The following is a 56,677-nucleotide window of genomic DNA, read 5'->3' as shown; positions in this document are numbered from 1 at the left end:
GCTCGGCCTGCTGTCGCTGACCACCAAGGCCTATCTCGCGACGATCCGGCTCGGAGCGACCACCACCACCGACGACGCGGACGGCGAGCCGGTGACCGCCGTCGACCCGGCCGGTGTCGACGACGCCGCGATCGCCGCCGGGGTGGCCGCCCTGACCGGCGACATCCTGCAGGTGCCCTCGGCGGTCAGCGCGATCAAGGTCGACGGCCGCCGCGCGCATGCCCTCGCCCGCGAGGGCGTCGAGGTGGAACTCGAGCCGCGGCCGGTACACATCGCGACCTTCGAGATCCGCGAGACCCGGCGTGGTGACGGCTTCATCGACCTCGACGTGCTCGTCGACTGCTCGACCGGCACCTACGTGCGCGCCCTGGCCCGCGATCTCGGCGCCGGACTCGGCGTCGGCGGACACCTGACCGCGCTGCGCCGCACCCGGGTGGGGCCCTTCGAGGTCGACCGCGCCCGCACCCTCGACGACCTCGCCGAGCGGCCGGAGGTGACCATCGGCATCGACGAGGCCGCGCATATCGCCTTCCCGCACCGGCCGATCAGCCACGACGAGGCCGAATCGCTCAGCCAGGGACGCTGGCTCGACCCGATCGGCATCAAGCAGGTCTACGCCGCGGTCGACCCGGACGGGCGCACGATCGCGCTGGTCAAGGAGTCCGGCAAGCGCGCCGCCTCGGTGATGGTGGTGCGCCCGGCGACGCTGCGCTGACCGAACGGCGGCCCACCGCGGCCGCCGCGGCCTATTCGGCGACCACCCAGATCGCCCGGGCGGCGGGGATGCCGAGGTCGACGCAGATCCCCGTCGGCAGCTGCACCTCGACGGTGCCCGCGAACTCGCGCTGCTCGGTGACGGTGACGTCGATGTCCAGGGCGATGCCGACGCTGTCGAAGTAGCGCAGCATCGCCGGGTCCGAGTCGGAGATGCGGGCCACCCGGCCGCCGAAGCCCGGTGCGCAGTCCGACAGGGGCGTGGCGGCGGGGGCGGGGATGTCGCCGTCCGGCGAGGGGATCGGGTCGCCGTGCGGGTCGCGCAGTGGGTGGCCGAGCTTGGTGGCGATGCGGGAGACCATCAGATCGGAGACCGCGTGCTCGAGCACCTCGGCCTCGTCGTGGACCTCGTCCCAGCCGTAGCCGAGCTCGTTGACCAGGAAGGTCTCGATCAACCGGTGCCGGCGCACGATCGCGATCGCCCGCGCCTTGCCCAGCTCGGTCAGCGCGATCGTGCCGTACCGCGCATGATCGACCAACCCCTGATCGGTCAATTTCCGGATCGCCTCGGACACCGTCGAGGTGGACACGCCCATCTTCTCGGCGAGCATCTTGGTGCTGACCGTCTCGGCATGCCACTCGCCGGCGGTCCAGATGATCTTGAGATAGTCCTGAGCGACAGCGGACAGCCCGTCGATTCCCACCCGGCCAGCTTAGGCATGCCGCAGTCTCCGGAGCATCCGCACAGGTCGCACCGGTGGTATGCCGCCGGGTTCCCTACCGGACAAAGGGGGTCAGTAGGCTGCCCCTCGTGCAGAGATGGCGCGGCCTCGAGGACGTTCCGGCCGACTGGGGCCGATGCGTATTGACCATCGGTGTCTTCGACGGTCTCCACCGCGGGCACCGCCGGTTGATCTCCCGCGCGGTCGAGGAGGCGCGCGCGCGGGATCTGCCCTGCGTGCTGATGACCTTCGACCCGCATCCGATCGAGGTCGTCCGCCCGGGCGCCCACCCCGCACAGTTGACCAGCCTCGAGCGCCGCGCCGAGCTGGTCGAGGATCTCGGGGTCGACGTCTTCCTGGTGATGCCGTTCACCGCGGAGTTCATGAAGCTCACCCCGGAGCGGTACGTCCACGACATCCTGGTGCAGACGCTGCACGTCGCGTTGGTCGTGGTGGGGGAGAACTTCTCCTACGGCAAGAAGGCGCTCGGCACCGTCCCGATGCTCGAGCGGGCCGGTCGCCGCTTCGGCTTCGCCGTCGACGGGGTCAAGCTGCTCAGCGACGACGAGGTGACCTTCTCGTCGACCTATATCCGTTCCTGTGTCGACGCGGGGGACGTCGCCGCCGCCGAGGACGCGCTCGGCCGTCCGCACCGCCTCGAGGGCGTCGTGGTGCACGGCGAGAAGCGCGGCCGCGAGCTGGGCTTCCCGACGGCCAATATCGAGCCGAGCCGGTACGCGGCGGTCCCGGCCGACGGGGTCTACGCCGCGCTGTTCACCGTCCTCGGGTCGGCGAAACTCGACGGCACCTTCGAGCCGGGTACCCCCTACGCGGCGGCGGTCTCGGTCGGCACCAATCCGACCTTCTCCGGTCGCACCCGCACCGTCGAGGCCTTTGTCATCGACGGGCACGCCGACCTGTACGGGCGTCGGGTCGGGGTCGACTTCCTGGAGCGGCTGCGTGGGATGCTGGCCTTCGACTCGGTCGACGACCTGATCGAGCGCATGCACGCCGACGTCGATCAGACCCGCGAGATCGTGCGCGCACACCGGTTGGCTCCACCGGCCTCCTGAGCGTCGCCCGGCGTCCTCCGATCTACCGGGGGGTTGCGAATCGGTGTCCAAACGGCGCCCCGGGTTGCGCGAATACGTCGTGGACGCGGCGGAACGATAAAGAATCCCGCGCGGATCGGTGCGATATGCGCGCGAGTCGACAACTAGTGGTGCAATCTGTGCCGGGGCTCGCCGGACGGACCGGCACGCCCCGGGAGGTAGGCCATGAGGAAGCAAGGAATCGCCGCGGTGGCGATCGCAGCGGCGACGACCTTCGTTGTCGCGGCCTGCGCCGCACCGCAGTCGTCGTCGAATGATTCGACGACCGAGTCGGGGGTCAATGCCTCCGAGGCGACGTCCGCGGCGGATTTCGGCGGTCTCGACGGGCTGATCGAGGCCGCGCAGGCCGAGGGCCAGCTCAACGTGATCGCGCTGCCGCCGGACTGGGCGAACTACGGTGAATTGATCTCCACCTTCGAGGACAAGTACGGCATCACCGTCAATTCCGCCGAACCGACCGCCTCCTCCCAGGACGAGATCAACGCCGCCGACCGGCTCGCCGGTCGCGATACGGCCCCCGACGTCTTCGATCTCGGTCAGGCGGTCGCCCTGGCCAATACCGACAGGTTCGCCCCGTACAAGGTCGAGACCTTCGATCAGATTCCGGACCAGTTCAAGGATCCGGACGGCCTCTGGGTCAACGATTACGGCGGCTACATGTCGGTCGGCTACGACTCGAACGTCGTGCCGGAGATCACCTCCTTCGACGACCTGCTCAAGCCGGAGTTCCGCGGACGCGTCGCCCTCAACGGTGACCCGACGCAGGCCGGTGCGGCCTTCAGCGGCGTGATGATGGCGGCCCTGGCCAACGGCGGCTCCGCCGACGACATCGCCCCCGGCGTCGACTTCTTCGGCCGGCTCAACGACGAGGGCAACTTCATCGCCGTCGACCCGGATACCGCCACGATCGAGTCCGGTCAGACCCCGGTGGTCATCGACTGGGACTACCTCGGTGCCGCCGCCGGCAAGAACGTCCCGACCTGGACGGTCTTCGTCCCGCAGAACGCGTTGCTCGCCGGCTACTACTTCCAGGCGATCAACAAGGACGGCCCGAACCCGGCTGCCGCGCGCCTGTGGCAGGAGTTCCTCTACAGCGACGAGGGCCAGAACCTGTGGCTCAAGGGTGGCGCCCGCCCGGTGCGCGGTGACGAGATGGCGCAGGCCGGCACGATCGACCAGGCCCTCTGGGATGCGCTGCCGGCGGTGACCGGCGACCCGGTGATCCCCACGCCGGAGCAGACCGAAGCCGCGGGTACCTACCTCGCGGACAACTGGTCGCGCGTCATCAGCTGACGATGACCACCACCGAATCGACGGGCACGGCCCGTCCCGGTTCGGGGGTGAAGCGTTCGGGAAGCGGTGCGAGTTCGATCGGTCCCATGATCGGGCTCGCACCGTTCCTGATCTTCCTCACCATCTTCCTGCTGATCCCCACGATCACCGTGATCACCGGGGCATTTCAGGGCAACGACGGTGGCTTCACCCTCGGCAATGTGCAGGCGTTGACGTCCGAGGCAGCGATCCGGGCCCTGACCAACAGCCTGATTCTGTCGGCGAGCACCGCGCTGATCGGCGCGGTCGCCGGCGCGATCCTGACCTATCTGATCGTCAGCGCCGGCCCCAACAGCCTGCTGCGGCGGGTGGTGCTGTCGATCAGCGGTGTGCTCGCCCAGTTCGGCGGCGTTACGCTGGCCTTCGCCTTCATCGCCACCATCGGCTTCTCCGGCGTGCTGACCCAGGCGCTGCGCGACTGGCCGGGGATCGACATCTTCGGCAGCGGCTGGTTGTACGGGCTGCCCGGTCTGATCGTCGTCTACTGCTACTTCCAGATCCCGCTGATGGTGATCGTCTTCGCGCCCGCCCTCGACGGGCTGCGGCCGCAGTGGAAGGAAGCGGCGGTCAGCCTCGGGGCATCCGGATGGCAGTACTGGCGGTACGTCGGCGGTCCGCTGCTGCTGCCGGCTTTCCTGGGCTCGGCCCTGCTGCTGTTCGCCAATGCGTTTGCCGCCTACGCCACCGCCGCGGTCCTGGTCAGCCAGGGCAATCCGATCACCCCGCTGTTCATCCGTTCCGCGCTGACCAGCGAGGTGCTGCTGGGGCAGGCGAACCTCGGCTACGCGCTCGCCCTGCAGATGATCATCGTCGTGGCCCTGGTGATGTACGCCTACAACCTGCTGCTCAAGCGCACCTCGAGGTGGATGGCATGAGCGGCGTCATCCGGCGGGTGGTGCGCTACCTGATCCTCGCGCTGTTCGCGATCTACTTCTTCCTGCCCCTGCTCGCGATGCTGGACTTCTCCACGCGGGCCAAGGGCGGCCGGACCGGGCGCACCGGCGAGGCCTGGGCGAACCTGCTGACCGACGACGCGCTGCGCACCTCGATCATCACCTCGCTGATCCTGGCGGTGGTGACCGTGGTGCTGATGCTGCTGCTGTTGGTGCCCACGATGATCTGGGTGCGCTTGCGGGTGCCGAAGATGTCGCGGCCGATCGAGTTCCTGTGCCTGCTGCCGCTGACGATTCCCGCCCTGGTGATCGTCGTCGGCATCACCAACGTCTATTCGTGGGTGGACTACATCCTCGGGCCGTCGACGTACACCCTGGCGTTCGCCTACGTGGTGCTGGTGCTGCCGTACGCCTACCGGTCGATCGACGCCGCGCTGGCGGCGATCGACGTGACCACCCTGGCCGAGGCGGCACGATCGCTCGGCGCCGGCTGGATCACCGTGATCACGAAGATCGTGGTGCCCAATATCGTCGGCGGCATGCTGGGCGCGGCGTTCATCTCGATCGCCCTGGTACTCGGCGAATACACCTTCGCCTCGCTGCTGCGGTACGACACCCTGCCGGTACAGATCGCCCTCATCGGCAAGGTGGACGCGTCGACCTCGGTCGCCGCATCGCTCGCCTCGATCATCTTCGCGTCGGTCCTGTTGTTGGGACTGTCGTTTCTGCAGCGCAACCGCCACACCACCGGGAAGGCATAGGGATGTCCGCGAGTTCCACCACCGAAACACCGGGGACCGGCAGCGGTGCCGCCGGCGAGCGGTCCGGTCTGGACGTCGAGTTCGTCGGGCTCACCCGGCTCTACGGTCCGGTGCGGGCCCTCGACGGCCTGGATCTGCATCTGCGCGGCGGCGAGTTGGTGGCCCTGCTCGGGCCGTCCGGCTGCGGCAAGACCACCGCGCTGCGCATCCTCGCCGGCCTCGACCAGGCCACCAGCGGTACCGTCCGCGTCGGCGGCAAGGATCTGACCAAGGTGGCGGCCAATAAGCGCGATATGGGCATGGTCTTCCAGGCGTACAGCCTCTTTCCGCATATGACCGTCGTCGACAACGTCGCCTTCGGCCAGAAGCTGCGCGGGGTCGCGAAGGCCAAGCGCGTCGAACGGGCCCGCGAGATGCTCGAGCTCGTCGGCCTCGGGACCCAGGCCGAGCGGTTCGCCCATCAGCTCTCCGGCGGTCAGCAACAGCGTGTCGCGCTCGCCCGCGCGCTGGCGATCCAGCCGTCGGTGCTACTGCTCGACGAGCCGCTCTCCGCTCTGGACGCCAAGGTGCGCACCCAGCTGCGGGACGAGATTCGCCGCGTCCAGCTCGAGGTCGGGACCACCACCCTGTTCGTCACGCACGACCAGGAGGAGGCCCTGGCGATCGCGGACCGCGTCGGGGTGATGAACGCCGGACGGCTCGAGCAGCTGGCGGCGCCGGCGGATCTGTACGCCTCGCCCGCGAGCCCCTTCGTCGCGGAGTTCGTCGGTCTGAATAACCCGATCCCCGCGACGGTCTCCGACGGCGTCGCCGAGGTGCACGGGCATCGCATCCCGGTGGTCGAGGGGTCGATCGCCTCGGGTGAGGGTGTCGCGATGGTCCGCCCGGAGGCGATCTCGGTCGAAGCGGTCGCCGCCGGCTCCGAGGCGCCCACCGATGCCACCGTGGTGTCGGTCGGCTTCCTCGGCCCGATCTCGCGGGTGCACGTCGAGCTTCCGGACGGGCTGCGGCTGATGGCCCAGCAGCCGAGTTCGCGGGTCGGCGCGCTGGCGCCGGGCGAGCGGGTCCGCGTGATCGTCGATCCGTCGCCGGTCGTGGTACGTCCCGCCTGACACCGAACGCCGAAGGGTCCCGCGGTCACCGTCGACCACGGGACCCTTCGGACCTTCGCGACGACGGCTCGGGCGTCGGCGGGGTCGGCCGGGGGCGACGCCGCTGCCCGGCCTCGGGCTCGGCCGCGCGCCTCAGGCGCCCTCGGCCACCGTGGTCGCCGCCGCGGCAGCCGCCAGCTCGGCGCGGGCCCGCCGCCGCTGCGCCTGCTGTTCGGGATCCGGAACCGGCACCGCGGCCAGCAACTCCTTGGTGTAGAGCTCCCGGGGATCGGTGAGAACCTGCGCCGTCGTGCCGGATTCGACGATCTTCCCGGACCGCATGACCACCACCCGGTCGGCCATCTGCTCGACGACCGCGAGGTCGTGGCTGATGAACAGACAGGCGAAGCCCTGGTCGGCCTGCAACTCGCGCAGCAGATCCAGGACGGCGACCTGGACGGAGACGTCGAGCGCGGAGGTCGGCTCGTCCGCGATCAGCAGGGCCGGATCGAGCGCGAGCGCTCGCGCCACACCGATGCGCTGCCGCTGCCCACCGGACAGCTGGTGCGGATAGCGGTTGCGCATCGACGCCGGGATGCGCACCCGATCGAGCAGTTCGGAGACCCGCTTCTCCCGCTCCGCCCGACCCAGTCGGGTATGCAACTCCAACGGCTCGGCGATCGACTGGCCCACCGGCCAGCGGGGGTCCAGCGACGAGCCCGGATCCTGAAAGATGAAGCCCACCTTGCTGCGCAGGGGCCGCAGGTGGCGATTCTTGATCCGGGTGATGTCGACGCCGCCGAGCGTCGCGGTGCCCTCGGCCAGTGTGACCAGGCCGACCGCCACCTTGCCGACGGTCGACTTACCGGACCCCGACTCGCCGACCAGGCCCACCACTTCGCCCGGGTGGACGGCCAGGCTGATGTCGTCGACCGCGCGGAAGAGGGAACGGCGGCCGGAGAATTCGACCACCGCCCCGTCGAGCGAGAACGCCGGAGTGACCTGCCGGGGCTCGGCCGTGGCGGCCTCCACCGTCCCGGTCACCGAGGAGCCGAGATGGGGGACCGCCTCGAGCAGCGACCGGGTATAGGGATCGTCGGCGTGGTGAAAGATCTTGTCGGCGGTACCCGACTCGACCACCCGGCCGTCCTTCATCACCATGATCCGGTCGGCCATATCGGCGACCACGCCCATGTCGTGGGTGATCAGCAGGATCGCCGCGTCCACCCGGCTGCGCAGATCGCGCATCAGATCGAGGATTTCGGCCTGCACCGTCACGTCGAGCGCCGTGGTCGGCTCGTCCGCGATCAGCAACTCCGGATCGCAGGCGAGGGCCTGGGCGATCATCGCGCGCTGCCGCTGACCGCCGGACAATTGGTGCGGGTAGTACCCGATCCGCTTCTCCGGTTCGGGCATGTCGACCAGTTTCAGCAGCGTGATCGCCTGCGCCTTGGCCTCGTCCTTGGACACCCTGCGATGCATCCGGATCGCCTCGGCGATCTGCCAGCCGATGGTGTAGACCGGGTTCAGGGCGGTCATCGGCTCCTGGAAGACCACCGCGACCTTTTCACCCCGTATCGCGGTGAGGGTCTTCTCCGACGCCCCGACCAATTCCTGCCCGTCGAGCGTGATGCTGCCGGCGACGGTCGCCGAGTCGCCGAGCAGGCCCGGAATCGCCATGGCGGTGGTCGATTTTCCCGAGCCCGACTCGCCCACCAGAGCCAGCACCTCGCCGCGCGCGAGATCGAGATCGACCGACGAGACCGCGCGCGCCGTCCCACCGGGAACGGTGAAATCGACGGTCAGGTCCCGGATCCGCAGCATCGGGCTCGCCGCATCGGCCGCGGAGTCGGACGTGGTTATCCGAATGTCGTTCACGGCTACCTCCGCTTCGGGTCGAGCGCGTCCTGCAGAGCGTCGCCGACCATCATGAATCCGAGCACGGTCACCGACAGGAAGACGGCGGGGAAGAAGACCAGATACGGCGACGTCGACAGCAGGTTCTGCCCGCTGTTGATCTGCAGTCCCCAGGAGATCTCCGGCGCCTGCAGACCGATGCCCAAATAGGTCAGCGTCGCCTCGGCGGCGATGAAGGTGCCCACCGAGATCGTCGCCCAGACCAGCACCGGCCCCAGCGCGTTCGGCAGGATATGTCGGGTCAGCACCCGGGTGGTCGAGGCGCCCAGGGCCTGCGCCGCCAGGACGTAGTCGTTGCCCTTGATCGAGATCACCGACGAGCGCACCAACCGCATCGCGGTCATCCAGCCGAAGACGGTCAGCGCCAGCGAGACCGTCCAGACGCTGCGACTCGACGCCACGGTCAACAGCACCAGGGCGCCCAGCAGCAGTGGAATCCCGAAGAAGATGTCGGTGAACCGGGCCAGGATCGTGTCGATCCACGTGCCGAAGTACCCGGCCAGGCCGCCGATCAGCACCCCGACGATCAGGACGCCGATCACCGTGATCAGACCGATCGCCAACGACGTGCGGGCCCCGAAGACGACGTTGGCGTAGTAGTCGCAGCCCTGGATGTCGGTCCCGAACCAGTGCGCCGCGCTCGGCTGCAGCCGCGAACGGCTCAGATCGCAGTCCCGCGGATCGATCCCGCGGGCAAAGAGCTGCGGCACGATCGCCATCGCCGTCATCACCACCATGATGAGCGCGCCGATGATGAACAGCGGACTGCGCCGCAGATAGCGCCAGGCGTTGCGCCACAGGCTGTCCTGGCCGGCCGGTATCGGCTCCTCGATGGTGACCACCGCGGCGACCACGGCGTCGTGGGGGTCCTCGAGCGGCTTGTGGGGATCGGTCATGACGACGCCTTACTCGTATCGGATGCGGGGATCGATCACCGCGTACAGCACGTCTACCACCAGGTTGAAGAAGATGTAGAAGAAGACCATCAGCGTGACGATGCCGACGATCACCGCACCCTCCTGCGCGCGCACGCTGTCGTAGATCGCTCGGCCCAGACCCGGCAGGTTGAACACCGACTCGGTGACGATCGCCCCGCCGAGCAGGGTGCCGATATCCGCGCCGATGAAGGTGACCACCGGAATAAGACTGTTGCGCAACGCATGGCGGAAGACGATGCGACGTTCGCCCACCCCCTTGGCCCGGGCGGTGCGAATGTAGTCCGCGCGCATCGCCTCGACCATCGCCGTGCGCGTCAGCCGGGCCACGTAGGCCATCGACAATGCCGCCAACACCAGGCCGGGCAGCAGATAGCTGTACCACCCCTGGTTGATGCCGGCGATCGGGAACCAGCCCAGCTTGAACCCGAAGGTGTACTGGGCGATGAAGCCGAGCACGAAGACCGGCACCGCGACCAGGACGGTGGTCGACACCAGGACCAGGTTGTCCAGGAACCTACCCCGGTTCAGCGCGGCCAGGACGCCCGCGATGATGCCGAACATCGTCTCGAAGACCACCGCCACGATCGTCAGCCGAATGGTCACCGGCAGCCGCTGCTCGATGATGTCGAGCACCGGCCGACCGCTGAAGTCGGTGCCGAGGTTCCCCTGCAGCAGGGCTCCGATGTATTTGGCGTACTGCACGAACAGGTTGTCGTCGAGGTTGTACTGGGCGCGCAATTGCGCCTGCACCGCGGGGGTGAGCGGACGATCACCGGCCAGCGCCCGGATCGGATCGCCCGGCAGCGCATAGACCATCGCGAAGATCAGGAACGAGGCCCCGATCAACACCGGGATGGCCAACAGCAGACGGCGGATCACATAGCGTGTCATCGCGTCACCCCCTCCGACTCGTCCGATTCACCCACCGCGGCGGCTGCTAGTCGACCGTCACGGCGGCGAGATCGATATCGCCGTTGACCAGGTACTCGATATTCGAAATGCGCGGGCTCCACACCATCTGGTCGAGTTCGTAGAACAGTGGAGTCGCCGGCATGTCCGTGATCAGAATGTCTTCCGCCCGTTGATATTCGGCGGTCGCGGCATCCACATCGGGGGCATTGTTGCCGTCGGAGATCGCCTGGTCGAACGCCGGGCTGCTGTAGAAGGTGACATTCGAACCCGCGGGAGCCAAGGCGGCCGTGCCGTACAGCGGCTGCAGGAAGCTGTACATCGACGGGTAGTCCATGATCCAGCCCGCGCGGAACGGGCCGGTCATTCCCCGTTCGTCCTGCAGCGGAAGGTACTGCGCGAACTGCAGATCCCCTCGGAGGTTGAACTCCACGCCGAGGTTGGTGCGCAACTGGTTGCCCAGGGCGAGCATCCACTCCTCGTGCCCGCCACCTGCGTTGAACCACAGGTCGATCGGTTGGCTGCGGTCGAACCCGGCCTCGTCCAGCAACTGGTTCGCCTGCTCGACATTGAGGTCACAGGTGGTGGCGCAGGCGTCCTCGCGATAGCCCTCCACCACCGGGGAGACGAACGATCGCGCGGCTGTGCGGCTGCCCAGGAAGATGGACTCGGCGATGGCGCCCCGGTCGATCCCCATCGAAATCGCCTGGCGAACACGCGGATCGGCATATCTCTGGTCATAGGTCGGGAAGGCCAGCGAGGTGATACTCGGCCGCGGTTCCTGCAGGTAGCGGTCACCGAAGGTCTGCTCGGCGGTCCCCAGGGCGTCCGGCGGCAGCGTCTTCATCAAGTCGAGGTTCCCGGCCTGCACATCGTTGTAGGCCGTGGTCGGTTCGGTGTACACCCGGAACTCGACGCCGTCGGCCTGTGCGGGCTCGGAACCGGAGTAGTTGTCGTACCGCACGACGGTGAAGCCCTGATTCGGGACCCAGTCCTCCTGCGCCATGAACGGGCCGTTGCCGATCGGGCGGCGACCGAAGCCGGTCGGATCGTTGAAGAAGGCGTCGGGAAGCGGATCGAAAGCGGTGTATCCCAGGGTCACCGGGTAGATCGAGAAGGGCTCCTTCAGGGTGACGGTGATCGTCGAATCGTCGGTGGCCCGCAGTCCGGACATTTCGGTCGCGGCCGGCTGCCCGTCCTCGGGCGCCTGCAGGTCGTCGTAGCCCTGGATGTTCTCGAAGAAATAGGAGGCGCCCTGCGCGTTGGTGCTCAGCGCGCCGTAATTCCACGCGCGCACATAGCTTTCCGCGGTCACCGGGGTGCCGTCGTGAAAGGTCCAGTCCGGTTTGAGGGTGACCGTCCAGGTGGTGTTGTCGTCGGAGGTCACCGACTCGGCGACGCCGTCGTAGGTGAGATTCCCGTCCTGGTCGAAGGTGACCAGCTGGGTCCACAGGGCCGTCAGCACCTTGTGCCCCTCGGATTCGGTGGTATTCGCAGGCAGGAATGGGTTTTCCGGTTCGCCGAGCTGGTAGCTGTAGGTACCGCCGGACTCCCCGCCGCCACCGGTGCCGCCACCGCCGCAGGCGGCGGCCAGGCCGATCACCAACGCCAGTGAACCGATACTCGCGGCGACGCGTGAAGCGCGTCTGCGGCCGAAAATTCCATTGGTGCGCAATGCGATCGCCTCCCATGACCGGATGGCGCGCCGAGAAAAGTGTCGACACCAGCTCACGTCGGCACACGGCCCCATCCGTGTATCCAGATCGTCAGGAGGTCCAGATTGGACCTCGGCGCTGCCCCGCTCGGGCTGTGCTGGTCAAAAGGTAAACCTGTGGCGTCCGGGCCGCATCCGGAAACGGAAAATCTGGTCGAACGAGATCGGGGTACTCCGTGCCGGGGGCTGGTGTGGCGTGCGTGCATCGGGCGGGCCACCTGCGGCGACGGTGCGATATCCGACGCTTCGCCCGAAGATAACGAATCGGATAAGGCTGTCGGAGCCGCCCGGCGCAGGGGTGGGGGAGTCGTCGCGCGGGAGATGATCGGCGCCCGCGCTGCACGGGCCCCGGTCATTCGCGCAGGAGGGTCGCGGCCGGGCGACTGCTACACTGTTCGGCGGTGTGTGCTGCGGTTCGCGGCGGCCGCACCCCGGCCCACCGGCCGAATCAGCGCGCGGACGTCAGTACCAGGAGTGAAGACTGTGGCGTTGTCCACTGCCGACAAGAAGCAGATTCTGGCCGAGTACGGCCTGCACGAGACCGACACCGGGTCCCCGGAGGCGCAGATCGCGCTGCTCACCCGTCGGATCACCGATCTGACCGAGCACCTCAAGACCCACCGTCACGACCACCACTCGCGGCGCGGACTGCTGCTGCTGGTCGGTCGTCGGCGTCGGCTGCTGAAGTACGTCCAGCAGATCGATGTGGCGCGGTACCGCACCCTGATCGAGCGGTTGGGGCTGCGTCGCTGATCACCAATCGATCGGACGATTGAGATTCGTTTCCTTCACCACGGCGCCCGAGCCGTGGGTCGCACACGGATGGCCGGCGGGAGTGCCTACACTGGACCCGTCGGCCATTTGTGCTGCGTCGGTGCGGTCGAGGACCGCGCCGACTCGCCACCCGCCGGATGCGCTCGACCGCGATGTTCGGTCGAACCCGCAGCCGAGGCGTGGCGGCACCGGCATGACATGCCGAACCCCGAGGGTGTTGTCGCGGAGTCGGTCTTCGGTAGTGGTTCCTCGGCGGGCGTCGCGCTCGCCGGTGAACTTCGATCGACGGCCGCCCCTGCGCACGGACTCCGGCCGGAGAAGGGCCGGCCCTCGGGTCGACAGCGGTGCGCTCACTCGGGTGTGAGCGACCGCGAAGACGAGAGGACAGAAAAGCAAAGATGACTCAGACCCAATCCGGTACCACCGCCGTCGAGACCGACGAAGGTGTGTACGAATCGACCGCCACCATCGACAACGGAGCGTTCGGCACGCGCACGATCCGTTTCGAGAGCGGTCGGCTGGCCCGCCAGGCGGCGGGCTCCGTGGTGGCCTACCTCGACGAGGAGACCATGCTCCTGTCGGCGACCACCGCCTCCAAGGCGCCGAAGGACCACTTCGACTTCTTCCCCCTGACCGTCGACGTCGAGGAGCGGATGTACGCCGCGGGTCGGATCCCCGGATCCTTCTTCCGCCGCGAGGGCCGCCCCTCCACCGACGCGATCCTGACCTGTCGACTGATCGACCGGCCGCTGCGCCCGTCGTTCGTCGACGGACTGCGCAACGAGATCCAGGTCGTGGTGACCGTCCTGAGCCTCGATCCCAAGGATCTGTACGACGTGGTGGCGATCAACGCCGCCTCGGCGTCCACCCAGATCGCCGGCCTGCCGTTCTCCGGCCCGGTCGGTGGCGTGCGCGTCGCGCTGATCTCCAACCCGGACGCCCCGCAGGGGCAGTGGGTGGCCTTCCCGACCGTCGAGCAGCTCGAGGACGCCGTCTTCGACATGGTCGTCGCCGGTCGTGTGGTCTCCGGCTCCGGTGACACCGCCGACGTCGCGATCATGATGGTCGAGGCCGAGGCCACCGAGAAGGTCATCGAGCGGGTCGCGGGCGGTGCTCCGGCGCCGACCGAGGCGGTTGTCGCCGAGGGCCTCGAGGCCGCCAAGCCGTTCATCGCGGCGCTCTGCGAGGCCCAGCAGGCGCTCGCCGACGCCGTCGCGAAGCCGACCGGTGAGTTCGCGCTCTTCCCGCCGTACGAGCAGGACGCCTACGCCGCGGTCGCGTCGGCCGCCGAGGTCGCCCTCTCCGAGGCGCTGACCATCCCCGGCAAGACCGAACGCGAGGATCGTCTCGACGTCGTCAAGGCCGAGGTGCTCGAGAGCCTGGGCGCCAAGTTCGAGGGCCGCGAGAAGGAGCTCGGCGCCGCCTTCCGGTCGCTGACCAAGAAGCTGGTGCGCGGTCGGATCCTGCGGGACAAGTTCCGCATCGACGGTCGCGGCATCACCGATATCCGTGAGCTGTCCGCCGAGGTCGCGGTGATCCCGCGCGCCCACGGCAGCGCCCTGTTCGAGCGCGGCGAGACCCAGATCATGGGCGTCACCACCCTCGACATGGTCAAGATGGCCCAGCAGATCGACTCGCTCGGACCCGAGACGTCCAAGCGGTACATGCACCACTACAACTTCCCGCCCTACTCGACCGGTGAGACCGGTCGCGTCGGCTCGCCGAAGCGTCGCGAGATCGGCCACGGCGCTCTCGCCGAGCGCGCCCTCGTGCCGGTCCTGCCGAGCGTCGAGGAGTTCCCGTACGCGATCCGTCAGGTCTCCGAGGCTCTCGGGTCCAACGGTTCGACGTCGATGGGCTCGGTCTGCGCCTCGACGATGTCGCTGCTCAACGCCGGTGTGCCGCTGAAGGCCCCGGTCGCGGGTATCGCGATGGGCCTGGTGTCCGACGAGGTCGACGGTGAGACGCGCTACGTCGCGCTGACCGACATCCTCGGCGCCGAGGACGCCTTCGGCGATATGGACTTCAAGGTCGCCGGCACCAAGGACTTCGTCACCGCGCTGCAGCTCGACACCAAGCTCGACGGCATCCCGTCGACGGTGCTGGCCGCCGCGCTCGCGCAGGCCAAGGACGCCCGGACCACGATCCTCGACGTCATGGCCGAGGCGATCGACGAGCCGGACGAGATGAGCCCGTTCGCGCCGCGGATCACCACGATCAAGGTGCCGGTCGACAAGATCGGCGAGGTGATCGGGCCCAAGGGCAAGATGATCAACTCGATCACCGAGGAGACCGGCGCCAGCATCTCGATCGAGGATGACGGCACCATCTACGTCGGTGCGGCGGACGGCCCGTCGGCGCAGGCGGCGATCGACAAGATCAACGCCATCGCCAACCCGCAGCTGCCGAAGGTGGGCGAGCGGTTCCTGGGCACGGTGGTCAAGACCACCGCGTTCGGTGCCTTCGTCTCGCTGCTGCCCGGTCGCGACGGCCTGGTGCACATCTCCAAGCTCGGTGGCGGCAAGCGGATCAACAAGGTCGAGGACGTGGTCAACGTCGGCAGCAAGCTGCGCGTCGAGATCGCGGACATCGACAACCGCGGCAAGATCAGCCTGATCCCGGTCGAGGACGAGGCCGCCGAGGCCCCGGCCGAGGCCGGACAGCCTGTCGACGCCTGATGACGCGAGCCGCTTCTTGACGTCCACAGCCGGACGGCGGACCAGGACCCGGGCACCAATGGTGCCCGGGTCCGGTTCATCGGACCAACCCTCCGTCGAACCGCCCGTGCGGCGCAGTCAACTGCCCGGCGGTCTGCGGGTGGTCACCCAGCAGGTCCCCGGGGTGCGATCCGCGGCGGTCGGCCTGTGGGTCGGCGTCGGATCGCGCGACGAGAGCCCGGCGCTCGCCGGCGCCGCGCACTTTCTCGAACATCTGCTGTTCAAGGCGACCACGACGCGCACCGCGCTCGACATCGCCGAGGTGATGGACGCGATCGGTGGTGAGCTCAACGCCTTCACCGCCAAGGAGCACACCTGCTTCTACGCGCACGTCCTCGACGAGGACGTGACCCTCGCGATCGATCTGGTGTCCGATGTCGTCCTGCGCGGACGCTGCCGACCGGTCGACGTCGAGGTCGAACGCCAGGTGGTGCTCGAGGAGATCGCCATGCGCGACGACGATCCGGAGGATCTCGTCGGCGACCTGATGCACGAGGCGGCCTTCGGTGCGCATCCGCTCGGCCGGTCGATCATCGGCTCGACCGAGTCGATCACCGCGATGACGGCCGCTCAGCTGCGGTCGTTCCACCGCCGGCGCTATACGCCCGACCGGATGGTGCTGGCCGTCGCCGGAAATATCGATCACGCCAAGGTGGTGCGAGCCGCGCGCCGCTTCTTCGCCGATCGTCTGGAAGCGGCCCCGAGCACCGCCCCGCGTCGGCGACCCCCGCCGCCGACGATGGCGCCGACCAGCGCGGCGATCTCCCGGCCCGGCGAACAGACCCATCTGGTCGTCGCGACGCCCACCGCCGGTCGCGTCGACCCGGACCGCCGGGCGCTGTCGGTGCTCAGCACGATCATCGGCGGCGGCCTGAGCTCGCGGGCCTTCCAGGAGGTTCGCGAACGGCGCGGCTTGGCCTACTCGGTGTACTCCTCGGTGGAGACCTTCACCGACGCCGGCCTGTTCAGCGTCTACGCCGGATGCCGGCCGGACAATGTGCGCGAGGTGGTCACCGTGCTCGACCACCTGCTCGCGGACATCGTCACCAACGGGGTCCACCCGGACGAGGTCCAGCGGGCCAAGGGGTCGTTGCGCGGCGGCCTGGTCCTCGGTCTCGAGGATCCCTACTCGCGGATGGCCCGCATCGGCCGGCGCGAACTCGACGGTGCGCGGCATACCAGCCTCGCCGAGGGGCTCGCGGACATCGCGTCGGTGACCGTCGACGAGGTCGACCGGGTCGCCCGGCGCATCCTCACCCAACCGCGCTCGCTCGCCGTGATCGGGCCGCGCCGACGCGGGTACCTGCCGGTCGCGCTGCGCAACGCGATCGTCGTTCCCCGACACCACGACGGCACGGGCGTTTCGTCCTGATCGTGGGCCGTTGAGGCCTCTGCACGGCTCGCACGGCGAAGGAGCGGCCCGAATCCGACGGCGTCCCCGGGCGCTGAACTGCGGTTGAGCGAGTCTTCCGGACGGTAGGTGTCGGATTCGCGTGCAAAACCGACCATTGGAACGGTATGATCATCGGTAACGGACTGTCGAATGTCGAACCCAACAGGTTTCGGTTCGACGGTACCGGGCCGGTCGGGGCGTGTGAACGCACCGGTCGTCCGGGGGATATCGATGGCAGGGGGAATACGGATGGTGCTGCCCGAGCCGTCCGACCTCGGCGTGGATCCGTACGTGGTCGCGCGGAGGCCGGACTCGGTGCGCTCCGTGTACCAGCCGATCGTCGCGTTGGGGCCTCGACGGGAGCTGGTGGGATTCGAGGCGTTGGCCAGATGGCCTGCGGCTCCGATGGTCGATCCGGTGGCGGTCTTCGCCGCGGCTCGGGCCGAGGGTTTGCTGGCCGAGGTCGACTGGGCCTGTCGGGTCAGTGCGGTCGCCGGCGCCATGGAACGAAACCTGGGGCGCAGCCACACGCTGTTCGTCAACGTCGAACCGGACGCGCTGCGCCATACGCGGCTGCCGAATACCGACTTCGCCGAGGTGGTCGATCGTGCCCGCGGTGAGCTGCGCATCATCCTCGAGCTGACCGAGCGGGCGATCACCGACGATCCGAGTTCGCTGCTGCGTGCCGTCGACACCGCCCGCAGCAACGGCTGGGGGATCGCTCTGGACGACGTCGGGTCCAATCCGCAGTCCCTGGCGCTGTTGCCGCTCATCCAGCCGGACGTCATCAAGCTCGACCGCTCCCTGCTGGAACCCGAGGACTGCGCGGTCGCCGAGGAGATCGCCGCGCTGGTGCGCGAGCACGCCCGGTCCAGCGGCGCGTCGGTGCTCGCCGAGGGGATCGAGACCACCGCCCATCTGCGGCGGGCGATCGAACTGGGGGCGCGCTACGGCCAGGGTCGGATGCTCGGTGCGCCGGGCGCGCTGCCCGCGCTGATCCCGGCGCCGTCGGAGCCGATCCCGTTGATCACCGAGGGCAATAGTCATGTGCCGACCTCGCCGGGCGCGCTGTTGGACGTCATCCCGTCGAGCCGCTTCGATTCCGACCGGTCCATCGGCACGATCGACCGCGTCCTCGACGGCATGGAGAACACCCGCGATCCGCTGACCGTGCTCTGCGCGGTCGATACCCGCTCGCCCGAGGCGAGTCGGGTCGCGCGGCGCGTCGCCCGCCTGGCCGAGCGGCATCCCTTCGTCGCGGTGATCGGCGCGGAGGAAGACCGCAGCGTCGCCGGCCGGTTCGGATCGGCCGCCCGCTGGTCCGGCGCGCGCGACGGCGACCCGATCAACAACGAATGGGCGCTGGTCGCGATCGGCAGCCGTACCGAGGTGGCCCTGCTGGCCCGCTCGGCGGCCGATCAGCCGGCCGGAGATGTCGACCTCACGGTCAGCTACGACCGGCCCGTCGTCCGGGCCGCGGGCCGCTCCCTGTCGCGGCGCGTCACCGCGATCGCCGGCATCTGACCGAAGCGCTCCGCGCACAGGTCGTGCCCTCGCGCGGGCCCGCCGACGTCGGTCGATAGGCTCGACACCGGCCCGTGACCAGCGGGCAGGCGAGAGCGAGAGGAACCGGTGCGGCGCGTGATCAGGGTGGGAGTGCTCGGTTCGGACGGCAAGGTCGGCCGCACGATGGTCGAGGCGGTCGAGGCCGCCGATGACCTCGAGCTGGTCGCGGCGATCGATCGCGACGACCCGATCGACCGACTGGTGGACGCCAAGGCGCAGGTCGTCATCGACTTCACCCACCCCGACGTCGTGATGGGCAATCTCGAATACGTCATCGCCAACGGCATCCACGCCGTCGTCGGCACCACCGGCTTCGACGACGCGCGCATCGACACCGTCCGCTCCTGGCTCGAGGCGTCGCCGGATACCGGCGTGCTGATCGCCCCGAACTTCGCGATCGGCGCGGTGCTGTCGATGCGGTTCGCCGAGCAGGCGGCGCGGTTCTTCGAATCGGTCGAGATCGTCGAGTTGCACCACCCGAACAAGGCGGACGCCCCGTCGGGTACCGCCGCGCGCACCGCCCGACTGATCGGCGAGGCCCGCAAGGCCGCCGGTCTCGGTGCCGGCCCCGATGCGACCAGCACCGGGATCGAGGGTGCCCGCGGCGCGATCGTCGACGACGTGCACGTTCACTCGGTGCGCCTGCGCGGACTGGTGGCCCACCAGGAGGTCCTGCTCGGCACGATGGGCGAGACGCTGTCGATCCGGCACGACTCGATCGACCGCACCTCGTTCGTCCCCGGTGTGCTGCTCGCGGTGCGCGCGATCGACGGCCTGGCCGGGTTGACCGTCGGCCTCGAACCCCTCCTCGACCTGTGAGCGAGACCGGGTCGTCCGAGCCCGCCGACTCCCCGGACTCCGGCGGGGCGGGGGAGTCCGCGGCTACCGCCGGTCGACGCAGCACCATCGGGGTGGTCCTGCTGATCGCCGTGCTGTCGATCGGGCTGATCTTCTACTTCCTGCTGCTCGGCCGCCGCGGCATCGAGCTGATCCAGGTGGGCAACCCGGCGTCGATCGGCCTCGGTATCGGCGTGCTGCTGCTGCCGATCGTGGGTGCCTGGATCCTGTGGTCGACCATCGCCGCCGGCCTGTCCCATCAGCGGCTGGCCCGGCTGATCGACGAGCAGGACCTCGAGCTCGACGTCACCGAGCTGCCGCGCCGGGCCTCCGGCCGCTTCGAGCGCGACGCGGCAGATGAACTGTTTGCCACCGTGCGCGCCGAGGTCGAAGCCAACCCGGACGACTGGCGGGGCTACTACCGGCTCGCCCGCGCCTACGACTATGCCGGCGACCGCTCGCGCGCCCGATCGACCATGCGCCGCGCCGTCGACCTCGAGCGCGCCGAACGCGCGGGCTGATGGCTCGGCTGCTGCTGGTCCACCACACCCCGTCGCCGCACTGCCGGGCGATGTTCGAGGCTGTGGTGTCCGGGGCGACCGATCCGGAGATCGAGGGGGTCGAACTGGTCCGCCGCGCGGCGCTCGAGGTCACCGCGAGCGACTTCCTCGCCGCCGACGGCTATCTGCTGGGCACCCCGGTCAACCTCGGCTACATCTCCGGGGCTCTCAAACACGCCTTCGACGTCGCCTACTACCCGATCCTCGACTCCACCCGGGGCCGACCCTTCGGGGTGTACCTGCACGGCAACGAGGGCGTCGAGGGTGCTGTGCGGGCGGTCGACATCATCACCACGGGCCTCGGCTGGACCAAGGCCGCCGACCACGTCGTCGTATCGAACAAGCCGGACAAAGACGACCTCGAGGCCTGCTGGAACCTGGGCGCCACGGTCGCCGCGGGGTTGATGGGATAGGTCGGCCGGGGGTAGGTCATCCTGCACGGATGACGTTCTCGCTGGATGGCTTCACCGGCTTCGTTCCCTTTGCCGACCTGCCGGCCGGGGATGTGCCCACCGGATCGGGCGTCTACGTCGTCACCCGACCCGCGTCGTCGCCACCGGTGTTTCTGCCGCAGAGCCCGGCCGGGCGGTTCAAGGGCAAAGAGCCCACGGTGTCCGTCTCCGAACTGCAGGAGTCCTGGGTGCCGGGGGAGCCGGTGCTCTACATCGGCAAGGCCGACATCGGCAGGTCCGGAAAGCGGGGGCTGCGCACCCGCCTGAGCGAGTACCGGCGGCATGGGTCGGGTCGAGCGGTTGGCCATTGGGGTGGACGGATGATCTGGCAACTCGCCGACAGCGCCGACCTGTTGGTGGCGTGGCGGCCGGCCGATGACGGCCGCGCGCTCGAGAAGTCGATGATCGCCGATTTCGTGACGATGTACGGCAGGCGCCCCTTCGCCAATCGCACCGGGTAGCGGCTCAGCGGATCGATCCTCTGCGTGGCCGGAGGGCGTCCGAATATCCGCAGGAGCGGACCGCGGAGGAGATTATTGTCGCGGTACCGCTCTCCTGCGAATCTTCGGACGTCGCACCCTCGCCGCTACTGCTGCTCGGTGCCCTCGTCGGGTGCATCGGGTCGGGTGTCGGGCCCGGTCGAGCTCTCGGGGGCGGATTCCGGTGCCGACGCGTCCTCGGACGACGGCGCGGCGTCGGACGGCTTGCCCGGCTCCTCCGACTGCGGGCGCTTCTTCCAGTTGCCACTGCGGAAGTCGTCCGGGTGCAGGTCCTGGAAGTAGTCGCGGCCCGACTTCCACTTGTCCCCGTAGTCGCGGTAGCGCTCCCGGTACTTCGACTGATCGCGCAGCGCGCCCTGGACGGCCTGGGCGACCCACGAGTTGAGCGAGACGCCGTTCTGCGCGGCGGCCTCCTCGGCGCGCGCCTTGATCTGCTCGACCAGGCGCAGGGTGACCCGGGAGATATCGCCGGTCATGTCCTCGAAGGTCGGCGGCGCCTCCTCGCGCGGCTCCTCACGGTCGGAGCGGTCGCGCGGATCGACATCGACCCGGTCGCCGTCGATGCGGATGCCGACCCCGGTGCCGGTGGTCTCCTCGACCTCGCGGGCGAACTCGGACAGGGCGCCGATCAGCATGATGCGGGCGGCGGATTCGGTGGGGCGGCCGAGCGCGGCGACCACTCGCTTGGTCTCGTCGTCACCCAACGATGCGGCGGCGGCGACATCGGCCAGAAGGCGTTCGATATGCGGTGTGAGGTCCATGACGCCAGTGTGGCGTCATATCTGACGCCGCGCAACGTCCTTCGGGTGTCAATTCGGCGAAGGGTGACGTCGGGTTGGCATCTTCGGTGGCGGCGGCATGACGACAACGCGGGCCCGGGCGGCAGCTGCCACCCGGACCCGCGTCGGTTCGTTCCTATCGGGTCGTCAGCGTCGCATCAGCGCGAAGACTCCCCAGCCGAGGTATTCACGCTGGTAGCGCGCATACCTGGCGGGTTCGACGGTCAGCTCGATTCGGATCTCGCCGGCCATCTCGTCGTCGGGATTCGCGTCCAGCCAGCGGCGCATGGTGAGCCACTGGGCCGCCTGGTAGCGATCCCAACTGTCCTGATCGGCCAGCACCATCTCGACGACATCGCAGCCGAGGTCGCCGAACTGTTCGATCAGCTCCGGCAGGAGCAGGAAGTCGGCCGAGCCGCTCGCCAGGCAGGCCCGTGCGGTCTCCTCGTCGGGCACCGCGCGCCGCCAATAGGGCTCGCCGACCAGCATCATCCCGCCGGGACGCAGGCTGCGGGTCAGCAGCTCGACGGTGCCGGGCACGCCGCCACCGATCCAGGTGGCGCCGACGCAGGCGGCCAGATCGACCGGCTGGTCCGACACGTAACCGGCGGCGTCGTCGTGGACGAAGGCCACCCGGTCGGCGACTCCGAGTTCGACCGCGCGAGCGCGCGCCTGCTCGGTGAACAGGGTGCTGATGTCGACGCCCGTGCCGGTGAAGCCGTGCTCGCGGGCCCAGGTGCAGAGCATCTCGCCCGAGCCGGAGGCCAGGTCGAGAACGGTGGAGCCGGCCGGCAGTCGTAGTGCCGCCCCCAGGGTGGCGAACTTCTCCGGGGTGAAGGGGTTGTGGATGCGGTGGTTACGTTCGCGGATGGTGAAGATGCGTGGAAGCTCCACGAGAGGTACTCCTCGGTAGTGATGGGGTCGTGGTGTGCGTGGTGGCAGGTCGACCGGAGTCGGCAGCCGTCGCTCGGACCGTCATCAATTCACCTCATCGCGCGCGTGGAAGGTACGGGTCGGACACTACCGCGCCGCCGCTGCCCGACATCGGCTGCGGACCTCGCGCGGCGCCCGAAAAGCGGTCGAATAGCCGACTACCGGCCGCGACGCGGCAGGTCGAGCATTCGACGTCACCCGCACCCGGTAGCCTGATCCACCATGAAGACCGGTAGGAGCCCCGCAGCGTTCGGAACCGTCGCCGTGGCGATGGTGACCCCGTTCGACGCCAACGGGAAGCTCGATCTGGACGGCGCCGCCCGTCTGGCCGACCGGCTGATCACCGGCGGATGCGACGGATTGGTCGTGTCCGGCACCACCGGTGAGTCGCCGACGACGTCGGACAACGAGAAGGGCGAATTGCTGCGCGTGGTCCGCGAGGCGGCCGACGGGCGCGCCAAGGTGATCGCCGGTGTCGGTACCAACGACACCGCCCACACCCTGGAGTTGGCGCGCGAGGCCGAGCGGGCCGGCGCCGATGCGCTGCTCGTGGTGACGCCCTACTACTCCAAGCCGTCCCAGGCCGGTCTGGTCGCACACTTCTCGACCGTCGCCGACGCGACCGAACTGCCGGTGATGCTCTACGACATCCCCGGTCGCTCCGCGATCCCGATCGCCACCGAGACGCTGCTTCGCCTGGCCGACCACGACCGCATCCTCGCGGTCAAGGACGCCAAGGGGGACCTCTACGCCGCCGCCGAAGTGATGGCCGCGACCGATCTGGACTTCTACTCCGGTGACGATCCGCTCAATCTGCCCTGGCTCGCGATGGGCGCGGTGGGCTTCGTCAGCGTTCTGGGCCATTGGGCGCCCGATCGGCTCGCCGAGATGCTCGCCGCCTGGAACCGGGGCGATACCGCCCGCGCCCGTGAGGTCAACGACTCGCTGCTGCCGTTGATGCGCGCCCTGCATCGTTTCGGTGGGGTCTGCGCGGTCAAGGCCGGCCTGCGCCTGCTCGGCGCCGACGTCGGCGATCCGCGATTGCCGCAGGCGCCGCTGGAGGCGGCGGACATCGAGATACTGGCCGCCGACCTCGCCGCCGCGGGGGTGACCGCATGAGCCGCCCCGGTCGTGGACGCAGCAAGGCCACCCGCAGCGCCGGTCCGCCGGAGCCCCCCGTGGTGCGGTCGTCCGCCCGCGCGGCACGCGTCGACGCGCGCCCGCAGCCCGACCCCAACGACCGCCTCGGCACGCCGCCCAAGGCGTCGCCGAAGGCGCTGCGGATCACCGCGCTCGGCGGGATCAGCGAGATCGGCCGCAACATGACGGTCTTCGAGCACGCGGGCAAGCTGCTGATCGTCGATGCCGGGGTGCTCTTCCCGGAGGACGCCCAGCCGGGTGTCGACCTGATCCTGCCCGATTTCCGTCCGATCGAGGATCGCCTCGACGACATCGAGGCCGTCGTGCTCACCCACGGCCACGAGGACCACATCGGCGCGGTGCCGTTCCTGCTGCGGCTGCGCCCGGATATCCCGGTCGTCGGCTCCGGCTTCACGCTGGCCCTCGTCGCCGCGAAGTGCCGCGAGCACCGGCTCAACCCGAACCTCGTGCAGGTCAGCGAGGGGCAACGCACCCAGCACGGCCCCTTCGACTGCGAGTTCTTCGCGGTCAACCACTCGATCCCGGACGCGATCGCCGTCGCGATCCACACCTCGGCGGGTACCGCCCTGCACACCGGCGACATCAAGCTCGACCAGCTGCCGCTCGACGGCCGGTTGACCGACCTCGCCGGCTTCTCGCGCCTCGGTGACGAGGGGGTCGACCTGTTCCTGGTCGACTCCACCAACGCCGAGGTCCCCGGATTCGTCACGCCGGAACGCGAGATCGGCACCGTGCTGGACAACGTGATCGGCAAGGCGAAGCAGCGCGTCATCGTCGCGTCGTTCGCCAGCCACGTGCACCGCATCCAGCAGGTGGTCGACGTCGCCGAGCGGTACGGCCGCAAGGTCGCCTTCGTCGGCCGATCGATGGTCCGCAATATGCAGATCGCTCAGGATCTCGGGTTCCTGCGCGTCCCGGCCGGCCTCGAGGTCGACATCGACACCGCGATGACCCTGCCGGACAACAAGCTGGTCCTGGTGTCGACCGGGTCGCAGGGCGAGCCGCTCTCGGCGCTGTCCCGGATGGCCCGCGGCGAGCACCGCCAGATCAACATCCGCGCCGATGACCTGGTCGTCCTGGCGTCGTCGTTGATCCCCGGCAACGAGAACTCGGTCTTCGCCGTGGTCAACGGCCTGGCCAAGCGCGGCGCGACCGTCGTCACCCAGCAGAACGCCAAAGTGCACGTCTCCGGCCACGCCTCCGCCGGCGAGCTGCTCTTCCTCTACAACGCGGTGCGCCCGCGCAACGTCATGCCGGTGCACGGCGAGTGGCGGCATCTGCGCGCCAACGCCGCGCTGGCCAAGGCGACCGGCGTCCCCGAGGAGCGGGTCGTCCTGGCCGAGAACGGCGTGGTGGTCGACATGATCGACGGCCGCGCCCGGATCGTCGGACGCGTCCCGGTCGGTCACGTCTACGTCGACGGCCTCTCGGTCGGCGACGTCGGCGAGTCGACGCTGTCGGATCGTCTGGTGCTCGGCGAGGGCGGCTTCATCGCGATCTCGGTCGCCGTCGACGGCTCCGGCCGCGCGGTGACCACCCCGGAGGTCTCCGGTCGCGGCTTCTCCGACGACCCGACCGCGCTCAAGGAAGCGGGCCGGCTCGTCGAGGCGGAGATGCTGCGCCTGGCGGGGGAGGGCGTCACCGATACCCATCGCATCGCCCAGGCGGTGCGCCGGGTGGTCGGTCGGTGGGTCGCCGAGACCTACCGCCGTCGTCCGATGATCGTGCCGACCGTCATCCAGGTCGGCGAACCGGGCTAGACCCGGCCGCTACTCGGAGCCGATCGGCGCGCCGCCTTCGACGAGGGCGGCGAGCCGGTCGAGCGAAGGGCTCAGTCGATCCGCCGTCGTCGCGCGAGCGCGTTCGACCCTGTTCGGGTCGGTCAGCGATGTCCAGTCGTAGGTGTGCACCACCCGGCTGGAGGTCGCGTCGACCGGCTCGACCTCCCAGCGCCACAGGTGGCCGGGCGGCGTCGAACCCGGCTCGGACGGCAACCAGGCGATCCGCCGCCCCTCCTCGAACTCGACGACGTGGTTCTCCCGCGTCGCACCATTGGTCAGGTCGGCGGTGAACACCTCGCCGACCGCACGGATCCGTGGGCCGGTGGTCGGCCCCGCGAGATTGTTGTTGCCGTCGATCGCGGGATGCCGGCTCGGATCGGCGAGAACGTCGAAGATCACCGCGGCCGGCGCGGCGATCACTCGGTGGGCGGAGGCGATGCGGGGCACCACGGGCGTCCCGGTCGAAGGATCGGCCATGCGGTCAGTCTGCTCCGACTCGAGCGAATCGGAATCGGGTTCGCGTCCCGAAAGCCCGACAATACGGACCGAAATTGCGACCGAGGCCGCCAACTGTGACGGCGGCAACACAACCACCGCTCGAGCGACGGTTCACACGGCGGTAACGTCGAGGAGGTTCGTTTCCCCGCGGCGCCGGCCGTACGACCGGCGTCGATGCCGACAGCCCAGGAGCGCCCCGCCATGACCGCCGTCCCGATGCCCACCGTTGACCTCGCCCCCGGGCTGACCGTCAGCGCCCAGGGCTACGGCGCGATGTCCCTGACCCCCGTCTACGGACCGATCTCCGACGAGGCCGCGCTCCACACGCTCGCGCGCGCGATCGACATCGGCATCACCTTCATCGACACCGCCAACGTGTACGGCGAGGGCCACAGCGAGGAGTTGGTCGGCCGCGTGCTGCGCGACCGCCGCGACGAGGTGCAGTTGGCCACCAAGTTCGGGCTCTCCCGCGGCACCCCGGGGGCCGGGCGGAGCATCGACGGACATCCGGATTCGGTGCGGCCCTACCTCGAGGCCTCGTTGGGCCGGCTCGGCGTCGACCACGTCGACCTCTACTACCTGCATCGGGTGGACCTGTCGGTGCCGATCGAGGACACCGTCGGGGCGATGGCGCAACTGGTCGCCGAGGGCAAGGTGCGCTACCTCGGCCTGTCCGAGGTGACCGCGGACGAACTGCGGCGCGCCCACGCCGTCCACCCGATCGCGGCGGTCCAGTCCGAATGGAGCATCTTCTCCCGCGATGTCGAACGCGCCGTGGTCCCGGCGGCCGCCGAACTCGGCGTCGGATTCGTGCCCTACTCGCCGGTGAGCCGCGGGCTGCTCAGCGACGCCTTCGACCCGGATCAGATCGTCGGCGGAGATATGCGGGCACACTTCCCGCGCTTCGGCGCCGACGCGATCGCCCACAACCTGACCCTGCGCAAGGAGGTGCGGGCAGTCGCGGCGGAAGCGAACGCCACCACCCCGCAGGTCGCCCTCGCGTGGCTCGCCGCCGTCGCCCGTCGTCTCGGTGTCGTGTCGGTGCCGATCCCGGGCACCCGGCACCCGCAGCGGGTCGAGGAGAACGCCGCCGCCGTCGCGGTCGAGCTGACCGACGAACAGGTCGACCGCCTCGACGGACTGGCGGAGCAGGTCATCGGCAATCGATCGGCGGACCCGACCTGGGTTTCCGCCGGTCGGGAGTGACCGGCACCGGTCGGTATCGACACCCTCGCCCCCGGGTAGCCGGCGGGCGGATCGCCGTGCGAGTCGATAGCGACGTGACCGATGACTGAGCAGCCGACCGCGAAGGTTTCCACCGGTCGCCGTGTCAGCGCATCCGGCACGGCCAAGGGCGCCTGGCTGGTGTGGAGTATCGGCGTCTTCGCCTACATCGTCGCCGTCCTCAACCGCAGCTCCTTCGGAGTGGCCGGCATCGAGGCGGGGGAGCGGTTCGCCGTCGACCCCGCCGTCCTGTCCGGCTTCGTCGTCCTGCAGGTCGCCCTCTACGCGGGTATGCAGATCCCGTCGGGCCTGCTGCTCGACCGGGTCGGACCGCGGGTGATGATCGCGATCGGCGCGGTGGTCATGGCGATCGGGCAGGCGATCCTGGCCGGTACCGACCAACTCGCTCCCGCCTACCTTGCCCGCGTGCTGGTCGGCGCGGGTGACGCGATGACGTTCATCTCGGTCCTGCGCCTGGTACCCGCCTGGTTCGGCGATCGACGTGCCCCGGTGATCTCCCAGGTCAGCGGCCTGATCGGGCAGAGCGGCCAGATCCTGTCCGCGGTGCCGCTGATGGCCCTGCTCGCCGGCCCCGGCTGGTCGGTCGCCTTCGGCAGCGCCGCGGCGCTGACCGTCCTGGCGGCGGTGCTCGTGATCGTGATCGTGCGCGACGGGCCGCGTGAGATCCCCCGCAACTCCGACCCGCGGGTGCCGCTGCGCGGGGTGCCCCGGCAGGTGGCCACCGTCTGGCGACGGCCCGGCACCAAGCTGGCCTTCTTCACCCATATGGGCACCCAGTTCTCGATCACCACCTTCGCCCTGATGTGGGGTGTGCCCTATCTGGTGGAGGGGCAGGGCCTGTCCTCCGACGCGGCGGGCGGCCTGCTGACCCTGTCGGTGGTGGTCGGCGTGGTGGTCGGTCCCATCCTCGGCGTGCTCAGCGGACGCTTCGTCATGCACCGGTCGTGGCTGGTTCTGGTGGTGGTCGTCTCCAATGCGGCGATCTGGACGGTGGTGCTGTCGCTGTCGGAGCCCGCGCCGCTGTGGCTGTTGGCACTGCTGGTCACCGTCATCACCGCCGGCGGTCCCGGGTCGATGATCGGTTTCGACTACGCCCGCTACTTCAACCCGGCCACGGTGATCGGCACCGCCCAGGGCGTGGTCAACGTCGGCGGATTCCTGGCGACACTGTTGGTGATCCTGGCGATGGGCATCACCTTGAATCTCTTCGGCGGGTACTCCTTCGAGGCGTTCCGGGTCGCCTGGTTGGCCCAGTATCCGATCTGGGTGATCGCCGCGATCGGCATCGTGGTCAACCGCGCCCGCGCGCGCAAGGAACTCGGTGTCCAGCCCCGCACGCTGATCGAGGTGCTCACCCGCGCGCCGCGGCGGACCTGAACATCGGAGAGAAACCGGTTGGTCGGATAGTGACGTGCCGGTCGCGATCCACCCGGCTGGGGGAGTGTTGCGAATGAGACCAATGTGGCGCAATTGCTAGTCTGGATCGGTGGCACCCAGTACCGGATCGCGAACGGATCGCGCGACGACCAATAAGGCCGCGGCGTCCCGTTCGGGTTCGGGACGCGGCGCAGGCGCCAAGCGCAGCACAAATCGCACCACCGGCTCGCGCGCCGGAACGGGCGCGAAGTCGACCGCCGCCCGCAAGCGCAGCACGTCGACCGCGCCGAACAAGCGCGCTCGCAACGCCCGCGGGGTGACCGGCCCGCCACGGAACTCGCAACCCCGCAAGCAGTCCGAACGTTCCGCCTTCGCGGCGCTCGGTCGGGGCGCCGCCCGCATGTGGAACCTCTCCGCCCGCGCCGTCGGCGCGAGCGCGCGCGGCCTGTCGCGGGCCGGCGATATCGAGCCCGGGCATCGTCGGGACGGTGTCGCCCTGGGGCTGCTGGCGATCGCCGCGGTGATCGCCGGTGGGCTGTGGTTCTCCGCCGGTGGCCCGGTGGGATCGTGGCTCGAGTCCGGCCTGCGGTCGTTGCTCGGCGGCGGTGCCTACGTCCTGCCGATCCTCGCGCTGACCATCGCGGTGGTCCTGATGTGCTCGGAGCCGGAGCGCGGAACCGGCGCGCGTATCGTGCCCGGCGGCCTGCTCGCCGCCGGCGCCGTCCTCGGGCTGTGGCATCTGTCGGCCGGTTCACCCGGCGACGGTGTCGCCCGCTCCTCGGCGGGCGGCTGGATCGGATCGGCGCTGGGCGGCTCGCTGTCCGGTGCGATCGGCATCGCGCTCGCCGCGGTGGTCCTGGTCCTGATGCTGGTCTTCGGGGCGCTGCTGATCACCGGCACCACCATTCGAGACCTCGTCGACCTGGTCCGCCCCCGCTACGAGGACGACGAGTACTTCGACGAGGACGACGACGAGTTCGTCGACCTGCTCGCCGACGAGCGCGACCCGAGCCCCTACGACCGGACCGCGCCCGAGGGCTTCGTCGACGTCCCCGATACCAAGGGGGCCGTCGACCCGGCCAAGGCCCGCAAGACCCGCACCCCCGGCAAGAAGGCCGCCGACCCCGACGCCGCGGAGGCCGCGGCGGCCGACACCCCGAAGCCGACGCCGAGCAAGCCCGCGACACCGGTGACTCCGGTCGCCAAACCGGCCGTCGTGCCGGCGCAGGTACCGGCCACCCCGCCGAAGGTCGCCGCCCCCGCGGACGACGACGAACCGATGGTCGTCTCGCGCGCGATCGAGGGCGACTACACGCTGCCGCCGTCGAGCCTGCTGATCCTCGGTGACCCGCCCAAGACCCGCAGCAAGGCCAACGACGCGATGATCGAGGCGATCACCGAGGTCCTCGAGCAGTTCAAGATCGACGCGGCGGTCACCGGCTTCACCCGCGGTCCGACGGTCACCCGCTACGAGGTCGAACTGGGCCCCGGCGTCAAGGTCGAGAAGATCACCGCCCTGGCCCGCAATATCGCCTACGCCGTCGCCACCGACAACGTGCGGCTGCTCGCGCCGATCCCCGGCAAGTCCGCCGTCGGCATCGAGGTGCCCAATACCGACCGCGAGATGGTGCGCCTGGCCGACGTGCTGACCGCGACGTCGACCCGCAAGGACACCCATCCGCTGGTCATCGGCCTCGGCAAGGACATCGAGGGCGACTTCGTCTCCGCGAACCTCGCCAAGATGCCGCATCTGCTGGTCGCCGGTTCCACCGGCTCCGGCAAGTCGAGCTTCGTCAACTCGATGCTCGTCTCGCTGCTCGCCCGCGCCACCCCGGAGGAGGTGCGGATGATCCTGATCGACCCCAAGATGGTCGAGCTGACCCCCTACGAGGGCATCCCGCACCTGATCACCCCGATCATCACCCAGCCGAAGAAGGCCGCCTCGGCGTTGGCGTGGTTGGTCGAGGAGATGGAACAGCGCTACCAGGACATGCAGGCCAACAAGGTCCGGCATATCGACGACTTCAACGCCAAGGTGCGCTCCGGGGCGATCACCGCCCCGCTCGGCAGCGAGCGGGTCTACCGCCCGTACCCGTACATCCTGGCGATCGTCGACGAGCTCGCCGACCTGATGATGACCGCCCCGCGCGACGTCGAGGAAGCGATCGTGCGGATCACCCAGAAGGCCCGCGCCGCCGGCATCCACCTGGTGCTCGCGACGCAGCGGCCGTCGGTCGACGTCGTCACCGGCCTGATCAAGACCAACGTGCCGTCTCGGTTGGCGTTTGCGACCAGCTCGCTGACCGACTCGCGGGTCATCCTCGACCAGCCCGGCGCCGAGAAGCTGATCGGCATGGGCGACGGCCTGTTCCTGCCGATGGGCGCCGGCAAGCCGACCCGCCTGCAGGGCGCCTTCGTCGGCGACGACGAGATCTCCGCGGTGGTCGAGTTCGTCAAGAACCAGGCCGAGCCGACCTATACCGAGGGCGTCACCGCGGCGAAGGCGGCCGAGAAAAAGGACGTCGACGCGGATATCGGCGACGACCTCGACCTGCTGCTGCAGGCGGTCGAACTCGTGGTCAGCAGCCAATTCGGCTCGACGTCGATGCTGCAGCGCAAGCTGCGGGTCGGCTTCGCCAAGGCCGGCCGGCTAATGGACCTCATGGAGACGCGCGGCGTGGTCGGGCCCAGCGAGGGCTCGAAGGCCCGCGACGTGCTGGTCAAGGCCGACGACCTCGACGGGGTGCTCGCCTCGATCACCGGCGGCGGCTCGGCGGCCGATATCGACGACGAGGACACCGCCGACGAGGCGATCCCGGACGAACTGCTCTGACCCATCGCTTCGAAGACACCTCGGGCCGGCAGCTGTGCGCTGCCGGCCCGAGGTGATTGTGCGGGTGCTTGCGGCGATCAGACGGTGAGGCTGCCCAGCACGGGCGTCCACGCGACGATCCGGACGTCGTCGATCAGCTTCTCGATCGAGAACGGGTCCTCGGCCAGCAGCGCGCGCAGGGCGGCCTCGTCCTCGACCAGGAAGATCAGCAGCGCGCCCGAGCCGTCGTCGTACGGCCCCGAGACCACCAGACGTCCGTCGGCGACCAGGGTGCGCAGCCAGTCGCGGTGGGTGCCGCGGTGTTCGTCGCGGCCCGGAATGGTGGCATCGCTGTAGATGTACTCGACGACGAAGTGCGACACGGTTGATTCTCCTCGGGGATATGTGGCGGCCCGCCCGGGACCGATCGGCTCGGAGTCGGTGGACTCAGAGCGTCAACAACATACGGGTATTGCCGAGGGTATTCGGTTTGACGTAGCTCAGGTCGAGGAACTCGGCGACCCCCGCGTCGTAGGAGCGCCGCATCTCGGCGTACACCTCTGCGGTCACCGGGGTGCCCTGGATCTCGGTGAAACCGAAGCGGGCGAAGAAATCGACCTCGAAGGTCAGCACGAACAGCCGCCGCAATTGCAGTTCCCTCGCGACATCGATCAGCCGCGCGACCACCCGAAACCCGGTTCCGGTGCCGCGGACCGTCGGATCGACGGCGATCGTGCGCAGCTCGCCGAGGTCGGCCCACAGCACGTGCAGCGCCCCGCACCCGACGATCGTCCCGTCGATCTCGGCGACCCAGAGTTCCTGGACCGCCTCGTAGAGGGTCACCAGATTCTTCTCGAGCAGAATCCGGCCGGCGTAGACGTCGATCAGTCTCTTGACCGACGGAATGTCGGTGGTGCGCGCGCGTCGGACGACGACATCGATCCGGGACGTGGGGGATTCCAGGTCTTTTCCGGAGGCGGAGTCGGTCGTCATGGGGTGTCAGCGTAGTCGGCCGCCCGAGTCGGTCGGCTGTCTCGGTCGGCACTGCGCCACCGTGTCGGTCCCGTCACCCCTCGGTATCCGAACCCGCCCCGACGACGCGGACCGGCGCGGCGGGGGACGAGCAGGACATCTCGGGCGAAACTCGGCCGAAACGTTGATGCCATCCGGTGCATACGGCGCAGCCCTACGGTGAGTGAGCGTTCGGTCGGGTTGGTTGCGCGGGGTTCACGCACTCGGGAGGAAACCATGAAGGCTTTGCGACATCCGGCGCTTCAGATCGGTATGGCCGCGATACTCGGCATTCTCTTCGGCCTCGTCGCCGGGGAGTGGGCGGCCAACCTGAAGTTCATCGGCGACATCTTCATCCGACTGATCCAGATGTCGATCGTGCCCCTGGTCGTGTCCTCGGTCATCGTCGCCACCGGCTCGATGTCCGGCACCGGCACCGGTCGGATCGCCGCCCGCACCTTCGGCTGGATCCTCGGCTTCTCCGCGGTCTCGGCGGTCGTCGCCTTCGTGCTGGCCTCGTTGATCCGCCCGGGCGCCGGCATGACGTACACCGGCGAACTCGATCCGACCCTGCAGGAATCGGCCGACGAGGCATCCGGCTGGCAGGACACCCTGCTGAACTTCGTGTCGACCAACGTCGTCGAAGCGATGGCGTCCGCGGCGATGATCCCGATCATCGTCTTCTCGCTGCTGTTCGGCATCGCGATGCGCATCGTCATCGACAACACCGGCAATGACATCGTGCTGCGCTTCCTCGACCAGCTCCAACAGATCGTGCTCACGATGATCCGCCTGGTGATGTACATCGCCCCGATCGGCGTGTTCTGCCTGCTGGCAGCGATCACCGGCGATGTCGGTTTCGCCGTGGTCACCACCACTCTCCAGTACCTGGGCACCACCCTGCTCGGCGTGCTGATCATGCTGTCGGTGATGGTGACCGTCGCGACCCTGCGCACCGGCCTCAACCCGCTGAAGCTGCCCGGCAAGCTCGCCGAACAGACCCTGATCGCGATCACGACCACCAGTTCGGCGGTCACCTTCCCGACCGTGCTGCGCACCGCCGTCGAGCGGGTCGGCATCAGCCAGCGCGTCGCGAACTTCACCCTCTCGGTCGGTCTGACCATGGGGTCCTGCGGTGCGGTGCTCAACTACATGATCGTGATCATGTTCCTGGCCCAGGCCGGCGGCGTCGAGCTGTCCTTCGGCCAGATCGTGCTCGGTATGGGGCTGACGATCCTGCTGAACATGGGCACGATCACGGTGCCGGGCGGCTTCCCGGTGGTGGCGATGTTCCTGGCCGCCTCGCTCGACCTGCCCGTCGCCGCGATCGGCCTGCTGATCGCCGTCGACTGGTTCACCGGCATCATGCGGACCTTCCTGAACGTCAACGGCGACACCTTCGTCGCGATGCTGGTGGCCAACGCCTCCGACGAGATCGACCGCGATGTGTACAACGGCACCAAGCGGGTGATCGCTCAGGAGATCGACGCCGACGAATTCGAGGAGAAGTTCGCCAAGGCCGATCAGGCCGACTGAACCGTCGGGGCGAGGCTCGCTCCGGTCGGCCGACGATTCGGGGCGGCCTCGTTTCGCTAGGACTGGGGATTCGGGGCGCCTCGCTTCGCTCGGCTCGACCGGATTAGGGTGCTTCGGTGCCGGGGACCCGGCGTCACCCGCATCCAGGAGCGTCCGCCCCCATGCCTCGTTATGCGATCCTGCCCGCACCCTCGGCCAACCGGGTCTACGCCGCCGGCGCGCCGGCGATGGTCGCCGCGGAGCTGACGGTGCTCGCCGAGGGGCCGCTCGGCGGGCGGATCGGCGAGATCGGTATCGACCGTATCGGTGACCTCGACGCCATCGGGTTCACCGCTGCCGACCTCGACGCGCGCGACCTCGCGGCGCTGTCCAACCTCTCGGCCCTGTCCGCGCTCTTCGAACGGGTCGGCGGCGCCACACCCGAGCCCCGGGACCTGCTGCGCCCGCTGGTGCCGACCCGCCTCGACCGCTACGACGACGACCTGATCAGCATCCTGAAGTATCCGGGCAAGACCAACGAACAGTTCACCAAGCTGCTGCTCAACGTCACCGTGTGGTCGGCGACCGGTGGCGCGACCACGGCCGACCGCCGCTGGACGGTCCTCGACCCCATGTGTGGGCGCGGCACCACCCTCAACCAGGCGCTGATGTACGGCTGGAACGCGGTCGGCATCGACCTCGACACCAAGGACTTCGACGCCTATACGAGCTTCCTGAGCACCTGGCTCAAGGACAAGCGACTGCGGCATGCCGCCGACACCACCCGCATCCGCCGCGACGGTGCGGTCCTCGGTCGGCGCTTCGATGCCCACATCGCCGCCACCAAGGAGGACCTCAAGTCCGGCAACGCCCAGTCGGTGAGCTACTTCAACGTCGACACCCTGCGGTCGGGGGAGATGGTGCGGGCCGGGTCGGTCGACGTGATCGTCACCGACGCCCCTTACGGCGTACGCCACGGATCGACCATCCCGGGGCGGGGTCCCGACCGGGCCGACCCCGAACGGGCCGTCGCGGGCCGGTCGGGTGCCGATCGGCTGCGGCGCAGTCCGACGGAGTTGCTGCGGGAGGCGGTGCCGATCTGGGCGCGCCTGCTGCGGCCCGGTGGGGCGATCGGGATCAGCTGGAATACCCGCGTCGCCCCGCGTCCGGTGGCGCTGGGCATCCTGGCCGACGCCGGTCTCGAACCGCTCGATGGCCCCGGTTACGACGGTCTGTGCCACCGGGTCGACCGCACGATCGTGCGCGATGTCGTCGTCGCCCGCCGTCCCGGCGGTGTCGCGTCCGACCCCGATGAGCTCGCGAAACGCTAGCCGGCGAGGGTTCGACCGGACGTCGGGTCTCGGGTAACGCGTCTGGTGTCGGTGACCCGCCGGTACGCCCGTACCATTGGTCCGGGAGAGCCGGGCGCGGAAAGCACGTCGGATCGTCGACCTGCGGTGGGTTCCCACCACGAAAGTGCCCCGGTGGGTTCGGCCCACCAGGCAAGTGCTCGGACCGAGGGTGGTCGATCGGCCGACCCGGCAATGCGGCGGATCGGAAGCGGGTGCCATGACCTCTGAGAACCAGGCATCGATGAGCCGCCCCTTCGAGGGCGATGATCCCGCGACCCATCGGGCGCCGCTGTGGAATATCGCCAACGTGTTGACGGTCGTGCGGCTGATCCTGGTTCCGGTCTTCGTGGTCACCCTGTTGATCGACGACGGTCAGAACTCCGCCTGGCGCCTCACCGCCGCCGGGATCTTCCTGCTCGCGGCGCTGACCGATCGACTCGACGGCATGCTCGCCCGGCGGTACCACCTGATCACCGACTTCGGGAAGCTCGCCGATCCGATCGCCGACAAAGCGCTGATCGGCGCGGGCCTGATCGGACTGTCGATCCTCGGCGAGCTGTGGTGGTGGGTGACCATCGTGATTCTGCTGCGTGAACTCGGCATCACCGTCGCCCGCCTGGCGCTGGCCCAACGGGTGGTCCTGCCCGCCGGACGCGGTGGCAAAGTGAAGACCCTGTTGCAGGTCGTGGCGATCCTGTTGCTTCTGGTGTTTCCGACCGGCCCGGCTGCGATTCTCGGAATAGTGACGATGGCGGCGGCGGTTGTGGTGACCGTGGCCACCGGGATCGACTACGCGATCTCGATGGTGCGGGTGGCACGCCGATAGCCGACCGACGTCGTCGGGGTGAGGGGTGCCGGTCGCGCCGCGGCCGCCACCGGTCGGCGGGTGCTCCGGAGACCCGCCGAAGACTAGGGTGATCCGCAGGGAACCCAGATCGCCGGCTGTACGTTTCCCGGAGAAGAACCTTAAGGAGGGCAACATGGCGCTGCTCTTGCGTGAGGCGCTCGGCGACAGCCTTCGGCGTACCCGGGTCGCACAGAGCCGGACGTTGCGCGAGGTATCGACCACTGCGCGGGTCAGCCTGGGCTACCTGTCCGAGGTGGAGCGGGGCCGCAAGGAGGCCAGCAGCGAGTTGCTGAACGCGATCTGTGAGGCGCTCGACGTACCGCTGTCGGACGTCCTGTTCGAGGTCAGCGAATCACTGACGTCCTCGGACCGTCGGACCCTGTCCGGGTCGGACCGTTCGGCACTGTCCGGGTCGGACCGTCAGGCACTGTCCGGGTCGGACCGTCAGGCACTGTCCGGGTCGGACCGTTCGGCACTGTCCGGGTCGGCTCGGGGTGCGGAAGCGGGTCGCCGAGACGCGGCGACTGCGGCGGCCGAGACGGACGCGGCGACCGGTACGGTGATCGACGATCGCGGTCGCGTTGTCGTCTCGACGTCGCAGGCCCGGGCGCTCGCCGCGGCCTGATCGTTTCTGGAAGTATGTGAGCTACCCGACCGTCGTTGAACCGACGGTCGTCGTCGGCCGGGATCCCCGGTCGTGACGGGCCGAACCTATGGAGGCAGGAACTACCGATGGCCAACCCGTTCGTCAAAGGCTGGAAATACCTCATGGCGCTCTTCAACTCGAAGATCGATGAGAAAGCCGACCCACAGGTTCAGATTCAGCAGGCGATCGAAGATGCGCAGCGGCAGCACCAGGCCCTGTCGCAGCAGGCCGCCTCGGTCATCGGCAACCAGCGTCAGCTGGAGATGAAGCTGAGCCGTCAGCTCGACGAGGTCGAGAAGCTCAACGCCAACGCCCGCCAGGCGGTCTCGCTCGCCGATCAGGCGGCCGCGGCCGGTGATGTGGAGAAGGCGACCCAGTACACCAATGCGGCCGAGGCCTTCGCCGCTCAGCTCGTCACCGCCGAGCAGAGCGTCGAGGATCTCAAGGTCCTGCACGACCAGGCTCTGCAGGCCGCCGCGCAGGCCAAGAAGGCCGTCGAGCAGAACGCGATGACCCTGCAGGCCAAGGTGGCCGAGCGCACCAAGCTGCTCAGCCAGCTCGAGCAGGCCAAGATGCAGGAGCGCGTCAGCGCGTCGCTGCAGTCGATGGACTCGACCCTCAACTCGGCCGGCAATACCCCCAGCCTGGATGCGGTGCGCGAGAAGATCGAGCGTCGTTACGCCAACGCGCTCGGTTCGGCCGAACTGGCCCAGAACTCGGTCCAGGGCCGCATGCTCGAGGTCCAGCAGGCCAGCGTCCAGATGGCCGGCCACAGCCGGCTCGAGCAGATCCGTGCGTCGATGAAGGGTGAGGCCCTGCCGACCGGCGATACCGCCGCCGGCACCCCGCTGCCCTCCGCGGCTCCGGCCAACCCGAACCTGGCCAAGGAAAACCCCGCGCAGAACTGACCCTCGGCGCAACATTCACAACGCCACCCACCACCCGGTGGGTGGCGTTTTGTTGTCCAGCCCACCCAACCCCCCGCCGCCGCCCAACCCCCCGCCGGGATCGCGAGAGTGACAGTTTCTGCGGTTCAGCCCCAGAAACTGTCACTCTCGCGGGCGGTCGGGGTCCCGGGGTGTGGGGTCGGGGGAGGAATCGGTGAGGTGGGAGCCATCGGAGCGGGCGTCGAGGGCGTCGCCGAGCGCTTCGGCCGCCGCGACCGCCTCGACGGTGATCGGAATGAGGAATCCGCGCGCCGAGAAGCCGACGCCGCGGGCCCAGCGGGCGTCGCGCACCTGGCGAACGATGTCCACCAGCAAGGGAATACAGCGAATCGTCAACGCCAGGGTCAGGGCGACGCGCTCCGGATCGACCCCGACGCGCCGCAGCGGCCCCAAAGCCCGTTCGATCACGTCGAGCATCTCGGTCACCGGTGTGGTCAGCGTGACCAGCGCGGCCAGCGCCACCGACAGCAGCAGTACGCCGCACACCACGACGGCGCGTTCCCACCCGGCGACCAGCGTCTGGAAGATCGCGATCATCCCCAGGACCCACACCATCGGCAGCAACTGTCGTATCGCGGTGCGGACCGGAATCCGGGCCAGCACGTACCCGAGCAGGATGATCACCGCCACCGGAAGCACCTGCCACGGTCGCCGCACCGCGATGGTGATCGCCAGGATGCCGATCACCATCGCGAGCAGCTTCACCGATGCCGGAAGCCGATGCAGTGGACCGGTACCCGGTACGTAGAGGCCGATCGTCGTCACGACTGCGACCAGGTTCGGTAGTAGTCGATCGCTGCCGCCGGAGTGCTGTCACGCACCAGCCGGCCGTCCTCGATCACCAGCACGCGATCGAAGTCGTCCAGCAGGTCGAGATCGTGAGTCACGACGACCACCTGCTGCGGAAGACGGTGGACCATCTCCCGGAGCATCCGGGCATTGCGCAGATCCAACAGGGTGGTCGGCTCGTCGAGGACCAGCACCTTCGGCTCGGTCACGCTGACCGCGGCCAGCGCCAGCAACTGCTTCTGGCCGCCGGACAGCTGGTGGGCGGACCGCTCGGCCAGGTGGTCGATCCCGAACCGTTGCAGCGTCTCGGTCACCCGCCGCCGCCTGCCGTCCGCGTCGAGCGGGGAGCGGCGCAGCGAATAGGCGACGTCCTCGCCGACGGTCGGCATCACGATCTGGTGATCGGGATTGGTGAACACGAAGCCGGTGCGCTGCCGCACCGCGCGCTTGTCCTTGCGGGTATCGAAGCCGTCGACGCGGACGCGCCCCGACGTCGGGCGGATCAGCCCGGTGATCGTCCGGGCCAGGGTGCTCTTGCCGCCCCCGTTCGCGCCGATGATGCCGATCCGCTGCTCCGGCAGTCGCGCGTCGATGTCCGTGAGGACCGGGCGCCCCTCGTAGGCGTGTCCGACCGCGTCGAACTCGATCACGCCGACGAACGGGCCAACTGCGGGAACGCGCGGTGGACGGCGGTGGCCACGATGGCCGCCAGCACCGCCTTGGCCAGGTCACCCGGCAGGAACGGGGCGTTGGCGACCAGTGCCTGCCACGGGTTCAGGTCGGTGCGGATCACCAGGCCGAGAATGCCGCAGACGTACAGCACGACGATGCCGCCGAGCACGTTGATCAGGATCGCCCAGATCAGCGACAGACGCGGCAGCAGCCGATAGGTCAACCAGCCGATCACCGCGGCGGCGGGCAGCCAGCCGATCAGGAAGCCGACCGTCGGACCCGCGAAGACCCCCAGACCGCCGCGCCCACCGGCCAGGACCGGCAGACCCACCGCCACCAGCGCGATGACCACCAACACCGCCAGCGACCCGCGCCGCGCACCGAGAACCGCGCCGGCGAGCATCACGCCGAGGCTCTGCAGGGTGATCGGGACACCGCTGCCGCCGACGGTGATCGAACCGGGCAGGCCGAGCGCGACGATCAGCGCGGCGAAAACCGCGATGCGGGCGATGTCCCGTACGTCGAAATCTCCGCGGCCGCCGGTGGTGGGAGAACTGGATGGGGTCACGGAATCCTCGCTGGTAACGGGGCCGGGCGGCCCGGCTGACGGAACGCTGGGCAGTCTAGTGCCAGGTCGTCGACCGATCGGAGCCTTTCCCTCAGCGATCTCGACAATCGGTACACCGATCGGAGCCGGGGATAACCCTGATCTTTCCCCGATCTTGTCCGTTTCCACTGGCCGCGAGGCGCGCGGATGGGGAAGCTGGAGGTGAGATCACAACACGAGGAGAGCAACATGGTGTGGAAGGTTCTGGCGGCCATCGTCCTGATCTGGGTGGCCTTCGCAATGATCGGATGGGCGCTCGACGCGTTGTTCCCGCTGCTGGCGCTGGCCGCGGTGGGTGTCGGTCTGTACTACCTGCTGCGCTCCATCAACTCGAACAAGTCGTCGTCGAAGATCGATTTCTGACGGCCGCCGTCCGAAGGGACGTGCGCAACGGCCGGGTTCGGCCGGAGACCGTAGGCTTCCGCCATGCGGACAGCGGTGGTCGCCGGACCGGACGCCGGCCACGCCTTTCCGGCGTTGGCCCTCTGTCGTCGCCTGCGCGACGCGGGTGATACGCCGATTCTCTATACCGGTCCCGGGTGGCTGGCCCCGGCGGCTGCCGACGGCACGACCGCCCGCCTGCTGCGGGGTCTGGAGCCCGAACCGGGCGACGCCGACCTCGACGCCGGGCGACGCATCCATCAGCGGGCGGCCCGGATGGCGGAGTTGCTGCGCGACGACCTCGCCGACGAGTCCCTCGACCTGGTGATCGCCGACGTGCTGACCGCCGGCGGGGGACTGGCCGCCGAATTGCTGGGGCTGCCCTGGGTCGAGCTGTCCCCGCATCCGCTCTACCGCCCGTCGCGCTCGCTGCCGCCGATCGGTTCCGGTCTGGAATCCGGCCGCGGTCCGCTCGGGCGCGGCCGGGACATCCTGCTGCGCACCATGACCGGACGGGCCGTCCGCGCCGGTCTGCGGCAACGGTCCCAGGCGCGTGTCGGCATCGGTCTGCCCGCCGTCGACCCCGGTCCGACCGCGCGGCTGATCGCCACCATCCCCGACCTCGAACTCGCCCGCGTCGATTGGCCCGTCGAGGCTCGCGTGGTCGGCGCTCTGCACTGGGAGCCGACCGATGTGGTGCTCGAACCGCCCCCCGGCACCGCCGCGTTGGTGATGGTCGCCCCGTCGACCGCGGCCACCGGCGCCCCCGGCATGCTCGAGGCGACCGTCGAGGCGCTCGCGGACCTTCCGGTGCGGGTGGTGATCAGCGCCCTCGACCGGCCCGAGGGCGTCCCCGACCATATGGTCGCCGGCGCCGGACGTCAGGATCTGTTGCTCGAGGCAGCCGATGTGGTGGTCTGCGGCGCCGGCCACGGCCTGCTCACCAAGGCCCTGACCCGCGGGGTGCCGGTGGTGGCGATCCCCGGCGGCGGCGATCAATGGGAGCTTGCGCAGCGGGCGGCCCGCCGCGGATCCGCCGTCGTCGTCCGCCCGGCCACGGCCGAGTTGGTGCGGACCGCGGTGCGCACCGTGCTCGACGACCCGTCCTATCGGCGGGCGGCGCAGCGGGCCGCCGGGGGAGCGCAGCGCGTGGTCGACCCGGTGGCGATCTGCCACGCGGTGGTCGAGGATGCCGCCGCCCGTGGGGCACCGGAAGGGGGGCGACGCTTCGATCCGGCTCCCACCGAGCGGCGGGGTACGGAAGGCTCGGCGGACTCGAGTACGGTTGCCCCGTGCGTCTGACGCTGTTCTACGACCTGATCGACGAGGAGTTCGGCACGATTCGCGGCCGATCGCTGCTCGTCGACCACGTCTCCGCGCGCCTGGGCGGGCGCACCGCGGCCGACGCCCTCGAGGCCGGTGTCGAACCGCGGGAGGTATGGCGCGCCCTCTGCGCCGACTTCGACGTCCCCCGTTCCCGCTGGTAGGCCCCTGGTCCGAGGTGCGGGACCGCCGAAGGCCCCGGTCGGGCACCTCCCGGGGACAACACGCGCCCTGTGGATGGATCCGCCGATTCGACGGCGTGTCGCCCGTCCACTCGCGCCAATCGAACACATGTTCACCTATGCTGGCTCCAGCGACGTTCACCTGTCGGTGTGCACCTCTACGGTGGCCGTAGTTCGTCGGATAGACCACGTTCGTCGGATAGATCATTCGAACCCCGAGATCGCACGAAACCGAGGAGAAGGCAGATGGCCGCAGCAGCCTATGACCGCGACAAGGCGCTGGAGCTGGCGCTGGCGCAGATCGACAAGAACTTCGGCAAAGGGTCGGTCATGCGGCTCGGAGACGAGGCGCGCCAGCCGATTTCGGTGATCCCCACCGGCTCGATCGCGCTGGACGTCGCGCTGGGCATCGGCGGACTCCCGCGTGGCCGCGTCATCGAGATCTACGGTCCGGAGGCCTCCGGTAAGACCACGGTCGCCCTGCACGCGGTGGCGAACGCCCAGGCCGCCGGCGGTGTCGCGGCCTTCATCGACGCCGAGCACGCGCTCGACCCGGACTACGCCGCCAAGCTCGGCGTCGACACCGACGCGCTGCTGGTCTCCCAGCCGGACACCGGCGAGCAGGCGCTCGAGATCGCCGACATGCTGGTGCGCTCCGGCGCGCTCGACATCCTCGTGATCGACTCGGTGGCCGCCCTGGTGCCCCGCGCCGAGATCGAGGGCGAGATGGGTGACAGCCACGTCGGCCTGCAGGCCCGGCTGATGAGCCAGGCGCTGCGCAAGATGACCGGTGCGCTCAACTCCTCCGGCACCACCGCGATCTTCATCAACCAGCTGCGCGAGAAGATCGGCGTCATGTTCGGCTCGCCGGAGACCACCACCGGTGGCAAGGCGCTCAAGTTCTACTCGTCGGTCCGGCTCGACGTGCGCCGCATCGAGACCCTCAAGGACGGCACCGATGCCGTGGGTAACCGCACCCGCGTCAAGGTCGTCAAGAACAAGGTCTCCCCGCCGTTCAAGCAGGCCGAGTTCGACATCCTCTACGGCAAGGGCATCTCCAAGGAGGGCTCGCTGATCGACATGGGTGTCGAGCACGGCTTCATCCGCAAGTCCGGCTCGTGGTTCACCTACGAGGGGGACCAGCTGGGTCAGGGCAAGGAGAACGCGCGGAAGTTCCTGTTGGAGAACACCGACATCCGCGACGAGATCGAGAAGAAGATCAAGGAAAAGCTCGGTATCGGCGCGGACGTGACCGTCGCCGACCAGGACGCCGCGCCGGCTCCGGTCGACTTCTGATCGGTTGCGTCCCATGAAGCCTGCCGCCGCCGGTGATCCGCGCACCGGTGGCGGCACGGTCGAGCAGGCGAAGACCGTGTGTCTTCGCCTGCTCACGGCCAAGGCGCGTCCGCGCGCGGATCTGCAGGACCGGTTGCTGGCCAAGGGATTCACCGAGCCGGTGATCGAAGCGGCGTTGGATCGGCTGACCGAGGTCGGCCTGATCGACGACGCCGACTATGCCCGCCAGTGGGTTGCCAGTCGGCAGCGCTCCGGCCGCGGCCGCTCCGCCATTCGCCGGGAGCTGACCGGCAAAGGCATCGGTGCGGCCGCCGTCGACGACGCTCTCACCGACCTGGACGAGGACGCCGAACTCGACGGCGCCGCCGAGGTGGTCCGCCGCAAACTGCGCTCCATCACCATTCCCACCGACCGCGCGGAACGCGACAAGCTCCTGCGCCGCCTCGTCGGCACCCTCATGCGCCGCGGCTTCTCCTCCAACACCGCCCTTTCCGTTGCCCGCCGAGAACTCGAGCGCCTCGACCCGGCCAACGAGGTCTACCCCGACTGACACGCAGGTTGGGTCGGGCCGTCAACCGGATGTCTCGGCGCGGCAGCGTCACTCTCATTCGACGCGTAGATTCGCTGGTATGACAACAGGCACCAGCGCAATGCTTCGGGCATTGCTCTTGGTGATGCCCGTCGTCTCTCTTCTCTTGGTGCCGGCAACTGCCGGTCCGACCTTTACTCTTGGTTCAGTCGCGGTGCTGTTGGTGGCAGTTGCCGTCACGCTTGCGTGTGTTCGACGGAACGTGGCCACACAGTTCCCGCAGATCATCGAAGGACTGTCCGGAGACGAGCGCCAATTGCGCGGCTCGTTCCGACGCCAAACTCGGCTCGATGCCCCCGGACGGGTCCGGCCGCGCGCTCCCGGCCTCGCGATTCAGTTCGCCTAGGCGAGCTTTCGCATGTCCGGCCGGCTGATCCGATGATCTCGCCGGCATAGTCCGTCATCCAGCGCACCCGGGCGCCCCCGGCTTGCCGACCGCTTCGTGCCTTCCTGCCCGCTGCCCGAATAGGCCCGGTCGAGCATGTCCGACCCCCGGACGTCGGTGAAGACTGCCCTGGTGCGCGCCAACGAGGTAGGTAGACCATGCTCGACTTCATCTATTACCCGGTGTCCGGAATCCTGTGGATCTGGCACAAGGTATTCGGCGCAATCCCGTTCCTGGGACCGGACAGCGGTATCACGTGGGCCCTGTCGGTCATATTTCTGGTGTTCACCGTCCGCGCGGTTCTGGTGATTCCGACGGTCAGACAGATCCGGACGAACCTTCGGATGCAGGAGATGCGCCCGCGTCTGACTGCGTTGAGGAAGAAGCACTCGAACGATCGTCAGCGGTTGGCCCTCGAGATGCGAAAGCTCCAGAAGGAGTACGGAGTCAAACCGCTGACGAGCTTCCTGCCGATCGTGATGCAGGCGCCGGTGTTCATCGGCCTGTTTCACGTGCTGAAGTCGTTCAACCGTACGGGTGACGGCTTCGGTGGGCTCGGCATGTCGATCGAGCAGAACGCGCAGGTGCCGAACTATCTGTTCAGCGCAGCCGACGTCCAATCGTTCCTCGACGCGCGGCTGTTCGGTGCCCCGATCTCGGCCGCCATGACAACCCCGCAGGCACAGCTTGCCGCCTACGGTCTCCCGATCCCGTCGGTCTGGATCATCGCCGGTGTCGCCCTTCCCTTGATGCTGGTCGCGGCGATTGCCACACACTTCAACTCGCGTGCCTCGATTGCTCGACAGGACGCGGCGGTGGCGGACAATCCGCAGGCGGCCATGATCAACACGCTCATGCTGTGGGTTCTCCCGTTCGGCGTGGTTGTCGGCGGTCCGTTCCTGATGATCGCGATCCTGCTCTACTGGGTGGCCAACAACATCTGGACCTACGCTCAGCAGCACCTGGTGTTCCGTCGGATCGAGCGAATGGAGTCGGAGAGGGTGTCGCCGGTGGTTGCTGCCGCAGCGCCTCGACCGGGCGCACGGCCGGTCCACGACCTCGCAGCACAGCCCGGAAGTCACCGGAATACCGAAACGGGCGAACCACAATCGCCTGGTGCAGGTGGCGCCGGGTCGAACCGTCCGAAGAAGAAGAGAAGACGGCACAGGTGAGTCGGGCGGCCGTGTCGTCCGGTGGGAATCAGTTCGGGGTGTCGCACGAAAACGTGCTGTGAACGAGTTCGGTCGGCCGAAGCGAAAGACGCTGTCGACCGACCGAACTCGTTGTCCATCCGGGCTATGCCCTGTCGATCACGGTTCCTTCTTGGTGATGTCGACGCCCGGAGCCGCCACCGTGGCGGCGCCTACCGGCTGGGCGGCGGTCTTCTTGTTCCGGCCCGCACGCATGCGCTTCTCGAGCAGCGTGGCGATGCGGGTCAGGGTCGAGTTCAGGACGATCATGATCGCGGCGACCACGATCAGCGACGGCAGGTAGTTCTGGAAGTACGCACCGATCTGCTGGCCGGCGCGGACGACCTCGATGTAGCCGATCAGGTAGCCCAGGGCCGAGTCCTTCAGGGCCACAACCATCTGCGAGACGATCGCGGGCAGCATCGCGGTGACGGCCTGGGGGAGCAGGATCAGGCGCATGACCTGGCCCTTGCGCATACCCAACGCCTGCGCGGCCTCGGTCTGACCCTTCGGTAGCGACTTGATGCCGGCGCGCACGATCTCGGCGATGACCGAGCCGTTGTACAGCGTCAGACCGGTGACCACCGCCGCCAACGCCAACTGGCGGGTGGGGAAGAGGCGGTATTCGGCGAAGACCTGGTACATGAAGATCATCAGGATCAGCACCGGCACGGCGCGGAAGACCTCGACGATCGTGCCGGAGATGATCCGCACCCACCGGTGATCGGACATCCGGGCGATGCCCAGGACCGCACCGAGCACCAACGCGAAGACGATCGACAGCGCGGCGGCGATCAAGGTGCCCTGGATACCGGGCAGCAGATACGTCGTCCAGGTGGTCGACTCGAGGAACGGCGACCACTTGTCCCACGTCAGCTGGCCCTTGTCGTCGAGCGCCCGATAGATGAAGAAGGCGATCACCAGCAGGACCAGGCCGACACCCACCGACAGCAGGTTGTTGCGCACCCGAGCCTTGGGACCCGGTGCGTCGTAGAGAACAGTTGCGCGGCTGCTCATCGGCTCGCCACCTCCAAGCGCTTCCCGATGTAACCGAACAACAGGCCGGTGGGCAGGGTCAGGATCATGAAGCCGAGGGCGAACAGACCACCGATCACGAAGATCGCGGCCTCGTTCTCGATCATCTCCTTCATCAGCAACGCCGCTTCCGAGACGCCGATGACCGCGGCGACCGTGCTGTTCTTCGTCAGCGCGATCAGCACACTGCCCAGCGGGGCGATCACCGCGCGGAAGGACTGCGGCAGGACGATGTAGCGCAGGTTCTGCGTGAAGGTCAGCCCCAGCGAACGACCGGCCTCCGACTGTCCGACGGCGACGGTATTGATACCGGCCCGCAGCGACTCGCAGACGAACGCGGCCGTATAGATCGCCAGGCCGAGCACGGCGAGCCGGAAGTTGTTGGTGTTGATGAACGTCCGCGATTCCTCCGGCGCCAGCGCGACACCGAGGGTCTGATACAGACCGAAGGAACAGAAGACGATGATCAGCGTCAGCGGGGTGTTGCGGAAGATCGTCACGTACGTCGCGCCGAACCAGCGGGCCACCGGGATGGGCGACACGCGCATCGCGGCGAGGATCGTGCCGATGACCAGCGCGCCGATCCCGGCCAGCACGGTGAGTTGAATCGTCACCCAGAAGGCGTCCAACATCTGGCCCCAATACTGGGACAGGATATTCATGCGTACCTCATCTCGGCCGGACCCTCGGGTTCAGCGGTGGTGAATCAAGACCGGTGGGCTTGTCGAGGACCGGGCGACGGTTCGCAGTGGCGAACCGTCGCCCGGTCGAGCTCGAACAGGTGAGGTCAGTAGCGATCGACCGTCGGCGGCTCCGGCATGGCGTAGCCGGACGGTCCGAGGTTGGTCTCGAAGGCGTCCGCCCAGGCGCCGGAACTGATCATTTCCTCGATGGCGTCGTTGATCGCGCTGCGCGAGGTGTCGTCGCCCAGGGCCAGGCCGATGCCGTAGTTCTCGGTCGAGAACGGCTCGCCGACCAGCTTGAACTCACCGGGGGACTGCGCGGCGAAGCCGGCGAGGATCACGTCGTCGGTGGTCACCGCGTCGACGGCGCCGTTGCGCAGCGCCTCGACACATGCGGAATAGGTGTCGAATTCCTGCAGCTGCACGTCCTGGGCGTATTCGTCCTTGACGCGCTGGGCCGGGGTGGAGCCGGTCACCGAGCAGAGCCGCTTGCCGTCGTTGAGCGACTCGGGGCCGGTGATGTCGGTGTTGTCCTCACGCACCAGCAGGGACTGCCCGGCGGTGAAGTACGGGCCGGCGAAGTCGACCTTCTCCTTGCGCGCGTCGGTGATCGAGTAGGTGGCGACGATGTAGTCGACCTCGCCGTTCTCGATCAGCGTCTCGCGCTGGGCCGAGGGGGCCTCGCGGAAGGTGATGTTCTCCGGCGTGACACCCAACTGATCGGCGACGTACTCGGCGACCGCGATGTCGAAACCGGTCAGCGTGCCGTCGGGCTGACGCAGACCCAGACCCGGCTGGTCGTACCGCACACCGATGGTGAGGTTGCCTTCGGCGGCATGCTCGGTCACGGTGCCGGCATCGCCGCCGCCACCGCAGGCGGTGGCCACAAAGCCGATCGCCAGGGCGCCGACTGCCATGCGGGCCTTTGCTGTGAGTCTCATCGTTACCTTTCTTCGTGGATCAGCCTGGAACGGTCATCGAGATCGCGGGCCGGGCGGCTGATCGAGAAAACCCGCTGTGGTGGGACGTCGGAGGATGCGAACGACGTCGGAATCAGTGACTGAGGATCTTGCCGAGGAAGTCCTTGGCGCGATCGGACCGGGGATTGTCGAAGAAGGACGTCGGATCGGTGTCCTCGACCACGGCGCCGTCGGCCATGAAGATGACCCGATCCCCGGCGCGGCGGGCGAAGCCCATCTCGTGGGTGACGACCAGCATCGTCATGCCCTCCTTGGCCAGCGAGGTCATCACGTCGAGCACCTCGTTGACCATCTCGGGGTCGAGCGCGGAGGTCGGCTCGTCGAAGAGCATCACCTTCGGCGCCATCGCCAGCGACCGGGCGATCGCGACACGCTGCTGCTGACCACCGGAGAGCTGGGCGGGGTACTTGTCGGCCTGGCTGGCGATGCCGACCCGGTCGAGCAACTCCATCGCCCGCTTCTTGGCGGCGTCCGACTTCTGCTTGCGCACCTTGAGTGGGGCGAGCATGACGTTCTCGACGATCGTCTTGTGGGCGAAGAGGTTGAACGACTGGAAGACCATGCCGACGTCGGCGCGCAGCTCGGCGAGCTTGCGTCCCTCGGAGGGCAATTCGATGCCGTCGACGCGGATCGTGCCGCTGTCGATCGGTTCGAGACGGTTGATCGTGCGGCACAGCGTCGACTTGCCGGAGCCCGACGGTCCGAGCACGATCACGACCTGGCCGGCGGGTACCGCCAGGTTGATGTCCTTCAGAACGTGCAGTGCGCCGAAGTGTTTCTGGACATCGACCATCTCGATCATCGGAGTTCCGGAGCCGGCGGGTGTCTCGTCGGTGGTGCTCATGGGGCATGACCCTATGCGTATTCGGAGCAATGTGATCGTAATCGGATACACATCGGTGGCTCCCGTAACGGAAAATTTATGAAAGCGGGTCTTGTGCACCGAGGCCTTGTCGGTGTGGCGGATGGCGCCGAAGACGGTCGCGCAGCGCTCCGGGAGGGGTCGATCGGGGTCGCACGGCGGGCGGAACGGTACGCCGGGAGGGACCGAATCGACGCCCGGTCGTACCCTGAACGGGTGGAAAACAGCGCCGTAACCGTCCTGGCGCCGATGTCTTCCGTTGCGGTTGCCGCGCCCTCGGCCCCCGAATCTCCGACCTACCGTATTCGGACCTTCGGGTGTCAGATGAACGTGCACGACTCGGAACGGATGTCCGGCCTGCTCGAGGACGCCGGGTATGCCCCCGCTCCGGAGGGCCAGGACCCCGACCTCGTCGTCTTCAACACCTGCGCCGTGCGTGAGAACGCCGACAACAAGCTCTACGGCAATCTGAGCCATCTCGCGCCGATCAAGGCGGAGCGCCCCGGCATGCAGATCGCGGTCGGTGGCTGCCTGGCGCAGAAGGACCGCGAGACGGTCCTGAGCCGCGCGCCGTGGGTCGACGTGGTCTTCGGCACCCACAACATCGGCTCGCTGCCCACCCTGCTGCGCCGCGCCCAACACAATGCGCAGGCCCAGGTCGAGATCGTCGAATCGCTCGAGCAGTTCCCATCGGCGCTGCCGGCCAAGCGCGACTCCGCCTACTCCGGGTGGGTGTCGATCTCGGTCGGTTGCAACAACACCTGCACCTTCTGCATCGTCCCGGCCTTGCGCGGCAAGGAGATCGACCGCCGCCCCGGCGACATCCTGGCCGAGGTGGAGGCATTGGTGGCCGAGGGAGTCCTCGAGGTCACCCTCCTGGGACAGAACGTCAACGCCTACGGCTCGTCCTTCGCCGACGCCGATCTGCCGCGCGACCGCGGCGCCTTCGCCGCCCTGCTGCGGGCCTGCGGATCGATCGAGGGCCTCGAGCGGGTGCGTTTCACCTCGCCGCATCCGGCGGAGTTCACCGACGACGTGATCGCGGCGATGGCCGAGACCCCGGCGGTATGCCCGGTCCTGCACATGCCGCTGCAATCGGGGTCGGACCGCATCCTGCGGGCGATGCGTCGGTCCTACCGCCGCAAGCGGTTCCTCGACATCCTCGAACGGGTGCGCGAGCGGATGCCGCACGCGGCGATCACCACCGACATCATCGTCGGCTTCCCCGGCGAGACCGAGGAGGATTTCCAGCAGACCCTCGAGGTGGTCGAGGCGGCGCGCTTCGCCAGTGCCTACACCTTCCAGTACTCGCGCCGTCCGGGGACACCGGCGGCCGATCTGCCGGATCAGGTCGACCCGAAGGTGGTGGGGGAGCGCTACCGCCGCCTGACCGACCTGCAGGACCGCATCGCGCTCGAGGAGGGCACGAAGCTGATCGGCAGCGTCGCGGAGGTCCTCGTCTCCGCGGACACCGGCCGCAAGGGTGCGCATACCGAGCGGTTGACCGGCCGCGCCCGCGACGGTCGGCTGGTGCACTTCGCCGCCGAGGGCGTCGACCCGCGCACCGCGCCGATTCGTCCCGGTGACGTCGTGACCGTCGAAATCACCGCTGCCGCACCGCATCACCTGCTCGCCGATGCCGGGGTGCTCTCGCATCGTCGCACCCGCGCCGGGGACAACCACGACGCCGGACGCAAGCCGAATACCCCACCGATCGGTATCGGGCTGGGTTTGCCCGGTGTCGGCCGACCGGCGCAGGAGCCGGTGGCGTCCGGCTGCTCCACGGGCGGCTGCGGCTGATGATCGACCGGCCGGACAAGTCGGCCCTCGACCACTTCGAATCGGAGTTGGCCGGGGTGGAACGGCGGCTTGCGGCCGAGATCGATCCCGGGCTGCGCGCGATGGTCATCGCCGCCCTGGTGGTGATCATGGTGGTGGTCACCGTGCTGCCCTGGGCGGGCACCGCCAACGGGTGGGACGTGCTCGCCGACTCCGGCCATTCCGAGGCGATCCACTTCGCGGTCCCCGGCCGAATCTTCGTCGGCTTGGTCATCCTGTCGGCGGTCACCTCGACGCTCGCGCTGGCGCTGCGCCGCTGGGGGATCGCCTGGCTCGCGGCTGCCTTCACCGCCCTGGCCGCCCCCGCCGGGCTGCTGGCGATCTGGACCCGGCAGACCCCGCCGCCGGGTATGGACGCCCCCGGCCCGGGTATCGGTTTGATCCTGACCTGGGCGGTGGTGTTGGTGCTGCTCACCCAGTGGCTCGCGGTGGTCTGGCGGCGCCCCTCGGTCGACACGATCGACGGTCGAACGCCGGGATCACCACTGTCCTGATCCCGGTCGCTCGACCGCACGAACTAGCGCCGCGTTCGCACTATCGGTCGGCCACCGCGGAGGCGGCCGCCTCCGCCCACTGACGCCACTGCTCGACCTGGGGGCGCAGCTTGTCCGCATCCCTGGCCCGCCCGGCCGCTTCGGCGCGGGCCAACTGATCCTCGAGATGAGCCAGCCGCTCCCGGAACTGGTCGGCGCGGGCGTCGGCCTCCGGATCGGTGCGCTTCCACTGGGCGTCGGTGGCGTCGCGGACCCGCTTCTCGTAGGCGCGCAGCCGGCCCTCGAGGTCGGCCATCCGGTTGCGCGGCACCTTGCCGATCTCGTCCCACTGGTCGCGGATGCGTCGCAACGCCGTCCGGGCGCCCTCGAGATCGGTGCCGGGGTCGACGGCGTCGAGTTCCGCCAGCAGCAGATCCTTCTGCTCGCCGTTGCGGGCGAACTCCTCGTCCAGGGCGGCGTCCGCGGCCGAGCGGGCCGCGAAGAAGATGTCCTGCGCCCCCTTGAACCGCGCCCACAGCGCGTCGTCGACATCGCGGGACGCCCGACCGGCCGCCTTCCACCGGGTCAGCAGATCCCGGTAGGCGGTCGAGGTCTGCGCCCAGTCGGTCGACGACGACAGCGCCTCCGCCTCGACGACCAGGTCCTCCTTGGCCGAACGCGCCGCCGAGCGGTCCCGATCGAGCTGGGCGAAATGGGAGCCGCGGCGTCGATTGAAGGTGTCGCGGGCCTTCGCGTACCGCTTCCACAGCACGTCGTCGACCTTGCGATCGACACCGCGGATCGACTTCCACTCGTCGAGGATCGTGCGCATCCGGTCGCCGGCGGTCTTCCAGTCGGTCGACTCGTTGGCGATCGTCTCCGCCTCGGCGGCGAGCTCCTCCTTGCGGGCGGTTCGTTCGGCCTTCTGCCGCGCCTTCTGCGCGCCCGCCTCCCGCGAGGTTTCCTGCGCGGATTCGACGATCGACGTGAGGCGCCGTTCGAGCGCGTCGACGTCGCCGATCACCGCGGCGTCCGGCAGGCCCTCGAGCAGGCCGCGCGCCGCGCCTACCGTCTTGGACGCGTCACCGGTCCCGGCGGACAGCCGGTTCTCGAGCAGCGCAACCTCGGTTTCGAGGTCCTCGAACCGTCGGACGAAGTGCGCCATACCCTCCTCGGCGTCACCGGCCTGCCAGGAGCCGATATTGCGTTCGCCGGCCGCGGTGATCAACCAGACGGCGCCGTCGGGATCGATGCGGCCGTGGCTGCGCGGATCGGTGGTCGCCGGCCGAGGGGCCGGATGAGGTGTCACATGCTGGGCGACGGCAGCGGGGGAGGGTGCCGGGCGAGGCGGGCCGGGTTTGGCATGTCCACCGGGCAGCGGACCCGGTCGAGGGCCGGGGGTGGGCGTCGGTCGTGTCGACGGCGCGGCGGTTGCCTGCGGCTCCACCGGCGCGGACTCCGGCTCCGCCACTGTTTCCGACTCCGATGCAGGTGCAGCCGTCTCCGGCGGCGTTTCGGCTTCGGGAGGTGACACTGCGATCTCCGGGCCTGCTGCGATCTCCGGGCCTGCGGGGATCTCCGTGCCTGCGGGCTCCTGCGGCGTCCCGAGCGCGGGCTGCTCGTCCCGTTCGCTCCGGTCGTTGACACTCGTTGCGGTCATGGTCCTCGCTCCTTCGCCGCGCGACACGGCTGCCATCCGTCGCATCCGGCCGGGTGGGGCCCTCGTGCTGCCGGTCACCGGTCGATGCGAAGCTCCGGCTCCCATTGAACATCAGTGCTCGCCCGGTGTGCGCACGGTTCGGCGCTTATGTCGTGTCGGCTTGCTGCCTGCGGCCTCCCCGGGGTGCTCGACTACCGTGAGACGCCGTGCTGGCTGGGGTTGTTCTCATACCGGGACCACCGCTGCTGGTGCCCGAGCTGATCGGGTCGGCGGCGGCCGAGACGGCGGATCTGCGCGCTGCGGTGCTGTCCGCCGGCGCGGCGATCGCCGACGTCGACCGCTGGATCGCGGTCGGCGTGGCCGGCGGCGGCGAGGTCGTCGGCGTCTTCGGCCCGGACACGGTCGGCACCTATCGGGGATTCGGCGCGGAGGTGACCGTGCGCTTGGGCCCGGCGGATCCGCCCGATTCCGACGAGGCCCCGACCCCCGACCCCGGACCCCCCGATCCCGGAGTCGCAGACACCGAATTGCCCGGCTCCGGAATTCCCGGCCCCCGACGTCCGGACCCCACCGTGCCGCTGGCCGCCCTGACCGTCGGATGGCTGCGCGATCGCGTCGCACCGCGGGTGCCGGCCCGGGTGCTGATCGCGGCACCCGAACCGACCGCCGGCGAACGCTCGGATACCACGGACCACCTGATCGCCGCGATGGTCGGCGGCGACCGGGTCGGATTCGTGATCGTCGGCGACGGTGCCCGCACCCTCACCGAACGCGCGCCCGGCGGACTGCACCCGGACGCCGCGACCGTTCAGCGCCGACTCGACGACCTGTTGACCACAGCCGACCTGGCCGGGCTCGGGGCGCTCGACGAGCAGGAGTGCACGCGGGTCGGCGTGGGGTCCACCGCGGCCTGGCGGATCGGCGCCTCGGCGGTGGCCGCCCTCGGCGAGCCGGTGGTGCCCCGCGAGCTCTATCGGGGCCATCCCTTCGGCGTCGGATATTGGGTGGGCACCTGGTTGCCGGAGGGGATGTGACCACCCCGATCCGTCCGATCGCGGTGATCGGACCGACCGCCACCGGCAAATCAGATCTGGCCCTCGACCTGGCCCAACGCCTCGACGGTGAGATCATCAACATCGACGCGATGGCCCAGTATCGCGGCATGGACATCGGCACCGCGAAGGTTCCCGTGCCGGAACGCCGCGGTATCGCCCACCACCAGATCGACGTGCTCGACGTCGTCGATACCGCCACCGTGGCCCGCTACCAGCAGGCCGCCGAGGCCGATATCGAGGCGATCCGCGAGCGGGGCCGCCGGCCGGTCATCGTCGGCGGCTCGATGCTCTACGTGCAGGCATTGCTCGACGGATGGCAGCTTCCGCCGACCGATCCGGCCGTGCGTGCCCGCTGGGAGGAGGTGCTGCGGATCGGCGGCACCGAGGCCGTGCTCGCCGAACTGCGGCGCGTCGACCCGGTGGCCGCGGCGACGATCCTGCCGACCGACGGGCGCCGGCTGGTCCGGGCGGTCGAGGTGGTCGAGCTGACCGGTCGCCCGTTCGCCGCCTCCGCTCCCACCAAGGGGCAACCGCGCTGGGAGACCCACCTGATCGGCCTCGACCGCGAGACCGAACTGCTCGACTCCCGCATCGCGCTGCGCACCGAGCGCATGTTCGACACCGGGCTGATCGAGGAGGTCGAGCAGCTGATCCCGCTGGGGCTGCGCGACGGCGTCACCGCCCGCCGGGCGATCGGCTACGAGCAGGCCCTCGAGGTCCTCGACGGCACGATGACCCGCGCCGAGGCGATCGAGACCACCGCCGCCGGAACCCGTCGCTATGTCCGGCGGCAGCGTTCCTGGTTCCGGCGCGACCCGCGGATCGTCTGGTTCGATCCCGGGGCCGACGACCTGCTCGCCCGGGTTCTCGACGGCCTCGCCGCCGCGGGGGAGTGACCCGCGGCCCCGGCCTGCGACCGCCCCGCCCACCGCGATGCGAGAATGGGGGGATGCAGATCAGTGGCGCCCCGACCGGTGGCAACGAGGATGTCGCCTTCCTGAAGGGACACGGCACGCAGAACGACTTCGTCGTCCTGCCGGATCCCGATGCGCGCCTCGACCTGTCGCCGGAGATCGTCGCTGCCATCTGTGACCGCCGCGCCGGCCTCGGCGGCGACGGCATCCTGCGGGTCGCCCGCGCCGGCGCCCTGCTCGACGCCGGTGTCCTGGCCGAACTGCCGGACGGTGTCGACGCCGCGCACTGGTTCATGGACTACCGCAACGCCGACGGCTCGATCGCCGAGATGTGCGGCAACGGGGTGCGCGTCTTCGCGCACTACCTGATCTCGGCCGGCCTGATGCCTTACAACGGCACCGTGGTGGGGTCGCGCGCCGGAGCCCGCCCGGTGGTCGTGCACCACCACCGCGGCCCCGAAGCCGATATCTCGGTGTCGATGGGGCCGGTGCGGCGCCTGGGTACCTCGACCGCGGTGCTCGACGGCCGGGTCTACGAGGGCCTGGGCATCGACGTCGGCAACCCGCATCTGGCCTGCGTCGTCGACGGTCTAGACGCCGCCGGCCTCGCCGAGCTCGACCTGACTCACCGGCCGGATGTCGACGACTCCTTCTTCCCGGCCGGGGTGAACGTCGAGCTGATCACCCCGCCGCGCGACGGCGCGGTCGCGATGCGCGTCTTCGAACGCGGCGTCGGTGAAACACGTTCCTGCGGAACCGGTGTCATCGCCACGGCGGCCGCGGCGTTGGCCTTCGAGGGGGACAGCGAGGGCACGGTCGCGGTGCGCGTGCCCGGCGGACTGTTGGAGGCCCGCATCGACGAGGACGGCTCCATCCTGCGCGGCCCCTCGGTGCTGCTGGCCTCCGGCACGATCGATCATCGCTGGTGGGCGGCACAAAAACCGCATGCATCGACCGTTGCCGCCGTGGGAACATGAAGAAGATATGACTGAACAACCACAGCAGTACCACGAGTCGACCGAGGCCGAGTACGCCGAGTCCACCGGGACCGCGCGGCTGTCCGCCGCGCCGGAACATACGGCGCCGGAGCACGCCGGGCCGACTCACCCCCTCGACGAACCGCCCCGCCGATATGCGCGCTCCGAGCCGTCGGTGGGCGAACTGCAGCTCGCCGAACGCGACGCCCTGCGCCGCGTCAACGGGCTGTCGACCGAACTCGACGACGTCACCGAGGTCGAGTACCGGCAGCTGCGCCTCGAACGGGTCATCCTCGTCGGCGTCTGGACGTCCGGATCGGTCAAGGAGGCCGACGCGAGCATGGCCGAGCTGGCCGCCCTCGCCCAGACCGCCGGGTCGGTGGTCCTCGAAGGGCTCGTCCAACGCCGCGACAAGCCGGACCCGGCCACCTATATCGGCTCCGGCAAGGCCGAGGAGGTGCGCGCCGCCGTCGTCTCGACCGGCGCCGACACCGTGATCTGCGACGGCGAGTTGACCCCCGCCCAGCTGACCGCCCTGGAGAAGATCGTCAAGGTCAAGGTCATCGACCGGACCGCGCTGATCCTCGACATCTTCGCCCAGCACGCCACCTCCCGCGAGGGCAAGGCTCAGGTGGCCTACGCGCAGATGGAGTACATGCTGCCCCGGCTGCGCGGCTGGGGTGAGTCGATGTCCCGGCAGGCCGGTGGCCGCGCCGGCAGCAACGGCGGCGTGGGTCTGCGCGGACCCGGTGAAACCAAGATCGAAACCGACCGGCGCCGGATCCGCGAGCGGATGGCGAAGCTGCGTCGGGAGATCCGCGGCATGAAGCAGGCCCGCGACACCATGCGGGCCCGCCGGCTGGAAGGGGCCGCGCCGCTGGTCGCCATCGTCGGCTACACCAACGCCGGCAAGTCGAGCCTGCTCAACGCGCTGACCGGCGCCGGAGTGCTCGTCCAGGACGCCCTCTTCGCCACCCTC

Annotated in this window: 54 protein-coding genes and 1 pseudogene (2 of these 55 only partly in view); 37 read left to right on the top strand and 18 right to left on the bottom strand. The window is 69.2% G+C overall.

The genetic code is table 11. From position 1 onward, the window contains the following. Window positions 1–715, top strand: partial view of a tRNA pseudouridine(55) synthase TruB gene (truB, locus tag MB1_RS04815; protein ID WP_084350865.1) — the 3' portion only. Its footprint begins 254 nt before the window's first position; 715 of the gene's 969 nt are visible here — the last part of the coding sequence; its start codon lies off the left edge, out of view; its stop codon occupies window positions 713–715. 31 nt (window positions 716–746) lie between these two features. Here truB and MB1_RS04810 read toward each other — a convergent pair whose 3' ends face one another. Next, window positions 747–1,418 (bottom strand): metal-dependent transcriptional regulator, encoded by a 672-nt coding sequence (locus MB1_RS04810; RefSeq protein ID WP_066904096.1) that lies wholly within the window; start codon window positions 1,416–1,418, stop codon window positions 747–749. 107 nt (window positions 1,419–1,525) lie between these two features. Here MB1_RS04810 and MB1_RS04805 point away from each other — a divergent pair, with 107 nt between their 5' ends. The 5 genes from MB1_RS04805 to MB1_RS04785 all read left to right on the top strand — a co-directional run bounded on the left by MB1_RS04805 (window position 1,526) and on the right by MB1_RS04785 (window position 6,646). Beyond that, window positions 1,526–2,509: a bifunctional riboflavin kinase/FAD synthetase gene (locus MB1_RS04805; protein WP_066904094.1), complete on the top strand. Its 984-nt coding sequence runs from the start codon at window positions 1,526–1,528 to the stop codon at window positions 2,507–2,509. A gap of 204 nt (window positions 2,510–2,713) precedes the next feature. Further along, window positions 2,714–3,841, top strand: a complete 1,128-nt coding sequence (locus MB1_RS04800) for an ABC transporter substrate-binding protein (RefSeq protein WP_066904092.1) — start codon at window positions 2,714–2,716, stop codon at window positions 3,839–3,841. Window positions 3,842–3,927: 86 nt separating this feature from the next. Beyond that, entirely contained in the window at window positions 3,928–4,755 is an 828-nt protein-coding gene (locus MB1_RS04795; RefSeq protein WP_066904090.1) for an ABC transporter permease, read from the top strand. Next, on the top strand, window positions 4,752–5,534 hold the full coding sequence (locus MB1_RS04790) for an ABC transporter permease (RefSeq protein ID WP_066904088.1): 783 nt from the start codon (window positions 4,752–4,754) through the stop codon (window positions 5,532–5,534). Before MB1_RS04795 ends, MB1_RS04790 begins: the two co-directional genes overlap by 4 nt. A gap of 2 nt (window positions 5,535–5,536) precedes the next feature. Continuing rightward, complete coding sequence (locus tag MB1_RS04785; protein ID WP_066904087.1) at window positions 5,537–6,646, top strand: ABC transporter ATP-binding protein; 1,110 nt, start codon at window positions 5,537–5,539, stop codon at window positions 6,644–6,646. 132 nt (window positions 6,647–6,778) lie between these two features. On the opposite strand, the gene MB1_RS04780 is transcribed toward MB1_RS04785, so the two are convergent. The 4 genes from MB1_RS04780 to MB1_RS04765 are packed head-to-tail and all read right to left on the bottom strand — an operon-like array spanning window position 6,779 to window position 11,992. Continuing rightward, window positions 6,779–8,449, bottom strand: coding sequence for an ABC transporter ATP-binding protein (locus MB1_RS04780; RefSeq protein ID WP_066904330.1), 1,671 nt, complete (start codon window positions 8,447–8,449; stop codon window positions 6,779–6,781). A 56-nt stretch (window positions 8,450–8,505) separates the two neighbouring features. Next, the gene (locus MB1_RS04775) at window positions 8,506–9,438 is read right to left on the bottom strand and encodes an ABC transporter permease (RefSeq protein WP_066904085.1); all 933 of its coding nucleotides are present in this window, start codon (window positions 9,436–9,438) and stop codon (window positions 8,506–8,508) included. Window positions 9,439–9,447: 9 nt separating this feature from the next. Further along, on the bottom strand, window positions 9,448–10,371 hold the full coding sequence (locus MB1_RS04770) for an ABC transporter permease (RefSeq protein WP_066904084.1): 924 nt from the start codon (window positions 10,369–10,371) through the stop codon (window positions 9,448–9,450). Between the two features lie 46 nt (window positions 10,372–10,417). Beyond that, complete coding sequence (locus MB1_RS04765) at window positions 10,418–11,992, bottom strand: peptide ABC transporter substrate-binding protein (protein ID WP_245650019.1); 1,575 nt, start codon at window positions 11,990–11,992, stop codon at window positions 10,418–10,420. A gap of 594 nt (window positions 11,993–12,586) precedes the next feature. On the opposite strand from MB1_RS04765, the gene rpsO reads away from it, so the two are divergent. The 8 genes from rpsO to MB1_RS04720 all read left to right on the top strand — a co-directional run bounded on the left by rpsO (window position 12,587) and on the right by MB1_RS04720 (window position 20,863). After that, on the top strand, window positions 12,587–12,856 hold the full coding sequence (rpsO, locus tag MB1_RS04760) for a 30S ribosomal protein S15 (RefSeq protein WP_066904325.1): 270 nt from the start codon (window positions 12,587–12,589) through the stop codon (window positions 12,854–12,856). 419 nt (window positions 12,857–13,275) lie between these two features. Continuing rightward, window positions 13,276–15,555 (top strand): polyribonucleotide nucleotidyltransferase, encoded by a 2,280-nt coding sequence (locus MB1_RS04750; RefSeq protein WP_066904079.1) that lies wholly within the window; start codon window positions 13,276–13,278, stop codon window positions 15,553–15,555. 58 nt (window positions 15,556–15,613) lie between these two features. Then, the gene (locus MB1_RS04745) at window positions 15,614–16,966 is read left to right on the top strand and encodes a M16 family metallopeptidase (protein WP_066904077.1); all 1,353 of its coding nucleotides are present in this window, start codon (window positions 15,614–15,616) and stop codon (window positions 16,964–16,966) included. Between the two features lie 252 nt (window positions 16,967–17,218). Continuing rightward, window positions 17,219–18,511: an EAL domain-containing protein gene (locus MB1_RS04740; protein WP_169801594.1), complete on the top strand. Its 1,293-nt coding sequence runs from the start codon at window positions 17,219–17,221 to the stop codon at window positions 18,509–18,511. Between the two features lie 117 nt (window positions 18,512–18,628). Next, complete coding sequence (dapB, locus tag MB1_RS04735; RefSeq protein WP_281189802.1) at window positions 18,629–19,372, top strand: 4-hydroxy-tetrahydrodipicolinate reductase; 744 nt, start codon at window positions 18,629–18,631, stop codon at window positions 19,370–19,372. An 86-nt stretch (window positions 19,373–19,458) separates the two neighbouring features. Beyond that, window positions 19,459–19,911, top strand: coding sequence for a tetratricopeptide repeat protein (locus MB1_RS04730; RefSeq protein ID WP_066904322.1), 453 nt, complete (start codon window positions 19,459–19,461; stop codon window positions 19,909–19,911). Continuing rightward, a complete protein-coding gene (locus tag MB1_RS04725) occupies window positions 19,911–20,363 on the top strand; it encodes a flavodoxin family protein (RefSeq protein WP_066904071.1) in 453 nt (150 codons plus the stop codon). Before MB1_RS04730 ends, MB1_RS04725 begins: the two co-directional genes overlap by 1 nt. Before the next feature lie 29 nt (window positions 20,364–20,392). Continuing rightward, window positions 20,393–20,863 carry a hypothetical protein gene (locus tag MB1_RS04720; protein ID WP_066904069.1) on the top strand — a complete coding sequence of 157 codons (471 nt, stop codon included), beginning with the start codon at window positions 20,393–20,395 and terminating at the stop codon, window positions 20,861–20,863. Between the two features lie 125 nt (window positions 20,864–20,988). On the opposite strand, the gene MB1_RS24885 is transcribed toward MB1_RS04720, so the two are convergent. Then, complete coding sequence (locus MB1_RS24885; RefSeq protein WP_084350859.1) at window positions 20,989–21,663, bottom strand: toxin-antitoxin system HicB family antitoxin; 675 nt, start codon at window positions 21,661–21,663, stop codon at window positions 20,989–20,991. 165 nt (window positions 21,664–21,828) lie between these two features. Continuing rightward, window positions 21,829–22,575: an SAM-dependent methyltransferase gene (locus MB1_RS04710; RefSeq protein WP_066904068.1), complete on the bottom strand. Its 747-nt coding sequence runs from the start codon at window positions 22,573–22,575 to the stop codon at window positions 21,829–21,831. Between the two features lie 261 nt (window positions 22,576–22,836). Between MB1_RS04710 and dapA the strand changes: the two genes are divergently transcribed. Together dapA and MB1_RS04700 are read left to right on the top strand one after the other, a co-directional pair. After that, window positions 22,837–23,733 carry a 4-hydroxy-tetrahydrodipicolinate synthase gene (dapA, locus tag MB1_RS04705; RefSeq protein ID WP_066904066.1) on the top strand — a complete coding sequence of 299 codons (897 nt, stop codon included), beginning with the start codon at window positions 22,837–22,839 and terminating at the stop codon, window positions 23,731–23,733. Next, entirely contained in the window at window positions 23,730–25,535 is a 1,806-nt protein-coding gene (locus MB1_RS04700; protein ID WP_084350857.1) for a ribonuclease J, read from the top strand. The genes dapA and MB1_RS04700 overlap by 4 nt, the downstream gene beginning before the upstream one ends. A gap of 9 nt (window positions 25,536–25,544) precedes the next feature. Here the strand turns inward: MB1_RS04700 and MB1_RS04695 are convergent, their stop codons facing one another. After that, window positions 25,545–26,033, bottom strand: a complete 489-nt coding sequence (locus MB1_RS04695) for an SRPBCC family protein (protein ID WP_066904062.1) — start codon at window positions 26,031–26,033, stop codon at window positions 25,545–25,547. A gap of 222 nt (window positions 26,034–26,255) precedes the next feature. Here MB1_RS04695 and MB1_RS04690 point away from each other — a divergent pair, with 222 nt between their 5' ends. From MB1_RS04690 to MB1_RS04680, 3 genes are all read left to right on the top strand, one after another. Further along, complete coding sequence (locus MB1_RS04690; protein WP_066904060.1) at window positions 26,256–27,260, top strand: aldo/keto reductase; 1,005 nt, start codon at window positions 26,256–26,258, stop codon at window positions 27,258–27,260. Between the two features lie 81 nt (window positions 27,261–27,341). Next, on the top strand, window positions 27,342–28,676 hold the full coding sequence (locus MB1_RS04685; protein WP_084350855.1) for an MFS transporter: 1,335 nt from the start codon (window positions 27,342–27,344) through the stop codon (window positions 28,674–28,676). Between the two features lie 109 nt (window positions 28,677–28,785). Continuing rightward, window positions 28,786–31,509, top strand: coding sequence for an FtsK/SpoIIIE family DNA translocase (locus MB1_RS04680; RefSeq protein ID WP_066904058.1), 2,724 nt, complete (start codon window positions 28,786–28,788; stop codon window positions 31,507–31,509). A 77-nt stretch (window positions 31,510–31,586) separates the two neighbouring features. On the opposite strand, the gene MB1_RS04675 is transcribed toward MB1_RS04680, so the two are convergent. Next, the gene (locus MB1_RS04675; protein ID WP_066904056.1) at window positions 31,587–31,871 is read right to left on the bottom strand and encodes a YciI family protein; all 285 of its coding nucleotides are present in this window, start codon (window positions 31,869–31,871) and stop codon (window positions 31,587–31,589) included. 64 nt (window positions 31,872–31,935) lie between these two features. Next, window positions 31,936–32,481 carry an amino-acid N-acetyltransferase gene (locus tag MB1_RS04670; RefSeq protein WP_084350853.1) on the bottom strand — a complete coding sequence of 182 codons (546 nt, stop codon included), beginning with the start codon at window positions 32,479–32,481 and terminating at the stop codon, window positions 31,936–31,938. Between the two features lie 255 nt (window positions 32,482–32,736). On the opposite strand from MB1_RS04670, the gene MB1_RS04665 reads away from it, so the two are divergent. The 5 genes from MB1_RS04665 to MB1_RS04645 all read left to right on the top strand — a co-directional run bounded on the left by MB1_RS04665 (window position 32,737) and on the right by MB1_RS04645 (window position 37,767). After that, window positions 32,737–34,035, top strand: coding sequence for a dicarboxylate/amino acid:cation symporter (locus MB1_RS04665; protein WP_066904054.1), 1,299 nt, complete (start codon window positions 32,737–32,739; stop codon window positions 34,033–34,035). A gap of 161 nt (window positions 34,036–34,196) precedes the next feature. After that, window positions 34,197–35,345, top strand: a complete 1,149-nt coding sequence (locus MB1_RS04660; protein ID WP_066904053.1) for a TRM11 family SAM-dependent methyltransferase — start codon at window positions 34,197–34,199, stop codon at window positions 35,343–35,345. A 238-nt stretch (window positions 35,346–35,583) separates the two neighbouring features. After that, window positions 35,584–36,192 carry a CDP-diacylglycerol--glycerol-3-phosphate 3-phosphatidyltransferase gene (gene pgsA, locus MB1_RS04655; RefSeq protein WP_066904051.1) on the top strand — a complete coding sequence of 203 codons (609 nt, stop codon included), beginning with the start codon at window positions 35,584–35,586 and terminating at the stop codon, window positions 36,190–36,192. A gap of 154 nt (window positions 36,193–36,346) precedes the next feature. After that, a complete protein-coding gene (locus MB1_RS26480; RefSeq protein ID WP_066904049.1) occupies window positions 36,347–36,838 on the top strand; it encodes a helix-turn-helix domain-containing protein in 492 nt (163 codons plus the stop codon). 107 nt (window positions 36,839–36,945) lie between these two features. Beyond that, the gene (locus MB1_RS04645) at window positions 36,946–37,767 is read left to right on the top strand and encodes a PspA/IM30 family protein (RefSeq protein ID WP_066904047.1); all 822 of its coding nucleotides are present in this window, start codon (window positions 36,946–36,948) and stop codon (window positions 37,765–37,767) included. Between the two features lie 141 nt (window positions 37,768–37,908). On the opposite strand, the gene MB1_RS04640 is transcribed toward MB1_RS04645, so the two are convergent. From MB1_RS04640 to MB1_RS04630, 3 genes are read right to left on the bottom strand one after another with little or no spacing between them, the layout of a single operon-like run. Further along, on the bottom strand, window positions 37,909–38,571 hold the full coding sequence (locus tag MB1_RS04640) for an energy-coupling factor transporter transmembrane component T family protein (protein WP_084350851.1): 663 nt from the start codon (window positions 38,569–38,571) through the stop codon (window positions 37,909–37,911). Continuing rightward, a complete protein-coding gene (locus MB1_RS04635) occupies window positions 38,568–39,245 on the bottom strand; it encodes an energy-coupling factor ABC transporter ATP-binding protein (RefSeq protein ID WP_066904045.1) in 678 nt (225 codons plus the stop codon). Before MB1_RS04635 ends, MB1_RS04640 begins: the two co-directional genes overlap by 4 nt. After that, window positions 39,242–39,835: a biotin transporter BioY gene (locus tag MB1_RS04630; protein ID WP_066904043.1), complete on the bottom strand. Its 594-nt coding sequence runs from the start codon at window positions 39,833–39,835 to the stop codon at window positions 39,242–39,244. Before MB1_RS04630 ends, MB1_RS04635 begins: the two co-directional genes overlap by 4 nt. 228 nt (window positions 39,836–40,063) lie before the next feature. Here MB1_RS04630 and MB1_RS04625 point away from each other — a divergent pair, with 228 nt between their 5' ends. The 7 genes and pseudogenes from MB1_RS04625 to yidC all read left to right on the top strand — a co-directional run bounded on the left by MB1_RS04625 (window position 40,064) and on the right by yidC (window position 45,202). Beyond that, entirely contained in the window at window positions 40,064–40,237 is a 174-nt protein-coding gene (locus tag MB1_RS04625; RefSeq protein ID WP_157083902.1) for a hypothetical protein, read from the top strand. A gap of 63 nt (window positions 40,238–40,300) precedes the next feature. Further along, window positions 40,301–41,440, top strand: a pseudogene (locus tag MB1_RS04620) (glycosyltransferase); the annotation flags it as partial. Window positions 41,441–41,547: 107 nt separating this feature from the next. Then, entirely contained in the window at window positions 41,548–41,742 is a 195-nt protein-coding gene (locus MB1_RS04615) for a DUF3046 domain-containing protein (RefSeq protein WP_066904040.1), read from the top strand. A 264-nt stretch (window positions 41,743–42,006) separates the two neighbouring features. Then, window positions 42,007–43,056, top strand: a complete 1,050-nt coding sequence (gene recA / locus MB1_RS04610; RefSeq protein ID WP_066904038.1) for a recombinase RecA — start codon at window positions 42,007–42,009, stop codon at window positions 43,054–43,056. Window positions 43,057–43,069: 13 nt separating this feature from the next. After that, the gene (locus MB1_RS04605; protein WP_066904036.1) at window positions 43,070–43,606 is read left to right on the top strand and encodes a regulatory protein RecX; all 537 of its coding nucleotides are present in this window, start codon (window positions 43,070–43,072) and stop codon (window positions 43,604–43,606) included. Between the two features lie 79 nt (window positions 43,607–43,685). Then, a complete protein-coding gene (locus tag MB1_RS25545) occupies window positions 43,686–43,991 on the top strand; it encodes a DUF6412 domain-containing protein (RefSeq protein ID WP_157083900.1) in 306 nt (101 codons plus the stop codon). 197 nt (window positions 43,992–44,188) lie between these two features. Continuing rightward, window positions 44,189–45,202, top strand: coding sequence for a membrane protein insertase YidC (yidC, locus tag MB1_RS04600; RefSeq protein WP_066904034.1), 1,014 nt, complete (start codon window positions 44,189–44,191; stop codon window positions 45,200–45,202). Between the two features lie 138 nt (window positions 45,203–45,340). On the opposite strand, the gene MB1_RS04595 is transcribed toward yidC, so the two are convergent. The 4 genes from MB1_RS04595 to MB1_RS04580 form a co-directional block, all read right to left on the bottom strand. Continuing rightward, a complete protein-coding gene (locus tag MB1_RS04595; RefSeq protein ID WP_066904032.1) occupies window positions 45,341–46,237 on the bottom strand; it encodes an amino acid ABC transporter permease in 897 nt (298 codons plus the stop codon). Further along, the gene (locus MB1_RS04590) at window positions 46,234–46,917 is read right to left on the bottom strand and encodes an amino acid ABC transporter permease (RefSeq protein ID WP_066904030.1); all 684 of its coding nucleotides are present in this window, start codon (window positions 46,915–46,917) and stop codon (window positions 46,234–46,236) included. Before MB1_RS04590 ends, MB1_RS04595 begins: the two co-directional genes overlap by 4 nt. Before the next feature lie 125 nt (window positions 46,918–47,042). Continuing rightward, window positions 47,043–47,879 carry a glutamate ABC transporter substrate-binding protein gene (locus tag MB1_RS04585; RefSeq protein ID WP_066904028.1) on the bottom strand — a complete coding sequence of 279 codons (837 nt, stop codon included), beginning with the start codon at window positions 47,877–47,879 and terminating at the stop codon, window positions 47,043–47,045. A 112-nt stretch (window positions 47,880–47,991) separates the two neighbouring features. Then, window positions 47,992–48,720, bottom strand: a complete 729-nt coding sequence (locus tag MB1_RS04580) for an amino acid ABC transporter ATP-binding protein (RefSeq protein ID WP_169801599.1) — start codon at window positions 48,718–48,720, stop codon at window positions 47,992–47,994. 309 nt (window positions 48,721–49,029) lie between these two features. Here MB1_RS04580 and miaB point away from each other — a divergent pair, with 309 nt between their 5' ends. Both miaB and MB1_RS04570 read left to right on the top strand, forming a co-directional pair. Then, entirely contained in the window at window positions 49,030–50,580 is a 1,551-nt protein-coding gene (gene miaB / locus MB1_RS04575) for a tRNA (N6-isopentenyl adenosine(37)-C2)-methylthiotransferase MiaB (RefSeq protein WP_066904313.1), read from the top strand. Beyond that, window positions 50,580–51,113, top strand: coding sequence for an Rv2732c family membrane protein (locus MB1_RS04570; RefSeq protein ID WP_066904024.1), 534 nt, complete (start codon window positions 50,580–50,582; stop codon window positions 51,111–51,113). Before miaB ends, MB1_RS04570 begins: the two co-directional genes overlap by 1 nt. A 40-nt stretch (window positions 51,114–51,153) precedes the next feature. Here MB1_RS04570 and MB1_RS04565 read toward each other — a convergent pair whose 3' ends face one another. Further along, window positions 51,154–52,752, bottom strand: a complete 1,599-nt coding sequence (locus MB1_RS04565; RefSeq protein WP_084350849.1) for a DUF349 domain-containing protein — start codon at window positions 52,750–52,752, stop codon at window positions 51,154–51,156. 206 nt (window positions 52,753–52,958) lie between these two features. On the opposite strand from MB1_RS04565, the gene MB1_RS26280 reads away from it, so the two are divergent. The 4 genes in view from MB1_RS26280 to hflX are tightly spaced (at most 53 nt apart) and all read left to right on the top strand, a layout consistent with a single transcriptional unit that may run on beyond the window. After that, window positions 52,959–53,786 (top strand): class III extradiol ring-cleavage dioxygenase family protein, encoded by an 828-nt coding sequence (locus tag MB1_RS26280; protein WP_157083898.1) that lies wholly within the window; start codon window positions 52,959–52,961, stop codon window positions 53,784–53,786. After that, complete coding sequence (miaA, locus tag MB1_RS04555; protein ID WP_066904020.1) at window positions 53,783–54,703, top strand: tRNA (adenosine(37)-N6)-dimethylallyltransferase MiaA; 921 nt, start codon at window positions 53,783–53,785, stop codon at window positions 54,701–54,703. The genes MB1_RS26280 and miaA overlap by 4 nt, the downstream gene beginning before the upstream one ends. A 53-nt stretch (window positions 54,704–54,756) precedes the next feature. After that, a complete protein-coding gene (dapF, locus tag MB1_RS04550) occupies window positions 54,757–55,698 on the top strand; it encodes a diaminopimelate epimerase (protein ID WP_066904018.1) in 942 nt (313 codons plus the stop codon). Window positions 55,699–55,705: 7 nt separating this feature from the next. Continuing rightward, a protein-coding gene (gene hflX / locus MB1_RS04545) for a GTPase HflX (protein ID WP_084350845.1) crosses the window boundary here: on the top strand, window positions 55,706–56,677 show its 5' portion. Its footprint extends 573 nt past the window's final position; the window shows 972 of its 1,545 coding nt (coding positions 1–972); it begins with the start codon at window positions 55,706–55,708; its stop codon lies off the right edge, out of view.

The sequence above is a fragment of the Millisia brevis NBRC 105863 genome (genome assembly GCF_001552615.1).
Lineage (GTDB): Bacteria > Actinomycetota > Actinomycetes > Mycobacteriales > Mycobacteriaceae > Millisia > Millisia brevis.
Note: the sequence above shows the minus strand (reverse complement) of the source record. Positions and strands in the feature narration are given on the sequence as shown.

What these genes read in the sequence shown, in the direction of transcription:
- MB1_RS04595 (WP_066904032.1), bottom strand. Translation starts at nt 46,237, where the DNA reads ATGAGCAGCCGCGCAACTGTTCTCTACGACGCACCGGGTCCCAAGGCT.
- MB1_RS04720 (WP_066904069.1), top strand. Translation starts at nt 20,393, where the DNA reads ATGACGTTCTCGCTGGATGGCTTCACCGGCTTCGTTCCCTTTGCCGAC.
- MB1_RS04795 (WP_066904090.1), top strand. Translation starts at nt 3,928, where the DNA reads ATGATCGGGCTCGCACCGTTCCTGATCTTCCTCACCATCTTCCTGCTG.
- recA (WP_066904038.1), top strand. Translation starts at nt 42,007, where the DNA reads ATGGCCGCAGCAGCCTATGACCGCGACAAGGCGCTGGAGCTGGCGCTG.
- MB1_RS04590 (WP_066904030.1), bottom strand. Translation starts at nt 46,917, where the DNA reads ATGAATATCCTGTCCCAGTATTGGGGCCAGATGTTGGACGCCTTCTGG.
- MB1_RS04625 (WP_157083902.1), top strand. Translation starts at nt 40,064, where the DNA reads ATGGTGTGGAAGGTTCTGGCGGCCATCGTCCTGATCTGGGTGGCCTTC.
- MB1_RS25545 (WP_157083900.1), top strand. Translation starts at nt 43,686, where the DNA reads ATGACAACAGGCACCAGCGCAATGCTTCGGGCATTGCTCTTGGTGATG.
- MB1_RS04770 (WP_066904084.1), bottom strand. Translation starts at nt 10,371, where the DNA reads ATGACACGCTATGTGATCCGCCGTCTGCTGTTGGCCATCCCGGTGTTG.
- MB1_RS04780 (WP_066904330.1), bottom strand. Translation starts at nt 8,449, where the DNA reads ATGCTGCGGATCCGGGACCTGACCGTCGATTTCACCGTTCCCGGTGGG.
- yidC (WP_066904034.1), top strand. Translation starts at nt 44,189, where the DNA reads ATGCTCGACTTCATCTATTACCCGGTGTCCGGAATCCTGTGGATCTGG.
- MB1_RS04565 (WP_084350849.1), bottom strand. Translation starts at nt 52,752, where the DNA reads ATGACCGCAACGAGTGTCAACGACCGGAGCGAACGGGACGAGCAGCCC.
- MB1_RS04775 (WP_066904085.1), bottom strand. Translation starts at nt 9,438, where the DNA reads ATGACCGATCCCCACAAGCCGCTCGAGGACCCCCACGACGCCGTGGTC.
- MB1_RS04605 (WP_066904036.1), top strand. Translation starts at nt 43,070, where the DNA reads ATGAAGCCTGCCGCCGCCGGTGATCCGCGCACCGGTGGCGGCACGGTC.
- MB1_RS04685 (WP_084350855.1), top strand. Translation starts at nt 27,342, where the DNA reads ATGACTGAGCAGCCGACCGCGAAGGTTTCCACCGGTCGCCGTGTCAGC.
- MB1_RS04645 (WP_066904047.1), top strand. Translation starts at nt 36,946, where the DNA reads ATGGCCAACCCGTTCGTCAAAGGCTGGAAATACCTCATGGCGCTCTTC.
- MB1_RS04700 (WP_084350857.1), top strand. Translation starts at nt 23,730, where the DNA reads ATGAGCCGCCCCGGTCGTGGACGCAGCAAGGCCACCCGCAGCGCCGGT.
- MB1_RS04750 (WP_066904079.1), top strand. Translation starts at nt 13,276, where the DNA reads ATGACTCAGACCCAATCCGGTACCACCGCCGTCGAGACCGACGAAGGT.
- MB1_RS04585 (WP_066904028.1), bottom strand. Translation starts at nt 47,879, where the DNA reads ATGAGACTCACAGCAAAGGCCCGCATGGCAGTCGGCGCCCTGGCGATC.
- miaB (WP_066904313.1), top strand. Translation starts at nt 49,030, where the DNA reads ATGTCTTCCGTTGCGGTTGCCGCGCCCTCGGCCCCCGAATCTCCGACC.
- MB1_RS04800 (WP_066904092.1), top strand. Translation starts at nt 2,714, where the DNA reads ATGAGGAAGCAAGGAATCGCCGCGGTGGCGATCGCAGCGGCGACGACC.
- MB1_RS04745 (WP_066904077.1), top strand. Translation starts at nt 15,614, where the DNA reads ATGGTGCCCGGGTCCGGTTCATCGGACCAACCCTCCGTCGAACCGCCC.
- MB1_RS04690 (WP_066904060.1), top strand. Translation starts at nt 26,256, where the DNA reads ATGACCGCCGTCCCGATGCCCACCGTTGACCTCGCCCCCGGGCTGACC.
- MB1_RS04725 (WP_066904071.1), top strand. Translation starts at nt 19,911, where the DNA reads ATGGCTCGGCTGCTGCTGGTCCACCACACCCCGTCGCCGCACTGCCGG.
- MB1_RS04670 (WP_084350853.1), bottom strand. Translation starts at nt 32,481, where the DNA reads ATGACGACCGACTCCGCCTCCGGAAAAGACCTGGAATCCCCCACGTCC.
- dapF (WP_066904018.1), top strand. Translation starts at nt 54,757, where the DNA reads ATGCAGATCAGTGGCGCCCCGACCGGTGGCAACGAGGATGTCGCCTTC.
- MB1_RS04665 (WP_066904054.1), top strand. Translation starts at nt 32,737, where the DNA reads ATGAAGGCTTTGCGACATCCGGCGCTTCAGATCGGTATGGCCGCGATA.
- MB1_RS04695 (WP_066904062.1), bottom strand. Translation starts at nt 26,033, where the DNA reads ATGGCCGATCCTTCGACCGGGACGCCCGTGGTGCCCCGCATCGCCTCC.
- MB1_RS24885 (WP_084350859.1), bottom strand. Translation starts at nt 21,663, where the DNA reads ATGGACCTCACACCGCATATCGAACGCCTTCTGGCCGATGTCGCCGCC.
- MB1_RS26480 (WP_066904049.1), top strand. Translation starts at nt 36,347, where the DNA reads ATGGCGCTGCTCTTGCGTGAGGCGCTCGGCGACAGCCTTCGGCGTACC.
- dapA (WP_066904066.1), top strand. Translation starts at nt 22,837, where the DNA reads ATGAAGACCGGTAGGAGCCCCGCAGCGTTCGGAACCGTCGCCGTGGCG.
- MB1_RS04790 (WP_066904088.1), top strand. Translation starts at nt 4,752, where the DNA reads ATGAGCGGCGTCATCCGGCGGGTGGTGCGCTACCTGATCCTCGCGCTG.
- MB1_RS04740 (WP_169801594.1), top strand. Translation starts at nt 17,219, where the DNA reads ATGGCAGGGGGAATACGGATGGTGCTGCCCGAGCCGTCCGACCTCGGC.
- MB1_RS04570 (WP_066904024.1), top strand. Translation starts at nt 50,580, where the DNA reads ATGATCGACCGGCCGGACAAGTCGGCCCTCGACCACTTCGAATCGGAG.
- MB1_RS04785 (WP_066904087.1), top strand. Translation starts at nt 5,537, where the DNA reads ATGTCCGCGAGTTCCACCACCGAAACACCGGGGACCGGCAGCGGTGCC.
- MB1_RS04660 (WP_066904053.1), top strand. Translation starts at nt 34,197, where the DNA reads ATGCCTCGTTATGCGATCCTGCCCGCACCCTCGGCCAACCGGGTCTAC.
- MB1_RS04580 (WP_169801599.1), bottom strand. Translation starts at nt 48,720, where the DNA reads ATGATCGAGATGGTCGATGTCCAGAAACACTTCGGCGCACTGCACGTT.
- pgsA (WP_066904051.1), top strand. Translation starts at nt 35,584, where the DNA reads ATGACCTCTGAGAACCAGGCATCGATGAGCCGCCCCTTCGAGGGCGAT.